At 72.4% G+C, this 55,229-nt stretch carries 59 protein-coding genes, 1 tRNA gene and 1 pseudogene (2 of these 61 cut by a window edge); 31 read left to right on the top strand and 30 right to left on the bottom strand.

The window, feature by feature from the left end; genetic code table 11:
• The 5 genes from BLV96_RS45940 to BLV96_RS45920 all read right to left on the bottom strand — a co-directional run.
• On the bottom strand, positions 1–399 hold the 5' portion of the coding sequence (locus BLV96_RS45940) for a PP2C family protein-serine/threonine phosphatase (RefSeq protein ID WP_091390413.1). 1,230 nt of this gene lie to the left of the window's left edge; 399 of the gene's 1,629 nt are visible here — the first part of the coding sequence; it begins with the start codon at positions 397–399; the stop codon falls past the left edge of the window.
• Positions 392–787, bottom strand: coding sequence for an ATP-binding protein (locus tag BLV96_RS45935; RefSeq protein ID WP_086679368.1), 396 nt, complete (start codon positions 785–787; stop codon positions 392–394). Before BLV96_RS45935 ends, BLV96_RS45940 begins: the two co-directional genes overlap by 8 nt.
• A 92-nt stretch (positions 788–879) precedes the next feature.
• Complete coding sequence (locus BLV96_RS45930; RefSeq protein ID WP_086679367.1) at positions 880–1,266, bottom strand: STAS domain-containing protein; 387 nt, start codon at positions 1,264–1,266, stop codon at positions 880–882.
• Positions 1,267–1,367: 101 nt separating this feature from the next.
• A complete protein-coding gene (locus BLV96_RS45925) occupies positions 1,368–2,537 on the bottom strand; it encodes a VanZ family protein (protein WP_086679366.1) in 1,170 nt (389 codons plus the stop codon).
• A 357-nt stretch (positions 2,538–2,894) separates the two neighbouring features.
• Positions 2,895–3,089, bottom strand: coding sequence for an antitoxin (locus tag BLV96_RS45920; RefSeq protein ID WP_086679365.1), 195 nt, complete (start codon positions 3,087–3,089; stop codon positions 2,895–2,897).
• A 203-nt stretch (positions 3,090–3,292) separates the two neighbouring features.
• On the opposite strand from BLV96_RS45920, the gene BLV96_RS45915 reads away from it, so the two are divergent.
• The 4 genes from BLV96_RS45915 (at position 3,293) to BLV96_RS45900 (ending at position 7,685) form a co-directional block, all read left to right on the top strand.
• Positions 3,293–4,216: an NmrA/HSCARG family protein gene (locus BLV96_RS45915; RefSeq protein WP_086679364.1), complete on the top strand. Its 924-nt coding sequence runs from the start codon at positions 3,293–3,295 to the stop codon at positions 4,214–4,216.
• Entirely contained in the window at positions 4,213–4,614 is a 402-nt protein-coding gene (locus tag BLV96_RS45910; protein WP_086679363.1) for a PPOX class F420-dependent oxidoreductase, read from the top strand. The genes BLV96_RS45915 and BLV96_RS45910 overlap by 4 nt, the downstream gene beginning before the upstream one ends.
• A 93-nt stretch (positions 4,615–4,707) precedes the next feature.
• Positions 4,708–6,381, top strand: coding sequence for an alkaline phosphatase family protein (locus BLV96_RS45905; protein WP_086679362.1), 1,674 nt, complete (start codon positions 4,708–4,710; stop codon positions 6,379–6,381).
• A 110-nt stretch (positions 6,382–6,491) separates the two neighbouring features.
• Entirely contained in the window at positions 6,492–7,685 is a 1,194-nt protein-coding gene (locus BLV96_RS45900; protein ID WP_244180967.1) for a GGDEF domain-containing protein, read from the top strand.
• A gap of 307 nt (positions 7,686–7,992) precedes the next feature.
• Here the strand turns inward: BLV96_RS45900 and BLV96_RS45890 are convergent, their stop codons facing one another.
• Complete coding sequence (locus tag BLV96_RS45890) at positions 7,993–9,072, bottom strand: mandelate racemase/muconate lactonizing enzyme family protein (RefSeq protein WP_086679360.1); 1,080 nt, start codon at positions 9,070–9,072, stop codon at positions 7,993–7,995.
• 374 nt (positions 9,073–9,446) lie between these two features.
• Here BLV96_RS45890 and BLV96_RS45885 point away from each other — a divergent pair, with 374 nt between their 5' ends.
• A complete protein-coding gene (locus BLV96_RS45885) occupies positions 9,447–10,568 on the top strand; it encodes a S1 family peptidase (RefSeq protein WP_086679359.1) in 1,122 nt (373 codons plus the stop codon).
• A gap of 102 nt (positions 10,569–10,670) precedes the next feature.
• Complete coding sequence (locus tag BLV96_RS45880; protein ID WP_086679358.1) at positions 10,671–11,213, top strand: dihydrofolate reductase family protein; 543 nt, start codon at positions 10,671–10,673, stop codon at positions 11,211–11,213.
• On the opposite strand, the gene BLV96_RS45875 is transcribed toward BLV96_RS45880, so the two are convergent.
• From BLV96_RS45875 to BLV96_RS45865, 3 genes are all read right to left on the bottom strand, one after another.
• A complete protein-coding gene (locus BLV96_RS45875; RefSeq protein WP_086679357.1) occupies positions 11,210–11,800 on the bottom strand; it encodes a TetR/AcrR family transcriptional regulator in 591 nt (196 codons plus the stop codon). The genes BLV96_RS45880 and BLV96_RS45875 overlap by 4 nt on opposite strands.
• 4 nt (positions 11,801–11,804) lie before the next feature.
• Positions 11,805–12,674, bottom strand: coding sequence for an alpha/beta fold hydrolase (locus tag BLV96_RS45870; RefSeq protein ID WP_086679356.1), 870 nt, complete (start codon positions 12,672–12,674; stop codon positions 11,805–11,807).
• A gap of 251 nt (positions 12,675–12,925) precedes the next feature.
• On the bottom strand, positions 12,926–13,363 hold the full coding sequence (locus tag BLV96_RS45865; protein WP_086679355.1) for a YybH family protein: 438 nt from the start codon (positions 13,361–13,363) through the stop codon (positions 12,926–12,928).
• Between the two features lie 50 nt (positions 13,364–13,413).
• Between BLV96_RS45865 and BLV96_RS45860 the strand changes: the two genes are divergently transcribed.
• Positions 13,414–14,052: a TetR/AcrR family transcriptional regulator gene (locus BLV96_RS45860; RefSeq protein WP_086679354.1), complete on the top strand. Its 639-nt coding sequence runs from the start codon at positions 13,414–13,416 to the stop codon at positions 14,050–14,052.
• Positions 14,053–14,092: 40 nt separating this feature from the next.
• Complete coding sequence (locus BLV96_RS45855; protein ID WP_086679353.1) at positions 14,093–14,599, top strand: VOC family protein; 507 nt, start codon at positions 14,093–14,095, stop codon at positions 14,597–14,599.
• On the opposite strand, the gene BLV96_RS45850 is transcribed toward BLV96_RS45855, so the two are convergent.
• Positions 14,596–15,024 (bottom strand): DoxX family protein, encoded by a 429-nt coding sequence (locus BLV96_RS45850; RefSeq protein ID WP_086679352.1) that lies wholly within the window; start codon positions 15,022–15,024, stop codon positions 14,596–14,598. The two genes, BLV96_RS45855 and BLV96_RS45850, sit on opposite strands and share 4 nt — an antisense overlap.
• 390 nt (positions 15,025–15,414) lie before the next feature.
• Between BLV96_RS45850 and BLV96_RS45845 the strand changes: the two genes are divergently transcribed.
• From BLV96_RS45845 to BLV96_RS45805, 9 genes are all read left to right on the top strand, one after another.
• On the top strand, positions 15,415–16,104 hold the full coding sequence (locus BLV96_RS45845) for a TetR/AcrR family transcriptional regulator (RefSeq protein ID WP_086679351.1): 690 nt from the start codon (positions 15,415–15,417) through the stop codon (positions 16,102–16,104).
• The gene (locus BLV96_RS45840; RefSeq protein WP_086679350.1) at positions 16,101–17,195 is read left to right on the top strand and encodes an FAD-dependent oxidoreductase; all 1,095 of its coding nucleotides are present in this window, start codon (positions 16,101–16,103) and stop codon (positions 17,193–17,195) included. Before BLV96_RS45845 ends, BLV96_RS45840 begins: the two co-directional genes overlap by 4 nt.
• Positions 17,196–17,208: 13 nt before the next feature.
• Positions 17,209–17,901: an alpha/beta fold hydrolase gene (locus tag BLV96_RS45835; RefSeq protein ID WP_244180966.1), complete on the top strand. Its 693-nt coding sequence runs from the start codon at positions 17,209–17,211 to the stop codon at positions 17,899–17,901.
• Between the two features lie 24 nt (positions 17,902–17,925).
• Positions 17,926–19,176 carry a PucR family transcriptional regulator gene (locus tag BLV96_RS45830; RefSeq protein ID WP_091390410.1) on the top strand — a complete coding sequence of 417 codons (1,251 nt, stop codon included), beginning with the start codon at positions 17,926–17,928 and terminating at the stop codon, positions 19,174–19,176.
• Positions 19,177–19,261: 85 nt separating this feature from the next.
• Positions 19,262–19,513 (top strand): hypothetical protein, encoded by a 252-nt coding sequence (locus BLV96_RS45825; RefSeq protein ID WP_244180965.1) that lies wholly within the window; start codon positions 19,262–19,264, stop codon positions 19,511–19,513.
• A gap of 30 nt (positions 19,514–19,543) precedes the next feature.
• The gene (locus BLV96_RS45820; protein WP_086679349.1) at positions 19,544–20,176 is read left to right on the top strand and encodes an NAD(P)H-dependent oxidoreductase; all 633 of its coding nucleotides are present in this window, start codon (positions 19,544–19,546) and stop codon (positions 20,174–20,176) included.
• A 93-nt stretch (positions 20,177–20,269) separates the two neighbouring features.
• Positions 20,270–20,584, top strand: a complete 315-nt coding sequence (locus tag BLV96_RS45815; protein ID WP_143051140.1) for an uS12 family ribosomal protein — start codon at positions 20,270–20,272, stop codon at positions 20,582–20,584.
• A gap of 5 nt (positions 20,585–20,589) precedes the next feature.
• Positions 20,590–21,957, top strand: coding sequence for a 30S ribosomal protein S12 methylthiotransferase RimO (gene rimO, locus BLV96_RS45810; protein ID WP_425266227.1), 1,368 nt, complete (start codon positions 20,590–20,592; stop codon positions 21,955–21,957).
• Between the two features lie 23 nt (positions 21,958–21,980).
• A complete protein-coding gene (locus BLV96_RS45805; protein WP_086679346.1) occupies positions 21,981–22,286 on the top strand; it encodes a hypothetical protein in 306 nt (101 codons plus the stop codon).
• 13 nt (positions 22,287–22,299) lie between these two features.
• Here BLV96_RS45805 and bla read toward each other — a convergent pair whose 3' ends face one another.
• Positions 22,300–23,196 carry a class A beta-lactamase gene (gene bla, locus BLV96_RS45800; RefSeq protein ID WP_086679345.1) on the bottom strand — a complete coding sequence of 299 codons (897 nt, stop codon included), beginning with the start codon at positions 23,194–23,196 and terminating at the stop codon, positions 22,300–22,302.
• Positions 23,197–23,303: 107 nt separating this feature from the next.
• Between bla and BLV96_RS45795 the strand changes: the two genes are divergently transcribed.
• Both BLV96_RS45795 and BLV96_RS45790 read left to right on the top strand, forming a co-directional pair.
• Positions 23,304–24,161: a LysR family transcriptional regulator gene (locus BLV96_RS45795; protein ID WP_086679344.1), complete on the top strand. Its 858-nt coding sequence runs from the start codon at positions 23,304–23,306 to the stop codon at positions 24,159–24,161.
• On the top strand, positions 24,158–25,060 hold the full coding sequence (locus BLV96_RS45790) for a serine hydrolase (protein WP_086679343.1): 903 nt from the start codon (positions 24,158–24,160) through the stop codon (positions 25,058–25,060). Before BLV96_RS45795 ends, BLV96_RS45790 begins: the two co-directional genes overlap by 4 nt.
• A gap of 113 nt (positions 25,061–25,173) precedes the next feature.
• Here BLV96_RS45790 and BLV96_RS45785 read toward each other — a convergent pair.
• Positions 25,174–25,413 (bottom strand): annotated as a pseudogene (locus BLV96_RS45785) (RidA family protein); the annotation flags it as partial.
• Positions 25,414–25,762: 349 nt separating this feature from the next.
• Here BLV96_RS45785 and BLV96_RS51650 point away from each other — a divergent pair.
• Positions 25,763–25,999 carry a WCX domain-containing protein gene (locus tag BLV96_RS51650; protein WP_482746382.1) on the top strand — a complete coding sequence of 79 codons (237 nt, stop codon included), beginning with the start codon at positions 25,763–25,765 and terminating at the stop codon, positions 25,997–25,999.
• Positions 26,000–26,195: 196 nt separating this feature from the next.
• Here the strand turns inward: BLV96_RS51650 and BLV96_RS45775 are convergent, their stop codons facing one another.
• Entirely contained in the window at positions 26,196–26,762 is a 567-nt protein-coding gene (locus BLV96_RS45775) for an isochorismatase family protein (protein WP_086675488.1), read from the bottom strand.
• 56 nt (positions 26,763–26,818) lie between these two features.
• Between BLV96_RS45775 and BLV96_RS45770 the strand changes: the two genes are divergently transcribed.
• Positions 26,819–27,100: a hypothetical protein gene (locus BLV96_RS45770; protein WP_086675464.1), complete on the top strand. Its 282-nt coding sequence runs from the start codon at positions 26,819–26,821 to the stop codon at positions 27,098–27,100.
• On the opposite strand, the gene BLV96_RS45765 is transcribed toward BLV96_RS45770, so the two are convergent.
• Positions 27,097–27,309, bottom strand: coding sequence for a DUF2795 domain-containing protein (locus tag BLV96_RS45765; protein WP_086675465.1), 213 nt, complete (start codon positions 27,307–27,309; stop codon positions 27,097–27,099). The two genes, BLV96_RS45770 and BLV96_RS45765, sit on opposite strands and share 4 nt — an antisense overlap.
• 35 nt (positions 27,310–27,344) lie before the next feature.
• Positions 27,345–28,337, bottom strand: a complete 993-nt coding sequence (selD, locus tag BLV96_RS45760; protein ID WP_086675466.1) for a selenide, water dikinase SelD — start codon at positions 28,335–28,337, stop codon at positions 27,345–27,347.
• A 54-nt stretch (positions 28,338–28,391) separates the two neighbouring features.
• On the opposite strand from selD, the gene BLV96_RS45755 reads away from it, so the two are divergent.
• The 6 genes from BLV96_RS45755 to nrfD all read left to right on the top strand — a co-directional run bounded on the left by BLV96_RS45755 (position 28,392) and on the right by nrfD (position 36,596).
• A tRNA-Sec gene (locus BLV96_RS45755) sits at positions 28,392–28,486 on the top strand.
• Positions 28,486–29,769, top strand: a complete 1,284-nt coding sequence (gene selA / locus BLV96_RS45750; protein ID WP_086675467.1) for an L-seryl-tRNA(Sec) selenium transferase — start codon at positions 28,486–28,488, stop codon at positions 29,767–29,769. Before BLV96_RS45755 ends, selA begins: the two co-directional genes overlap by 1 nt.
• The gene (gene selB, locus BLV96_RS45745; protein WP_086675468.1) at positions 29,760–31,472 is read left to right on the top strand and encodes a selenocysteine-specific translation elongation factor; all 1,713 of its coding nucleotides are present in this window, start codon (positions 29,760–29,762) and stop codon (positions 31,470–31,472) included. Before selA ends, selB begins: the two co-directional genes overlap by 10 nt.
• A gap of 147 nt (positions 31,473–31,619) precedes the next feature.
• Complete coding sequence (gene fdh / locus BLV96_RS45735; RefSeq protein ID WP_167379946.1) at positions 31,620–34,847, top strand: formate dehydrogenase; 3,228 nt, start codon at positions 31,620–31,622, stop codon at positions 34,845–34,847.
• The gene (locus tag BLV96_RS45730; RefSeq protein WP_086675471.1) at positions 34,840–35,676 is read left to right on the top strand and encodes a 4Fe-4S dicluster domain-containing protein; all 837 of its coding nucleotides are present in this window, start codon (positions 34,840–34,842) and stop codon (positions 35,674–35,676) included. Before fdh ends, BLV96_RS45730 begins: the two co-directional genes overlap by 8 nt.
• A complete protein-coding gene (gene nrfD, locus BLV96_RS45725; RefSeq protein ID WP_086675472.1) occupies positions 35,673–36,596 on the top strand; it encodes an NrfD/PsrC family molybdoenzyme membrane anchor subunit in 924 nt (307 codons plus the stop codon). Before BLV96_RS45730 ends, nrfD begins: the two co-directional genes overlap by 4 nt.
• On the opposite strand, the gene BLV96_RS51090 is transcribed toward nrfD, so the two are convergent.
• The 10 genes from BLV96_RS51090 to BLV96_RS45675 form a co-directional block, all read right to left on the bottom strand.
• A complete protein-coding gene (locus tag BLV96_RS51090; protein ID WP_244180964.1) occupies positions 36,574–36,954 on the bottom strand; it encodes an alpha/beta fold hydrolase in 381 nt (126 codons plus the stop codon). The two genes, nrfD and BLV96_RS51090, sit on opposite strands and share 23 nt — an antisense overlap.
• Before the next feature lie 269 nt (positions 36,955–37,223).
• Positions 37,224–37,406, bottom strand: coding sequence for a CsbD family protein (locus tag BLV96_RS45715; protein WP_086675473.1), 183 nt, complete (start codon positions 37,404–37,406; stop codon positions 37,224–37,226).
• A 97-nt stretch (positions 37,407–37,503) separates the two neighbouring features.
• Positions 37,504–39,294, bottom strand: coding sequence for a complex I subunit 5 family protein (locus tag BLV96_RS45710; protein WP_086675474.1), 1,791 nt, complete (start codon positions 39,292–39,294; stop codon positions 37,504–37,506).
• 4 nt (positions 39,295–39,298) lie between these two features.
• Positions 39,299–39,634, bottom strand: a complete 336-nt coding sequence (locus tag BLV96_RS45705; RefSeq protein ID WP_086675489.1) for a sodium:proton antiporter — start codon at positions 39,632–39,634, stop codon at positions 39,299–39,301.
• Positions 39,635–39,639: 5 nt separating this feature from the next.
• Positions 39,640–40,374: an MnhB domain-containing protein gene (locus tag BLV96_RS45700; RefSeq protein ID WP_086675475.1), complete on the bottom strand. Its 735-nt coding sequence runs from the start codon at positions 40,372–40,374 to the stop codon at positions 39,640–39,642.
• Entirely contained in the window at positions 40,371–40,607 is a 237-nt protein-coding gene (locus tag BLV96_RS45695; RefSeq protein ID WP_086675476.1) for a Na(+)/H(+) antiporter subunit B, read from the bottom strand. The genes BLV96_RS45700 and BLV96_RS45695 overlap by 4 nt, the downstream gene beginning before the upstream one ends.
• Positions 40,604–40,903, bottom strand: coding sequence for a monovalent cation/H(+) antiporter subunit G (locus tag BLV96_RS45690; RefSeq protein ID WP_086675477.1), 300 nt, complete (start codon positions 40,901–40,903; stop codon positions 40,604–40,606). The genes BLV96_RS45695 and BLV96_RS45690 overlap by 4 nt, the downstream gene beginning before the upstream one ends.
• Positions 40,900–41,154, bottom strand: coding sequence for a hypothetical protein (locus BLV96_RS45685; RefSeq protein ID WP_086675478.1), 255 nt, complete (start codon positions 41,152–41,154; stop codon positions 40,900–40,902). Before BLV96_RS45685 ends, BLV96_RS45690 begins: the two co-directional genes overlap by 4 nt.
• Positions 41,151–41,612, bottom strand: a complete 462-nt coding sequence (locus tag BLV96_RS45680) for a Na+/H+ antiporter subunit E (protein WP_158104125.1) — start codon at positions 41,610–41,612, stop codon at positions 41,151–41,153. Before BLV96_RS45680 ends, BLV96_RS45685 begins: the two co-directional genes overlap by 4 nt.
• A 39-nt stretch (positions 41,613–41,651) precedes the next feature.
• A complete protein-coding gene (locus tag BLV96_RS45675) occupies positions 41,652–42,911 on the bottom strand; it encodes a cation:proton antiporter domain-containing protein (protein ID WP_086675480.1) in 1,260 nt (419 codons plus the stop codon).
• A gap of 185 nt (positions 42,912–43,096) precedes the next feature.
• Here BLV96_RS45675 and BLV96_RS45670 point away from each other — a divergent pair, with 185 nt between their 5' ends.
• Together BLV96_RS45670 and BLV96_RS45665 are read left to right on the top strand one after the other, a co-directional pair.
• The gene (locus BLV96_RS45670) at positions 43,097–43,441 is read left to right on the top strand and encodes a hypothetical protein (protein WP_086675481.1); all 345 of its coding nucleotides are present in this window, start codon (positions 43,097–43,099) and stop codon (positions 43,439–43,441) included.
• A 38-nt stretch (positions 43,442–43,479) separates the two neighbouring features.
• Complete coding sequence (locus BLV96_RS45665; RefSeq protein WP_086675482.1) at positions 43,480–44,802, top strand: cytochrome P450; 1,323 nt, start codon at positions 43,480–43,482, stop codon at positions 44,800–44,802.
• Between the two features lie 15 nt (positions 44,803–44,817).
• On the opposite strand, the gene BLV96_RS45660 is transcribed toward BLV96_RS45665, so the two are convergent.
• Entirely contained in the window at positions 44,818–48,465 is a 3,648-nt protein-coding gene (locus BLV96_RS45660) for a family 78 glycoside hydrolase catalytic domain (RefSeq protein ID WP_086675483.1), read from the bottom strand.
• A gap of 356 nt (positions 48,466–48,821) precedes the next feature.
• Between BLV96_RS45660 and BLV96_RS45655 the strand changes: the two genes are divergently transcribed.
• On the top strand, positions 48,822–50,294 hold the full coding sequence (locus BLV96_RS45655) for an alpha-L-arabinofuranosidase B (RefSeq protein ID WP_244180963.1): 1,473 nt from the start codon (positions 48,822–48,824) through the stop codon (positions 50,292–50,294).
• On the opposite strand, the gene BLV96_RS45650 is transcribed toward BLV96_RS45655, so the two are convergent.
• The 4 genes from BLV96_RS45650 to BLV96_RS45635 all read right to left on the bottom strand — a co-directional run bounded on the left by BLV96_RS45650 (position 50,260) and on the right by BLV96_RS45635 (position 53,766).
• A complete protein-coding gene (locus BLV96_RS45650) occupies positions 50,260–51,561 on the bottom strand; it encodes a DJ-1/PfpI family protein (protein ID WP_086675484.1) in 1,302 nt (433 codons plus the stop codon). The genes BLV96_RS45655 and BLV96_RS45650 overlap by 35 nt on opposite strands.
• A gap of 1 nt (position 51,562) precedes the next feature.
• Positions 51,563–51,952, bottom strand: coding sequence for a hypothetical protein (locus BLV96_RS45645; protein ID WP_086675485.1), 390 nt, complete (start codon positions 51,950–51,952; stop codon positions 51,563–51,565).
• Positions 51,953–52,045: 93 nt separating this feature from the next.
• On the bottom strand, positions 52,046–52,690 hold the full coding sequence (locus BLV96_RS45640) for a response regulator (RefSeq protein ID WP_086675486.1): 645 nt from the start codon (positions 52,688–52,690) through the stop codon (positions 52,046–52,048).
• A complete protein-coding gene (locus tag BLV96_RS45635) occupies positions 52,687–53,766 on the bottom strand; it encodes a sensor histidine kinase (protein ID WP_086675487.1) in 1,080 nt (359 codons plus the stop codon). The genes BLV96_RS45640 and BLV96_RS45635 overlap by 4 nt, the downstream gene beginning before the upstream one ends.
• 138 nt (positions 53,767–53,904) lie before the next feature.
• Between BLV96_RS45635 and BLV96_RS45630 the strand changes: the two genes are divergently transcribed.
• On the top strand, positions 53,905–55,229 hold the 5' portion of the coding sequence (locus BLV96_RS45630) for a glycosyltransferase (protein WP_091390407.1). It continues 1,246 nt past the right edge of the window; only the first 1,325 of its 2,571 coding nucleotides appear in the window; it begins with the start codon at positions 53,905–53,907; its stop codon lies beyond the right edge, outside the window.

Here is a 55,229-nt window from a genome sequence, read left to right as displayed (position 1 = left end):
GAGCGAGCCGAGCAGCGCGGCGGAGGCGTCGCTGAGGAAGGCCGTGCGCTCCTGCTCGCGGACCAGGGCGTCCTGGGCCACGCGGGCGTCGCTCTCGTCGACCAGCCACCACGTGACGGATTCGCCGTGCGGGATTGGGTGGGCCGCGAGGGACTGCTCGCCGACGGAGCCGCGGACGACCTCGTCGGTGCGCCGGTCGTGCGCGGCCACCAGCCAGTCCGCCACGGTCTCCGACAGCCGGCCGCCGGGCTCGGCCCCCGGGAAGAGCGTGCGGGCGGCTTCGTTGAGCGCGAGGACGATCCCGGCGGCGTCGGCGCAGACGGCGGCCACGGGCGCGGCCGTCCAGCCTCGGTCGCCGGTGTCCGGGGCGGTCGGCGCGGTGCGTGCCGGGTCAGCCACGCGCACCCGCGGGGTCGTCGGTGGTCAGCTCGGCCCACAGGGTCTTGCCGCTGGGCCGGCGCAGCTGGCCCCAGGCCGCCGCGCAGCGCTCCACCAGCAGGAGGCCCCGGCCGCCCTGGTCGGACGGCGCCCGGCGGCGGGCCGGCTCGCCCCCGCCGTCGTCGACCTCGATCCGCAGCTTCGCGGCACCGGGCAGCAGGCGCACGTGGTAGGGCGCGCGGCCGTGGCGCAGCGCGTTCGAAGTGAGTTCGTCGACCACCATGACCGCGGTGCTGACCACGTTCGCGGGGAATTCCCGCAGGACGGTGCGGACCCAGTGCCGGACCTTCGCCAGCTCGCTCAGTTCGGCGGTGATGCCGAGTTCGTGCCGGATCGCTCTGAGGTTCACGTCCGCCTCCCTGTCCGTGCCGGGCCCCGGGGAGAAGCCCTCCCCTTCTTCATGCCCGGATCCGGGCCCGCCGACACGGGTATCGGAGGAGGTCATGCTTCTTCGCCCCAAGACGCGCGGGCCGCGGCGACGCTCGGGTGCACCGGCATCACGTCGCCGAGGCAGAGCAGTTCGATCGGCCGGACGACGGCGGGCACGGTCGTCACGACGGCCAGTCGGCCACCCGCCTCGCGCAGCCTGCTGCCCAGCCGGAGCAGGACCTGCAGGCAGCTGGAGTCGCAGTACTCGACCGCGGCCATGTCCAGCACCACGTCACCGGCGCCCGGCTCGTCCGGGAACGCTTCGGCCAGCTTTGCCGAGACCGCGAAGTCGAACTCACCACGCAGGGTGAAGATCCGCAGGCCCGCGTCTTCGCCGACGTCGAGCGACCAGCCGTCACCGGAGTACCGCTGCCGCGGCCGCGTTGCGTCGGTCGTCATGCGGGCTCCAGGATGGGGGATCGGGAACGCGGGCTGGCGGCTCAACCTGCTCCCGACGCAATCTACCAGCGCCGCCGGGACCGGGCAGCCCGGTGTCCCCGTCACCGTCCTTTAAGGACTTCCTCCCGGGGGGCCGGTTCCGGGGCCGCGCCGGCCTCCGGGACGTCCGGCACGATGGCCACGTTCACCGTTCGCGTCAGCCGTTCGTAGGGTGCCCGGTGCTCGCCGTCGAGCAGCACGGCCAGTGGTGTCCAGACGCCCACGACGAACACCGACGCGGCCAGCGCGACCGGCAGGAGCAGCAGTTCGGGGTGGTCGCCGAGGTCCCAGCGGTCCACCTCCAGCACCAGCCACGCGAGCCACAGCGGCGAGAGCAGGACGCCGTTGCGGACCAGCAGCGCGATCGGCCCGGCCCGGCGCCGTCCCCGGCGCACCACGCGCAGCAGCATCGCCCGCTTGCCGGGCGTCGAACCGGTCACCGCGGGCAGCACGACGAACCACACGACGGCGAGGATGACGACCGGCGTGTCGCGGTGGGTCAGGTCCTCGCCGAACAGCGTGAGCAGGCCGAACAGGAAGCCGAGCAGCGCGGCGAACCCGAGCAGGTCGGTGGCCAGGGCGAAGAGCCGCCGGGTGAACGTGACCTTCGCGGCGTAGCGGCGCCGGTCGTGCTCCGGCTCCGGCGAGGGCAGCAGGCGGCCGAGCGGACCGGCGACCAGCCAGCCCACGACGACGCCGGCGGTGTTGAGGATCAGGTCGTCGACGCTGAAGAGCCGGTACGGGCAGGGGTAGACGAACCACAGGCCGGTCAGCTGCGTCAGCTCGAAGAACAGCGAGACGCCGAACCCGATCAAGGCGGCGGGCACGAGCCGCATCCGCTGGGCGTAGCGGACGTAGAACCCCAGCGGGGCCAGCATCACGACGTTGAGCGCGGTGGTCCAGACCGCCGGGTTGTGCAGCAGCGCACCGGGGCTCCAGTGCCCGCGGGCGCGCTGGGACACGACTTCGACGAAGTAGAAAGGCCGCAACTGCGGAGAACTCGCGTAGGTGTGCCCCGCGCAGTACGCCGGGTCGGCGGGCAGCGGCAGCACCGTCTGCGTCGCGATCGCCAGCAGGTAGAAGAGGAAGGCGTAGAAGACGAACGTCGGCCACCCGCCCGCGCGGCCGCGCCGGCGGTAGCTGACGAACGCGGCGGGCAGCATGACGGCCAGCACGAGGAACGGGAAGAGGATGAGGGCCGTCCGGACGGGGACGAGGTAGGTGGCGACCACGGAGCCGGTGGTACCCAGCCGGGCGGGGAGCGAAGCGTCCTTCCCCCGGACGGCTGGGCTTGTGCCGGATCTGGCTCACCGGCCTCCGCCGCGCCGGCTCCGCTGGATCGTCTTGGATGACTCATTCAGGACCTCCCACGACCTGAATGAGTCATTCAAGGCAATGGGCCGGCCGGTCGGCGGGGCTCGCCGGGTTGATTTCCGGCCAGCGGCCGCGCAGGTTCTGGTCGGCGGGGCCTGCCGGGTCGGTTTCCGGCCGACGGCCGCGCAGGTTCTGGTCGGCGGGCTCACCGGGCCTGGTTCCGGCCGGCCCACCGCCGGGCCGCGATCGGCCCGGCGGCGACGGCCGGCGGAGACTCACTGAGGGGGCGCGTCCTGCTGTCCGCCACCCTGGTTGTGCAGGTAGTCCTTCACCTTCTCCGTGCCCTGGTCGATCTTGTCGGAGTGCTCGCCGAACCGCTGCTTGGCGGCGTCGGCGGCCTTGTCCACACCCTGGTCGGCCTGGTCCGGGTGCTTGCCGAGCGCTTCCTTGGCCTTGTCGAACAAGTTCATCGGTGCCTCCGTTCGGAATCCGATCTTCGGACACCCCGAGGAGAACACCGGGCCAACCGGCCCGCAACCGATTGGCCGTACCCACTCACCTGTCGTGGGTATTACCGCCCCTTTCCCGGGTGAAAGCTCCCTCCCCGGGTTTGGATCGGGCGACTTCGGGTAATGGCCGATTCCTTTCCGGCACGGGCCGGGTCGGTACGGGCATGAGCACTTCTCCGAAGCAAAACCGGGTGGTCGCCGTCGTCGGCGCCACCGGGCGGCAGGGCGGCGGCCTGGTCCGCTCGATCGCCGCCGACCCGGACGGCGGGTTCACCGTCCGGGCCATCACACGCGACGCGGGTTCGCCGCGCGCGAAGGAACTGGCCGCCCTCGGCGCCGACGTGGTGACCGCGGACCTCGACGACCCCGCGTCCGTCGAGGCGGCGTTCACCGGCGCGTACGGCGCTTTCTGCGTCACCGCCGCCCAGGAACACCCACCGGAGCGCGAAACCGCCCACGCCGCCACGATGGCCGCGGCCGCTCGCCGGGCCGGCGTCGCGCACGTCGTGTGGTCGACGTTCGAAGACACCCGGACGTTCGTCGCACCCGGTGACGACCGGATGCCGGTGCTGCCCGGGGGTTACCTGGTCCCGCACTACGACGCCAAGGGCGCCGCCGACGCCGAGTTCGCCGGCGTGCCGACCACGTTCCTGCGCACGGCGTTCTACTGGGAAAACCTGCGAGACGGCGGGGGCCCGAGCCGCGGCGACGACGGGGTCCTCACCCTGACGCTGCCGCTGGGAACGGCCCGGCTGCCGGGCATCGCCGTAGCCGACATCGGCCGCTGCGCCCACGCGATCTTCCGACGTCCGGAACTGGCGGGGAAAACGGTGAGCATCACCGGCGAAAACCTCACCGGCGCCGAACTCGCCGCCGGGTTCGCCGCATTCCTCGGCGAACCGGTGCGGTTCCAGGACGTTCCCGTAAGTGCTTTCCCCGCGGAACTGGCCAACATGTTCCGGTTCACCCAGGACTTCGAAACGGCGTACGCGGGAGCCCGCGACCCCGGCGAAGTCCGCGAACTCCACCCCGGGCTGCTGACCTTCCGGCAGTGGCTGTCCGAAACCCCGGAAAGGACGTCCCGATGACCGTGCTCCTCACCGAAGCCGCCCGTGCGGTGCTCGACGGTTCCCACACGGCGGTGCTCACCACCTCGAACGCCGACGGCCGGCCGCAGTCGTCGGTGATCTTCGTCAAGCGCGACGGCGACACCGTCGTCTTCAGCACCGTCAAGGGGCGCCTGAAGACCCGGAACATGGAACGCGACCCGCGGGTCAGCCTGCTGGTCTCGGCCAACCCCGGCCGCTGGGCCGAGATCCGGGGGAGCGTCGAGATCGCCGACGACCCGGAAAAGGTGCTGCTGCACGAAATGTACGCCCGGTACATGGGCGGGCAGACGCCGCCGGCGGAACCGGACGCGCAGCGGCTGATCGTCCGGATCGTCCCGGAAAAGCTGTTCGACTGGCCGCCGGCGGAGGCCGCTTGAACCACCCGCGGCCCGAGCCCGTATACCGGGTGAGGATCGCCGGTCCCGCCGCACGGGCCGGGCGGTCACCGCCGCGATCGACGTGAGGCCCGCATGCTTGGAAACCCCGTCCCAGCCGCCGCACCGCTGCCCGATTTCGGGTTGCCCCGGACCGGGCGGCGGCACGCCTTCGCCGGGGTGGTCGTGACCGCGCTGGCCGCGTTGCTCGTGCTGTTCGCGCTGCTGTCCCCGGACGACCTGACGTCGTTCTCGGCCGAAGCGCTGGTACGGGTGCCGGTCGAGGGGATCGTCGTCGCCGCGTTCGTGCTGATCCTGCCGCCGCGATCACGGCGGGTCGTCGCGGTGCTCACCGGCCTGGCGCTCGGACTGCTCGTCGTGCTGAAGGCGCTGGACACGGGCTTCTACGCGACGCTGGAGAAGCCGTTCGACCCGGTCTACGACTGGAGCTTCTTCAGCGCCGGGGTCGAGTTCCTCGCCGGCCAGATCGGCGACGCGGGGGCGATCGCCGCGCTCGTCGGCGCGTGCGTGCTCGCGGTCGCCGTCGTGGTGCTCATGGTTTTGGCGGTGCTGCGGCTGAGCCGGATCGCCGCCGGGCGCCGGACCGGCGCGACGCGCGTGGTGGCCGTGCTCGGCGTGATCTGGATCGTCTGCTCGCTGTTCGGGGTCGAGATCGCGCCGGGCCAGCCGGTCGCCGCGCAGAGCGCTGCCGCCATGGCTTACGACGACCTGCGCCAGGTGAGCACGGACCTGCGGGAACAGCGGCCGTTCGGCGAGCTGGCCGCCGAGGACGCGTTCCGGAACACCCCCGGTGACCAGCTGCTGAACGGGCTGCGCGGCAAGAACGTCGTGCTGACGTTCGTCGAGAGCTACGGCCGGATCGCGCTCGACGACCCGGGGTTCGCGCCGAAGATCGGCGCCACCCTCGACGCGGGCACCGCCGAGCTGAAGGCAGCGGGGATCGGCGCGAAGAGCGCGTTCCTCTCGTCTTCGACGTTCGGCGGCGGCAGCTGGCTCGCGCACTCCACCGTCGAGTCCGGCATGTGGATCGACAACCAGCAGCGGTACAACAACCTCCTCGACAGCGACCGGCTGACCCTCGGCGGGGCGTTCCAGAAGGCGGGCTGGAAGACGGTCTGGGACGTCCCCGCGCACACGAAGGACTGGCCGGAGGGGCAGCGGTTCTACCACCCGGACGCCTACTACGACTTCCGCAACATCGGTTACCGGGGTCCGGGGTACGCCTACGCCACGATGCCGGACCAGTACACGCTCTCCATGCTGCAGCGCAACGAGCTGGCGAAGAGCGCGCGGAAGCCGGTGATGGCCGAGGTGGACCTGGTCTCCAGCCACGCGCCCTGGTCGCCGCGGCCCTGGCTGGTGGACTGGAACCAGGTCGGCGACGGGTCGGTCTTCGCGCCGCAGCCGGCGGCCGGCGAGGCGCCGGAGTCGGTCTGGAAGGACCCGGCGAAGATCCGCGACGCCTACCGCGACGCCACCGACTACTCGCTCAAGACGCTGATCTCGTTCATGAAGACCTACGGCGACGAGAACACCGTCCTGGTGTTCCTCGGCGACCACCAGCCGCCGGTCGTCACGCCGCAGGGCGCGGTGCACGACGTGCCGATCACGATCGTCGCCAAGGACCCGAAGGTGCTGGACCGGATCTCCGGCTGGGGCTGGACGGACGGCCTGCACCCGGCCGCGCGGGCGCCGGTCTGGAAGATGGACTCCTTCCGCGACCGCTTCCTGACCGCGTTCGCCCGCTGACCGTCCACTGAGGACACTCCGTCCGGTGGCTTCCGGGAACGCGCCCGGTGGGCCTATCCTGGAGCCGCCGGGCGGGGGAGCCCGGCCGATCCACGGACACGGGAGGGTAAGTGGATCAGCAGGGGGAGTCTCGTTTCGCGTACCGCGGTGTGCCGCCCGGGGTCGTGCCGTACTACGTCGCGGTCGAGGTCGGTGCCGTCGCGCTGCTGGTCCTGGCCGTGCCGGCGACGAGGCCGGCGCCGCGGGAGTGGCTGTTCTTCGCCGTCCTGCTCGCTTCGGCGGTCGTGCAGACCGAGCTGTCGGCGAAGGCCGAGCGGATGCGCCGGTTCCTGGCCCGGAACCCGCACGTCAGCGTCGCGTCGGTGTGGTACTTCGCCGGGGCGCTCGTGACGCCGCCGGTCCTGGCCGCCGTCCTCGCGGTGCTCGTCTACGGGCACCTCTGGCTGCGCACGGCGGGCGGGGTGCCCGGCAGCCGGCTGTACCGGGCGACGTGCTCGGCCGCGACGCTCGTGGTCACCGTCTTCGCCGCCGCGTCCGTCGCCGGCGTGGCCGGGCCGATCGCGGCCGGCCTGACGCTGGCGCTGGTCAACACGCTGCTGGTGATGGTCGGGTTCAAGCTCCACGAGCCGAGCCGCCCGTTCCTGTCCTTGGCGGGGTCGGTGTCGGAGAACCTGCTCGACGCGGCGACGCTGTGCCTCGGCGTGGTGGCTGCGGCGCTGCTGCCGGCCGAGCCGTGGCTGGTCCCGCTGCTGGTGCTGCCGGTCGTGCTGCTGCACCGCGGCGAGCTCGGGCGGCGGCTGGAGCTGCAGGCCCGGGACCCGAAGACCGGGCTGCTGACCAGCGGAGAGTGGCGGGCGCGGGCCGAAGCGGAGCTGAGCCGGGCGGCGCGCTCCGGGGGTGACTGCGGGATCCTGATGCTCGACCTGGACCACTTCAAGCGAGTCAACGACACGTACGGGCACTTGGCGGGCGACGACGTCCTGCGGGCGGTCGCCGGGGCCGTCCGGGCCGAGGTGCGGGTCTACGACTCGGTCGGCCGGTTCGGCGGGGAGGAGTTCGTCGTCCTGCTGCCGGGCATCGGGCGGGTGCACTCCGTCGCGGTCGCCGAACGGATCCGCGACGCGGTGGCGGCGCTGGCCGTCGTGGCCGCGGACGGGACGCGGATCACCGGGCTCTCGGTGTCGATCGGGGTGGCGGTGCACCCGGCCGCGGGCGGCGGGGTGGACGAGGTGCTCGGCGCCGCGGACAAGGCCGTTTACGCGGCGAAGAACGCCGGGCGCGATCGGGTTTGCGTCAGCCGTTGAGGAATCGCGGCCCCGTCCGCCATCCGACCAGGGTCGCGGGCTAGCCCGGATGGAGCAGCGTGGTGACTTTCCGCTGCGCCCGCATTCACTTGCCCGATGAATTGCCGGTAATTCTTCCGCGCTTCTACGCTGTTCGGATTGTCGGTCGTGCCCGTGGCCGCCGCCGGCGGCGACTTCGCGCCACCCGGCTGTTTCGGCGGGCGATACGGAACCCTCTTCGGGCAGGGCGTTTCGGTCAGCTGCTTCTGGTTCGTGGCCGGCGATTTCGTGCCCTACGGTTTCGGCCCGGCGGCGTCGTGTCCGCGGTTCACGAGGTGCGGCGGTCGTCCATCGCGTCACGATCCCAGTCGATTCCCAGTCCGGGCGTTTCCGGGGGCACCGCAAACCCGTTTTCGACGGTCAGCTCGGTCCGCGTGATCGCGCGCAGCTGCGGGATGTGCTCGACGTACCGGCCGTTCGGCACGGCCGCCGCGAGGCTCACGTGCAGTTCCATCAGGAAGTGCGGGCAGACGTCGACGGTGAAGGCTTCGGCCAGGTGCGCGACCTTGAGCCACGGCGTGATGCCACCGACGCGGGCCACGTCGGGCTGCACGATCGAAGCGGCGCCGCGGTGCAGGTAGTCGCGGAACTGCGCGACCGAGTACAACGACTCGCCCACGGCGACCGGGATCGCCGTGGCGGCGGCGAGCCGGGCGTGCCCGCTGACGTCGTCGGCCGGCAGGGGTTCCTCCAGCCAGAAGAGGTCGAGCGGTGCGAAGGCGGCTGCCCGCCGGACGGCCTCGGCGGCCGTCATCGACTGGTTCGCGTCCACCATCAGGTCGCACCGCGGCCCGACTGCCTCGCGGACCGCGGTGAGCCGCTCGAGGTCGTCGGGCCTGCCGACCTTGACCTTGACGCCACCCCAGCCGGCGGTCGCCGCCGCTTTCGCGCCGGCGACGAGCTCCTCGGTGCTCAGGTGCAGCCAGCCGCCTTCGGTGTCGTAGAGGGGAACGCGCGGCCGGAACCCGCCGGCGACGCGCCACAGGGGTTCCCCGGCCCGGCGGCACTTGAGGTCCCACAGCGCGGTGTCGACGGCGGCGAGCGCGAGTGAGGTGATGGCGCCGACGGTCGTCGCGCGCGTGGCGGCGAAGAGGTCCCGCCACAGCGCTTCGATCCGCCTCGGGTCCTGGCCTCGGAGCCGGGGGAGGAGGTGGTCTCGCAGCAGGGCGAGAACGGAGCTGCCGCCGGTGCCGATCGTGTAGGAGTAGCCGAGCCCGGTGTTCCCGTCGGCCGTGGTCAGCTCGACGAAGACGGTCTCCTGCGAGGTGAACGCCTGCACGGCGTCGGTCCGGGTCTGTTCGACCTCGACGTCGACGAGAAAGGCTTCGGCGTGCGTGACGACGGTCAACGATCCCCCTGGCGCAGAATCCTATAGGAAATACGATTGTCGTCGACCGGCTCGTCGACTGTCAACGGCGGGCCGGCAGGGGACGGTCATGCACGTCTGCTGCCCCGCAGACTCTGGTTCCCGCCGGTGTCCGCACCCGCGTGCTGTACTTGGTCCAGACCTTCGTCGACGCGGACGGGTGACACCGGCTCGCGCTCCTTTCGCGCGCGGGAAACCCCTTGGCGTGCAAGGCATCCACGTTGGAAGTCCGCAATGGACAGTCGTTCGCCTCCGCGAATTCCGGACAGAAGACCGGACATTTCTGGACCACTCCCGCCACCGCCCGCACACTCGGCGCACGGTGTGTTTCTTTCCCCCTGCCCGAAGGAGACCTCATGCGTCGAAGAATCGCCCTCGCCCTCGGTGGCGCCGCCGTCCTGACCGCGTCACTCGCTTCGTCCTCCCTCAGCCCGGCCGTCGCGTCACCCGGGTTGATCTCCGCCATGCAACGGGACTTCGGCCTGACCGCCGCCCAGGCCGAAACCCGGCTCGGCCAGGAAGTCACCGCCGCACGCGTGATGCCGGCCGCCCAGAAGGCCGCCGGGGCCGCGTTCGGCGGGGCGTGGTTCGACCCCGCGCTCGGCAAGCTCGTCGTCGGCGTGACCGACCCGGCCGCGGCGCAAGCCGTCCGGCAGGCCGGTGCCGAAGCCGCGCCCGCGAAGGTCAGCGCCGCCAAGCTCGACGCTGCGAAAGCCGCGATCGACGCCTCCGCCAAGGCGAAGCCCGCCCCGGCCGCGGTCAGCGGCTGGCGCACCGACCCGCGCGCCGGCAGCGTCGTCGTCACCCTGCGACCGGGCGCGCACGGCGCCGACGTCGACGCCTTCCTCGCGAAAGCCCGCGAAGCCGGCCCCGTCACCGTCGCGACCACCCCGGCCGCCGAGCCGTTCTCGGCCGGCACCGTCGGCGGCGACCCGTACTACATCAACGGCAACACCCGCTGCTCGATCGGCTTCTCCGTGCAGGGCGGCTTCGTCAGCGCCGGGCACTGCGGCGGCGTCGGCAGCTCGGTGGTCGGCTGGGACGGCTCGGCCATGGGCAGCTTCGCCGGCTCTTCCTTCCCGGGCAACGACTACTCGTTCATCCGCATCGGCAACGGCTGGTGGACCGCCCCGGTCGTGCTCGGCTGGGGCACGGTGAGCGACGCGCTCGTGCGCGGCTCGTGGGTCGCGCCGGTCGGGACGTCGGTGTGTCGCTCGGGCTCGACGACGCACTGGCACTGCGGGGTCGTCGAAGGGCTGAACGAGACCGTCAACTACTCCCAGGGCGCCGTCTACCAGGTGACCCGCACCAACGTGTGCGCCGAACCCGGTGACTCCGGCGGCTCGTTCATCACCGGCGACCAGGCCCAGGGCGTCACCTCCGGTGGCTGGGGCAACTGCGGCTCCGGCGGGGAGACGTGGTTCCAGCCGGTGAACGAGATCCTGCAGACCTACGGCTTGTCGCTGGTCACGGCGTAGGAAAAATCTTCCGGCGGCGGCCGATGAATCCGGCGGCCGCCGCCGGTAGATACCGGTGAGGCCGCGCCACCGGGGCGCGGCGAAGAACCACCGGGAGCAGTCATGAGCGTGATCGTCGTCGAGTTCCTCACCCTGGACGGTGTCGTCGAGGACCCGGACGGCTCCGGGGGCACCGCCACCGGTGGCTGGGCCTTCCGGCACGGCCCGGAAGCCGTGGCGGGGGACAAGTTCCGGCTCGGCACCCTGCTCGACACCGGCACCCTGCTGCTCGGCCGGAAGACGTGGGAGCTCTTCTCGAAGCTCTGGCCCGGCCGCACGGACGAGTTCTCGGTCCGGCTCAACAACGCGACGAAGCTGGTCGCCTCGCACAGCCTCGAAGGCGTCTCCGCCTGGCAGAACTCCACGCTGCTGCGGGGAGATCTCGTCGCCGAAGTCGAGAAGAACGAGGGCGACGTCATCGTCATCGGCTCGGTCGGGGTCGCGCAGACCCTCGCCCGTCACGGCCTGGTCGACGAGTACCGCCTGCTCGTCTTCCCGACCGCCGTGGGCGCGGGCCGGCGGCTGTTCGAAACCCCCGCGGACCTCGACCTCGTGGCCACCACGCAGGTCGGAGCGGCGATCCTCAGCACGTACCGGACGCGCTAGGTCCGCAGGAGGCTCGCGAGCCAGCCGCCGAGGACCTGCTGGACCTCGGCGCGGGTGCGTGCCGGGTCGTCCGCCGCGGCGATCATCCGGGCCGCCTCCATCACCGCACTGAGCACCAGCTGCGCCAGGGCGCGGACGGGCATTTCGACGATCAGCCCGTCCGCCCTGGCCTGCTCCAGGACGGCGATGATCAGGCCGAGGCCGTACTCCGCCTCGATCTCGCGCCAGACGTCCCAGCCGAGCACGGCGGGCGCGTCGGTGAGGGAGATGCGGCGGACCTCTTCGCGCAGGCACGCGTCGAGGAAGACGCCGAGGCCCTGCAGCATGCCGGTCAGCGGGTCCGCGCCGCCGGCGAACGCGGCCTGGACCTCCTCGGTCAGTTCGCGTTCCAGCTCTTCGACGACGGCGCGGAACAGGCCCTGCTTGTCGGCGTAGTGGTGGTACAGCGCGCCGCGGGTGACGCCGGCGGCACGGGTGATCTCGTCCGCCGGAACGGCCTGGTAGCCGCGGGCGGCGAACAGTTCGCGCGCGGCGGCGACCAGCGCGGCCTTGGTGCCGGCGGAACGGTCCTCCTGGGTACGTCGCACCCGCCTAATCTGCCATGACACCCGCGAACTCGGCGATGTGCCCGGCCAGCGCGGCGGGCTGGTCTTCGGAGACGAACGTGTAGGCGTCGGCGATCTCGACGAGCTTCGCGTCCGGCAGCAGCGCCGCGAGGCGGTGGGCCAGCCGGATCGGGAACAGCTTGTCCTCCGCGGCCCAGGCGAGCAGCACGGGCCGGTCGAAGGTCCGCAGCGCTTCGGCGGCGGCGAGGGTGTGCCGCGGGTGCACGTCCCGCAGCAGCTTGCGCAGGTCACGGCGCACGCCGGCGGACTTGCGCAGCTGCCCGAGGTAGGCCTGCGCGACGTCGTCGGGCAGCGGCCGCTTGGTCACCCAGCCGAAGAGGAGCGGCAGGGGGTGGAGCGCCCGGATCCGCAGCAGCTGGCCGAGCACGGCCATCGACCCGGGGATTTTCGCCACCGGCGGCAGCGCCTTGAAGATGGGCGGGAAGAAGTACTCGAAGCAGTCGGACGGCGTGAGCACGACGCGCCCGACGCGCTCCGGCCGGCGGCTGAGCATGATCTGCGTCAACGCGCCGCCGGTGTCGTTCGCGACGAGCGTGACGTCCCGGAGGTCGAGCGCGTCGAGGAAGTCCGCGATGAGGTCGGCGTTGCCGGCGGGGGAGAGGTCGGCGTCCGCGCGCATCGGCAGGTCGTGCGAGCCGAGGGGCAGATCCGGTGCCAGGCAACGGAATCCGGCCGCGGCGACGTCCGGAACGACCTTTCGCCACAGTTCGGCGTTCGTCAGTACACCGTGGACGAACACCACGGGGGCGCCTCGGCCCCGCTCGAAGTACCGCACCTCGCCGGCCGGCAGCCGGACGCGGCGCTCCTGACCCAGGGATTCGCTGCGTGTCGTCATGGGGCGAGAATACATACATGGTGTATGTATGTAAATGAGAGCGGGAGGTGTACGCGGGGGCTCGGCTCGAAGCGGTGGTTGCGGTGATGCCCCGGGACTTGGCTTCGGGGAAAGGTCGGATCCGGGGGCATCACCGCCCGCGGGACAGCTGACACGGTGTCCTGCGGTGGACTCACCCTACGAACCGCCGGCCCACCTGACCAGGGCCTCGATGCGGTGTCGAAGGTTTGTCGCCCGGTCGGTCACCGGCTCTACCGAGAGTTGAGCGGGGCGTCCGGCGCGGGTTCGTCCGGTGGCCGGTCGCCGTGGCGGTGGACGATCTTCCACTCGCCTTCCTCGCGGCGGTACACGTGCGTCACGCGCAGGGTGTACGTCGCCGGTTTGCCGTTGAGCGTCACGGTGTTGTGCTCGTAGCCGATCGTGTAGGCGAGGTCTCCGCTCGCCCCCGCCGCGACCACTTCGAAGCGGTACTCGCGGGAGTCGGAGAACTGCGCGGCGACGCGGCGGAAGGCGTCGCTCACGTCGGCCCAGCCCGTGCGGATCGGCAGCCAGGCGCCGAAAAGGCTCACCGGGTCGGCCTTCGACCACAGTGCGGTGCGGGGTCCGGCGTCGCCGTTGTGGATGGCGCGTTCGGCGGCGGTCTGCCGCGGCAGCATCTCGGCCAGGAACTCCTCGGTGGGTGCTGGCATGATAACTCCAATGCAGTTGGGCTGTTTTCAATACAGTGAGGATGTATCGGATGAGCGAGCCGGTCAAGAGGCGGTACGACTCGAGCCGCCGGCAAGAGCAGGCGCGGGAGAACCGGCGCCGCATCCTGACCGCCGCGCACGACCTTTTCGTCACGAAGGGTTACGGCCGGACGACCATCGCCGACATCGCCACGGAAGCCGGTGTCGCGCCGGAAACCGTTTACTCGGCGTTCAAGAACAAGCCGGCGCTGCTGCACCGGACCTGGGACATGACCGTCGGCGGGGACGACGAGGACGTGCCGATGCTCGACCGGCCGGAGCTGCGGGCCCTGTTCGCCGAGCCCGACCTGGGCACCCGGCTCACCGCGTTCGCGGTCTTCAACACCGCCGCCATGCGCCGGACCGCGCGGCTGCACCTCGCGGTGCGCGGTGCGGCGGCGAGCGATCCCGCGGCGGCGGCGATGCTCGCCGAGATCGACCGGCAGCGGCTGGAGAGCATGGGCGGGCACGCGCGCGAAGCCGCGGCCACCGGGCAGCTCGCGGTCGCCGAAGAGGAGTGCCGCGATGTCCTGTTCGCGACGACGGACGGGACGCTGTGGCACCAGCTCGTCGAGCGGCTCGGGTGGTCCGACGAGCGGTACGCGGCCTGGCTCGGCCGGCTGTGGACGGCGTCCTTCGTGCTACGTTAGAGTTGAAACTTCAACCGATTTCCGTGCGCGGGGGCCGTCGATGTCGATCTTCCGTCTGAACCACGCGGTGCTGTACGTCCGGAACGTGGCCGAAAGCGTCGCGTTCTACCGGGACGTGCTGGGCTTCGACTACATCGAGGGCGGCGACGCTCACCGCGGCGCGGCCTTCCTGCGGGCGCCCGGCTCGACCAACGACCACGACCTCGGCCTGTTCGAACTCGGTTCGCACGCCGCGGACTCGGGCGCGGGGGAGACGTCGGTCGGGCTGTACCACCTGGCGTGGGAGGTCGACACGCTCGGCGACCTCGAGCGGCTCGCCGGCCGTCTCCAGGAGGCGGGCGCACTGGTCGGCTCGTCCGACCACGGCACCACGAAGTCGTTGTACGCCAAGGATCCCAGCGGGCTCGAGTTCGAGGTCGTCTGGATCATCCCGCGCGACCTGCTGACCGAAGCGGACCGGGCGAAGAGCGGGCCGCTCGACCTCGCGGGCGAGCTGGCGAAGTACGGTCCCGACGCGCGCAGCGGCGTCGGGATCTCGCGCCCCTAGGCCGTCACGCGGGTGCGCGCCGGCTCCGGCGGGGTCCGGTGCAGGGCCGGCAGGTTGCCGAGCGCGAACCGGCCCGGGCCGATGAACGCCACGGCCAGCAGGCCCCAGCAGAACAGCGTCGCCGCCTCACCGCCGTTCTGGATCGGCAGCAGGCCGTCCGGCAGGTGCACGGTGAAGTACGCGAAGGCCATCGAGCCGGAGCCGATCACCGCCGCCGCGCGAGTGCCGAGGCCGACGCAGATCAGCGCGCCGCAGACGAGCTGGATGACGGCGGCCCACCACCCGGGCCACGCTCCGACGGCGGCGGGCGCCTTCGCCCCGAGCACGCCGAAGAGCGTTTTCACGCCGTGGCAGGCGAACAGGAAACCGATCACGATCCGGTAGAGCCCGATGACGTGGTCGCGGGCCGGGTCCAAGCGGTGCACGGGCGCCTCCGGGGCGGCATCGAGCCGGCCGGTGGGTGCGGCCGGCCGGTGCGGATTCGGTGGAATCAGATATACCGCTCGTGAGAAGTTGACACACCCCCCGAAAGTTGCTTAACCGGTTTTCCGAATGAAATGCGGAACCGGGGTTGACAAAGTGGTCTGGACCTCTGCGTCGCCTTGTGGTAGAACGGGAAACCGCCGGACGGGTGATCTTCGCCAGGTGGTCCAGACCAGTTTGCCGAGTGGTCCGTGTTTCGCGATTATTTCCGATTCTTTTCGATTAATGCCGCAGCGGCGGGTGCTGGGCTTCGGCGATCAGCGGCCACTGCAAGGGTGTGACCTGCACCGCACGAACGTGTTCGTCACGAACATGTTCGCTACTGTGGTGGCATGGCTTCGGAAAGCACTTACAACCGCCGCGAGCGTCCGGCGAAGCCGGCGTTGACCCGTGACGGCATCGTGGCGACGGCCGTCACGGTCATGCGCGCCGAAGGCGTCGAGCGCGTCACCATGCGGCGGCTCGCCAAGGAGCTCGACACCGGCGCCGCTTCGCTCTACGTGTACGTCAAGGACACCGAAGAACTGCACGCCGCGGTGCTCGACGAACTGCTCGCCGAGGTGCACCTCGACGGCGCGGGGGACTGGCGCGAACGCCTGTGGGCGGTGCTCGGCTCCTACCGGTCGGTGCTGTTCGCGCACCCGAGCCTGGCCCGCGTCGCGCTCGTGACCCGGCTGAGCGGGCCGCACTACCTGAGCCTCGTCGAGGCGGTGCTCGCGCTGCTCGACGAGGGCGGCATGGCGCCCGGCCAGGCCGCCTGGGCGGTCGACGTGCTGCTGCTGACCGCCACCGCGACCGCCGTCGAGCACGGCACCCGCCGGGAGAAGCCCGGGGCCGCGCGCGAGCACGAGGTCATGGTCGAGTCCGTGGCCACCGCTTCGCCCGACACCCACCCGCACATCGCCGCGCTGGCCACCGACCTGGTGTCCGGTTCCGGTCCCACCCGCGCCCGGTGGGCGTTCGACGCGCTGCTCAACGGCGCGCTCGCCACCCCGCGCGCCGAACCCGAGGAGACCCGATGACCCGGATCGCCATCGTCGGCGGTGGCCTCGGCGGCCTCATGCTGGCGCGCGTCCTGCACACCCGCGGGATCGCGACGACCGTCTACGAGTTCGACGCGTCACCGACCGCCCGCGACCAGGGCGGCACGCTCGACCTGCACCAGGAGTCCGGGCAGCGGGCCCTCGCGGAAGCCGGCCTGACCGAGCGGTTCCGGGCCATCGCGCGGGAAGAGGGCGAGGCGCTGCGCATCCTCGACCGCCACGGCGTCGTCCGGTTCGAAGAGACCGCCGACGCCGCCGGCGGCACCCGGCCCGAGGTCGACCGCGGCGCGCTCAAACGGATCCTGGTCGAGTCGCTGCCGGACGGCGTCGTCCGCTGGGGCACCAAGGTGACCGCGGTGGACGCCGGCCGGCTCACCCTCGCCACCGGCGAAGTCGTCGAGGCCGATCTGGTCGTCGGCGCGGACGGAGCCTGGTCGAAGGTCCGGCCGCTGCTGTCGGACGCGGTGCCGGTCTACTCCGGACTGTCCTTCGTGGAAGCCCATCTGTCCGATGTGGACATCGCGCACCCGGCGGCGGCCGCGCTCGTCGGCGCGGGCTCGATGTTCGCGCTGGCCGACGGTCTCGGCCTGATCGCCCAGCGCAACGGCGGGGGCCGGATCCGCGTGTACGCCGCGGTCAAGAACGAGGACCCCGCGGCGGTCACGGCACTGGCCGACCGCGAACGTCTCCTCGACGTCTTCGGCGACTTCGCGCCCGAACTGCGCGCCCTCGTCGAAGACAGCGACGACCCGCTGGTCCCACGGCCGATCCACGCCCTGCGGCCCGGCCACCGCTGGGCGCGGGTGCCGGGCGTGACCCTGCTCGGCGACGCCGCGCACGTGATGTCGCCGTTCGCGGGCGAGGGCGCGAACCTCGCCATGCTCGACGCCACCGAGCTGGCCCTCGCGCTCGCCGCCCACGACGACGTCGAAAGCGCTCTCTCGGCGTACGAAACCGCGCTCTTCCCGCGTGCCGAAGAAGCCGCCCGGGACTCCGCGGACAACCTCGAAGCCTGCTTCCGGCCGGACGCGCCCGCCGCGATGGTCGAGCAGATGCTCGCCCACTCCTGAAAGGACCTGAACCGTGAACCTGCGTCCCCACCCCGGACTGGACATCCCGCTGGTCGACACCGGCGCCGGCGACCGCACCGTGCTGGTCCTGCACGGCGGCGCCGGCCCACGGGGTGTCGAGCCGATCGTCGAGCACTTCGCGCCGCACGCCCGGGTGCTCGCGCCGACGCACCCGGGCTGGGCCGGCACGCCGCGCCCGGACTGGTTCGCCGGCGTCGACGACCTCGCCGTGACCTACCTCGACCTGCTCGAGGACGAGGAAGCCCACGACGTCCTCGTCGTCGCCAGTTCGTTCGGCGGCTGGGTCGCGTCCGAAATGGCCGTTCGCGACCGCGGCGCTCGCATCTCCCGGCTGGTCGTGCTCGACGGCATCGGCCCGGACGTCGAGGGCCACGCCATCAGCCTGCCCCAGCCGCCGCCCGGCGCGCCCGGTCCGGACCCCGCGGACATGGCGGCGCTGCGGGCCTACGCCGGCCCGCGGATCGCCGACCCGAAGCTGCTGCGCCGGCTCGCCCGGGTGCGGATCCCGGCGCTGCTGATCTGGGGCGAGGACGACGTCGTCGTGCCGCCGGAGTTCGGCAAGGCCTACGCGGCCGCGTTCGCCGACGCGCGGTTCGAGGTCGTGGCGGGTGCCGGGCACGTGCCGCACGTTCAGGCCCCGGCCGAAACGTTCGCCTTGATCGACGAGTTCACCGGACGGGCTTGATCGTTCACCCCGTAGAGTAGCTCCATGGTGGACGAAGAAGCCGTCTCGGACCGCATCCGGCAGATCGCCGCCACCCTCGCGGACCGGGCGGTCGAGCTGGCCGGGGAACTGGTCCAGCTCTACGCGGCCGACCTGCCGCAGCTGGTCAACGACGACGAGCGCATGGTGAGCCTGCTGTCGGCGAGCGTCTACCAGAACATCGAGACCGCGCTGCAGATCCTCCAGCACGGCATCGACCCCGCCAACGTCGAACCGCCGGCCGCGGCCGTGGAGTACGCGCGCCGGCTCGCCCAGCGCGGCACCCCGGTGTTCGACCTGATCCGCGCGTACGACCTCGGCCAGGCCGCGATGCTCGACTTCGGGTTCCAGGAGTGCATCCGGCACGTCGACGACGCGGCCCTGCTCGGGGCGATGATGCGGCGCCTGCTCAAGGTCGCCTACGAGTTCATCACGCGGGTGGTGCGCCAGCTCGTGACAGTCTACCAGGACGAACGCGACAAGTGGCTGCTCAACCGGAGCGCCGCGCGGGCCGCCAAGGTGCTGGACCTGTTGAGCGAGAACGGCGGCCCGGCCGACGTCGACGCGGCCGAGGCGGTCATCGGCTACCGGCTGCGCGGCACGCACGTCGGGATGATCGTCTGGCACGCGTCCGAGGCGCACGACGTGCTGTCACACCTCGAGTCGGTCGCGGGCGCGGTGCTCGAACGAGCCGGCGGCGAAGGGCGGCCGCTGTTCGTGCCCCGCGACGAAGCCGGCGCGTGGGCGTGGCTGCCGGTCGCGGCAGTCCGCCGCGAACACCTCGACGCGGCGCTCGCGGAAGCCGACCCCGGCGTGCGCGTGACGGTCGGCGACCCCGGCACCGGCGTCGCCGGCTTCCGCGACACCCACCAGCAGGCCCGCCGGGTGCACGCGCTGGCGCTGGCCGCCGGCGAGCACTGCGACCGCGTGCTGACCTTCCGGGAGGTCGGCACGGTGGCGCTGATGACGACCGACCTCAACGCGGCCCGGCTGTGGGTCGCGAGCACGCTGGGGCCGCTGAGCGCCGACGACGAGAACTGCGGCCGGCTGCGCGACACCCTGCGCGTGTTCCTCGCCTCCGGCGGCAGCTACACCGCCGCCGCGGGCGAGCTGACGATGCACAAGAACTCCGTGCAGTACCGCGTCCGCAAGGCCCAAGAGCTCCTGCCGCGCGAGCTCGCGGAGAGCCGCCTCGACGTCGAACTCGCGTTGAACCTGAGCCACCGCCTGGGCGCGGCCGTGCTGTCGACGGCCTGACTTTGGTATCCCGGACCACCGGTCGTGAAGATCGTTGGTGCGCGGGCACGAAGCCGTGATGACCCGTTCGGCCTACCTTTCGGCTATGGGTGAGAACGGTGGGATGCTCGCATTGGTGCGGCTACGCCGAGGCGTCGTCGGCGAAAGCAGACGCGTCTGCCACCTGATCCCCGTCCCGGCCGCGGGCGCGGTGCCCGCGCAGCTGACCGCGTTGTGCGGCGAAGCGATCTTCCCCGGCGACGCCGAAGTCCTCGACGGACTGCGCGGCATGCCGTGCCACCGCTGCCTGATGGAAAGCGCGCCCGCCGGGCCGGGTCTGCTGGCGAACGCGGGCTGAGCCGCCGGGCCGGCGTGGCAAGCTGACGCGGTGATCGACGACGAGTCCCGGCCGGTGGTCGTCCTGCTGGCCCACCCCCGGCCGGGGAGCTTCAACCACGCGCTCGCCGAGCGGGTCCGCGACGCGCTGACCCGCGCCGGGCGGCCGGTGCGCTTCCACGACCTCTACGCCGAGGGCTTCGACCCGGTGCTGACCGCCGAAGAGGCCTACACGAGCGGGACGCGGGCGGAGGAGTTCCTCGCCGCCGAACCGGACCCGCTGGTGCGCCGGCACCGCGAGGAACTGGGGGAAGCGGGCGGGCTCGTCGCGATCCACCCGAACTGGTGGGGCAAGCCGCCGGCCATCCTGAGCGGCTGGCTCGATAGGATCCTCGTCCCCGGCGTGGCGTACCGCCTCGACGACGCCGGCGGCGCGCCGGAGTCGTTGCTGTCGCTGCGCGGGCTGCTCGTCGTGAACACTTCGGACACCACCGAAGAGCGCGAGCGGACGCTCTTCGGCGATCCGCTGGACGCGATCTGGCGGCGCTGCCTCGCGCCCTACCTCGGCGAGCCGGCCGTGCGGCGGCTCGTCCTGCGGGTGGTCGCCGACACCGACGAGGAGCGGCGGGCCGGGTGGCTCGACGACGTCGAAGCCGAGGTCCGGCGGCTGTTCGGTGGTCACTGACCGGTTCCGGCCAGTTCCGGTGAAGACCTTGAGCGGGCTTCGCGCCGCGTGCGATTCTCGGGCCGACCCGGCACCGGACTCCGAGGGGGAACCGTGAGCATGCTCGAGCGGATGGCCGAAGAACGCCGTCGCCGTCAGGAAAGCACGCCGGACGCGCCGGCCGGGCAGCAGTGGGGTACCTGCGTCAGCGTCCGTGAATCCGGCGACCGGCGGCGCAAGATCGCCCGGGTGCTGCTCGCGAGCGGCCTGGTCGTCACCGCCTACCTGCCGTTGAACGCCGTCGCGCCCGCGGTCGACGCGCCGGTGCTGGTGCAGACCCGGGCGATCGGCGACGAAGGCCAAGGCCGGGGCATCGTCTCCGCGATCGGGGACTCGAAGCCGCCGACCGTCGCCGTCGTCGAGTACTGATCGCCGTGCGCACGGTCTCCCTGGTCACCCTGGGCTGCGCGCGCAACGAGGTCGACTCCGACGAGCTCGCCGCCCGGCTCGGCGGCTCGGGCTGGCAGCTCGCCGAACCCGGCACCGAAGCCGACGTCGTCGTGGTGAACACCTGCGGGTTCATCGAAGCGGCGAAGAAGGAGTCGATCGACACGGTCCTCGCTGCGTCCGGCAAGGGCGCGAAGGTCGTCGCCGTCGGCTGCATGGCCGAGCGCTACGGCCGCGAACTCGCCGACGCGCTGCCCGAAGCCGACGCCGTCCTGTCGTTCGACGACTACCCCGAGATCGGCGACCGCATCGAGGACGTCCTGCACGGCCGGACCCGGCCCGCGCACACCCCGCGCGACCGGCGGACGCTGCTGCCGATCACGCCGGTGCGGCGGCCCGCCGCGGCCGTGGCCCACGTGCCGGGGCACGGGCCGGCGAGCGGCCCGCGGGTGCTGCGGCACCGGCTCGGCGGCGGCCCGATCGCGCCGCTGAAGCTGGCGTCGGGCTGCGACCGGCGCTGCACGTTCTGCGCGATCCCGAGCTTCCGCGGCGCGTTCGTCTCCCGCCCGCCCGCCGAGATCCTCGCCGAAGCCGAGTGGCTGGCCGGCCACGGCGTGCGCGAACTGGTGCTGGTCAGCGAGAACTCGACGTCCTACGGCAAGGACCTCGGCGACCTGCAGGCGCTGGAGAAGCTGCTGCCGAAGCTGGCCGGCATCGCCGACCGCGTCCGGGTCAGCTACCTGCAGCCCGCCGAGCTGCGCCCGACGCTCGTCGAGGTGATCGCCGGAACGCCGGGGATCGCGCCGTACTTCGACCTGTCGTTCCAGCACGCGAGCGGGCCGGTGCTGCGCCGGATGCGCCGGTTCGGCGACCGCGAGCGGTTCCTGCAGCTGCTCGAGCGGATCCGGGCGCTGGCGCCGGACGCGGGGGTGCGCTCGAACTTCATCGCCGGTTTCCCGGGCGAGACCGACGCGGACTTCGCCGAGCTGAAGCAGTTCCTGCAGCAGGCCCGGCTCGACGCGGCCGGGGTGTTCGGTTACTCGGACGAGGACGGCACCGAGGCCGTCGGCCTGCCGGCCAAGGTGCCGGCGTCGCTGCTGGCCGAGCGGGTCGAGGAGCTGTCGCTGCTGGCCGACGACGTGGTGTCCCGCCGCGCGGAGGAGCGGATCGGCAGCGTCGTCGAGGTCCTCGTCGGAACGGGCGGCCACGGCTGGGCGGCCCACCAGGGCCCTGAAGTCGACGGGCACGTGACGTTCCCGGAGGAGGCGCCGGAACCGGGTGCCCTCGTCCGGGCGGAGGTCATCGGCACCCACGGCGTCGACCTGCGGGTGCGCGTGCTCACCGCAGACTGCTGAAGGCTCGACAAAAGGGGAGAACAATGCGCAAGTTCATCGCTTCTTTGCTGCCCGTCGTCTGTCTGACGAGCGCGCTCCTGGGACTGTCGTCCGCCGGCCTGGTCGCCGCCGCCGAGCCGGCGCACAGCTCGGCGACGGCTACTCCACTTCGGAACGGCTGGACGACCTACTACGAAAACTACTTCTACACCTTCGACTCCTGTCACGCACGCGGTCTCAGGGTCACCGGGAACTACAGCGGCAACGGCGAGATTCCCGGCACGACCAACTTCTTCTGCTACGTGGAGCTGGGCGACCAGAAGTTCTCGATGGACCTGTACTGGTCCTGAGCCAGGCCATCGTTCACTGGAGAGCGCTGAAGGCGAGTTTCGCCGCCGCGGCGATCAACCGGTCGTCGTGGTCGGCGTGCTCGGTCTTCTTGTCCGACATCACCACCAGCACGATCGGCGCTCGCCCCGGCGGCCATACCACCGCGATGTCGTTGCGCGTCGCGTACTCGCCGGTGCCCGTCTTGTCGGCGACCGCCCAACCCTCGGGCGCGCCCGCGCGGATCAGGGCCGCGCCGGTCAGGTTCGCGCGCATCATGTCCGTCAGGATCTGCCGCTTCTCCGGCGGCAGTGCGTCGCCGACGGTGAACGCGCGCAGGCTCGTGGCCATCGCCCGCGGGGTGCTGGTGTCCCGGACGTCGCCCGGCGCCAGGTCGTTGAGGCCGGGTTCGATCCGGTCCACGTGCGTGGTCGTGTCACCGATCCCGCGCAGCGCGGCGGCGAGCCCCGGCGGCCCGCCGAGCTCGCGGAACAGCAGGTTCGCGGCGGTGTTGTCGCTGTAGCGCAGGGCCGCGTCGATCGCGTCGCGCAGCGAAATGCCGGTCTCGACGTGCTTTTCGGTGACCGGCGAGTTCTCCTGCAGGTCGGCGCGCGTGTACTTCAGCACCTTCGCCAGCCCGTCGACGCTCGTGCGCTGGAGCACGGCGGCGGCGGAGAACGCCTTGTGCGTCGAGGCGTAGCCGAAACGTTCGTCAGCGCGGTGGAGGAGTTCGCGCCCGGACCCGGTGTCGACGGCGTAGACGCCGAGGCGCGCGTCGAACTCCCGTTCCAGCGGGGTGAAGTCCGCCTGCGGGGCGACGACGGTGCTCGAAGGCGCGGGTGCGGCCGGCGCGGGGGCTTCGGCGGCGCACGCGGTGAGCGAAACGAGGACCAGCGCGGCGAGCGCGGTCCGGTGGACGTGGGGCAACGGCACGGGACACCCTTTCGATCTTGACCGACCTCCGCAGTCTCACCGGCATCGCTCATGCTGTCCAAGACGGAAACGTGCGGTTCAATGCGGAAGTCGCATAGAGTGAGGTCATGGACCTGATCGGCGGCTGCCGGGCGTTCGTGAGCGTGAGCGAGGCGGGAAGCTTCACGGCGGGTGCGGCGGTCGCGCGCATCCCGCAGCCGGTCGCGAGCCGGCGGATCGCGGCACTGGAACGGCACTTCGGCGAACGGCTCTTCGACCGCTCGACCCGGCGGGCGCGGCTGACCCCGTTCGGCCGGGACGTCCTGCCGTCGGCGAAACGGCTGGTGCGGCTGGCCGACACTCTGGAGCACGACGCGCGGCGCGCCCGGCTGCGGCCGATGCGCGTGGCCGTCCCGGACACCTGCGGCGTGCGCGAGCTGGCCGAACTCGCCGCCGAGGCCCGCCCGCTGGAGGTCCATCTCGAATTCCGCATCGCGCCGCCGGGGGAGCGGGCCGAGCTCGTGCGCACGCAGGAGGTGCGGGCGGCACTCGTCGCGGTCCCGGCGGACGAGGGCGCGTGGACCGTGCCGCTGGGCCTGGCCGGCGTGGCTGCCCCGAAGGCGCGCTTGGTGCACCTGGAGACGTTGCGGGCCGGGCGGTCCGGCGGTCCGCGGCGGCACGTGTGGATCCAGCCGGAGGACGACGTCCCGCACATCCGCGACCCGCTCCTGCGCGCGCGTGACGCCGTGGGGCTGCCGCCCGCGCAGGTCGAGGTGGCCGGATCGCTGACCGAGGCGGCCGCGGCGGTGTTCGGCTCGACGGACCTCCTGCTGTGCTCGCGGGCGCAGGCCGGCGAACTGGGACTGCACTGGCGACCGGTCGGGGAGGTCGCACCGGCGCGCGGGTTCGCCGTGGCGGGAGAGGACGCCGAGCGGCTTCGGGGGCTGTCCGCCGCCGTCGGACGGTGCCTGGGAGCCGAGGCGTGAGCGCGGAAGCGCTGGTCCGGCAGCTGCGCACGGAGCTGGACGACGGCGGGCTGCGCGGATCTTTCCTGGTCCGCGACCTGAAGTCCGGCCACGAACTGGGTATCGACGCCGACCGGGTGTACCCGATCGCGTCCCTGGTCAAGGTCCCGCTCGCGGCGGCGACCCTGGAGCGCATCCGCCTCGGCGAGCTGGACGGCGCGACGCAGCTGGAGGTCGCGCCCGGCGGCGTCACCACGCCCGGGCCGATCGGGCTGACGCGGTTCCGCCACCCGGCCCGGATCGCGGTCGACGACCTGCTGTACCTGAGCACCGCGCTGAGCGACGGCGTGGCGGCCGACGTCCTGTTCGGACTGACCCCGCCGGCCGAGATCATGCGGACGCTCGACGGGTGGGGCCTGTCCGGGATCGCCGTGCGCCACCTGATGGCCGACCTCGTCGACACCCCGGCCGAGCGCTTCGACGCGGGCGAGGTGGACCTGGCGCACGCGCTGGCGATCGGCGCGGGCACGGCGGGCCGCGGGCACCGGCTGGCCCAGCTGGACGTGACGCGCGCGAACGCCGCGTCGGCGCGGGCGGTGCTCGACCTGCTGCAGGCGCTGTGGACGCCGTCCCGGATCGACCCGGCAGTGGCGGCGGGCGTGCGGGAACTGATGGCGCACAACGTGATCCGCCACCGGCTGACCCCGGACTTCGCCTCGGACGCGGCCCGCTGGTCGTCCAAGACGGGGACGCTGCTGAACCTGCGTCACGAGGCGGGCGTGGTCGAGCACGCGGACGGGCGGGTGTTCGGCGTGGTGGCGCTGACGGAGTCGCGGGTCCCGGCGGTCCTCCAGCCGGAGGCGGACGTCCTGATGGCCCGGGTGGCCCGGGAGCTGCGCGACCACCTGCGCGGCGCGTGAACCGGCGCCGCCGTACCGCGTCGCGGAGTCGATCTCCCGCCGGCAGCGCCACCAACCACATCGAGGTGGATCGTACGGCTTCGAGCGGCCGGCGCAGCTCGAAGCCGTACGTCCTAGGCGACCGCCGTGCCTTCCAGTTCGACGAGCTGGCCGGGGATGGCCAGCCGCGTCACGCCGAGCATCGTCGTCGCGGGTGCCACCCCGGCGGCACCGAGCCGGGCGGCCAGCACGCCGTAGTGCGGGAAGAGCCCGTCGACGTCGGTGGTGTAGACGTTGAGCCGGACGAGGTTCGCCAGCGTCATGCCGGCCTCGCCGAGCACGGCCTCCAGGTTGTCGAGGCTCAGGGCCAGCTGACGGACCTGCTGTCCCGCCAGGTGGCTGCTGCCGAGGTACGGGAGGCGACGATGGCGAGATCCGGCGCGCGGTGCTGGCGGGGCGGAAGCTGCGGATCCATTACGCGGCGGCGGGGGAGGAGCCAGGTGGCGCGCGGTGGACCCGATCGGGTTGGTGACGGTCCGCGAGCGGGGTTATCTGCTGGCTACTAGGTCCGGTTCGGATCGGACTTACCGGTTGTCGCGGGTGTTGTCGGCTGCGGAGTTGGCGGAGCCGGCTGAGCGTCCGCGTGACGTCGACTTGGTCAGGGCTTGGCGGGAACGTTGCGCGCGCTTTCTGGCGGATGGGCACCTGACGGTGTCGGTGAGGGTGAGCCCGGCGCGGCGCGAGGAGCTGCTCGGGATGGCGGTCGCGGTGTGGGCGGCGGAAGTGGCGGAGAGGGACGGCTGGCTGCTGCTGGAGGTGACGTTCCAGGACCTGCGCCATGCGGAGTGGGCGCTGTGGCAGCTGTGCGCGGAGGTGGAGGCGATCGAGCCGGAGGTACTGCGGGAGAAGTTCCGAGATCGTGCGGCGGCGATCGCGGCTCGGTACGAGGGCTCGGGGTGAGAGCGCCGGGCGCGGCAGGCGGTGGGCCGGACGGTTCGGCAGATGCCGAGCGACCGGCCGCAGGTTGGTGGGCTGGCCGCAGCCGAGCATTTCGGTGCCCCTCGCCAACTAACCTCTCCCGGCCCCCGGCCCCCGGCCCCCGGCCCCCGGCCCCCGGCCCCCGGCCCCCGGCCCCCCGGCCCCCCGGCCCCCCGGCTCAAGCCGAAGCCATCACCCCGAAGTCCACCTCATCGGTCTTGACCGTCCCCGCAGTCCGTCCCGGAGCGGTCTGAAACCCCCAATACAAATTGGTGTGCGCGACAACAGCCCCCGGCTCCGGAGCCCCGTACGCCGTCAAATCCTCCGTCGTGTGCGCATCCGCCACCAAAGTGGCGTCGTACCCCCGGGCGAACGCCCCGTGCAACGTCGACCGGATACAGGCATCCGTCTGCGCCCCGGCCACCACCAGCCGCCCGACCGCCAGCGAAGCCAGCACCGCCTCCAGCTCCGTGTCCTCGAACGAGTCCCCGTACTCCTTATGCACCAGGGGTTCCGCCGAATCCGGCACCAGCTCCGGCACGTACTCCCACACCGAACTCCCGCGCGGCAGCTCCTCACTCGTGTGCTGCACCCACACGACCGGAACCCCACCGCCGCGCGCCTTCTCCACCAGCGTGACGATGTTCGAGAGGACCGCCGCGCGGTCGTGAGCCCCCTCCATCACGCCGTTCTGGACGTCGACAACGAGCAAAGCAGTCTTGGGGCGATCCGGCAAAGTCGTCATGCCGGCCACCTTAACCGCGAGCACCGACAGTTTCGGCGCACGTAGCATGACCGGCCATGGACTACGGGATGCTGCTGCTCGGGATCGTCCTGCTCATCACGGTCGTCGGGCTGGGGGCCTCGAACACCGAACGCAGGCTCGGCCGCCGGCTCGACCGGATGGAAAGGAAGCTGGACGCCATCGTCGCCCAGCTCGGGGTGACCGTCGAGGAGCCCGGGCTCGCCGAGGTCGCCGCCCTGGTGCGCGAAGGCAAGAAGATCCAAGCCATCAAGGTCTACCGCGAGAACACCGGCGCGGACCTCAAGGAAGCCCGCGACGCCGTGGAGCGCCTCGTCTAAGGCGCTCCGCCGATGTGCTTGGCCGACACCGCCTCCCACACGGCGTCGAAGTTCTCGTACCGGTCGCCTTCTGTCAGGCCGCCGAGCGTTCCGAGCACGGCGTCGCCGCCGCCGGCCGCGGCCGCGCGCCGCAGGAGCTCGTCGCGGCCGCACGGGTAGTCGGTCTCGGCCAGGTGCTGTTCGAGGCTGGAACGGTCCGGTGCAGGCATGATCCCCGCGTACCCAACCCGGACGGCCCGAAAACTCAGCCGGCGACGATCGTGTGCTCCCCGCGCGGCACCAGTTCCCCGATCACCGGGTGGCCCGGCAGCTCCCCGGCGACCAGCAGCCCGCCGGACGTCTGCGCGTCGGCCAGCAGCAACGCCTCGTCCGGCGAAATCCGGGACACGTCCACGTGCGGGCTCACCCAGTCGAGATTCCGGCGCGAGCCGCCGCTGACATACCCGTCGCGCAGAGCCTCGCGCGCCCCGTCGAGGTAGGGCACCGCGGCCGGGTCGAGCCGGGCCGTCACCCCGCTGGCCCGCGCCAGCTTGTGGAGGTGACCCAACAGCCCGAAACCGGTGACGTCCGTGGCGCAGACGGCCCCGGCGGCGAGCGCGGCGCGGGCCGCCTCGTCGTTCAACGTCGTCATGACGTCGATCGCCTGCGCGAACCGCTCGCCGGTCGCCTTGTGCCGCGAGTTCAGCACGCCGACGCCGAGCGGCTTGGTCAACGTCAGCGGCACGCCCGCGCGGCCCGCGTCGTTGCGCAGCAGCCGCGAAGGATCCGCGACGCCGGTGACGGCCAGTCCGTACTTCGGCTCCGGGTCGTCGATGCTGTGCCCGCCGGCCAGGTGGCAGCCGGCCTTGCCGCAGACGTCGAGGCCACCGCGCAGCACCTCGCCCGCGAGCTCGAACGGCAACGTCTCCCGCGGCCAGCCCAGCAGGTTGACCGCCACCACCGGCGTGCCGCCCATGGCGTAGACGTCGGACAGCGCGTTGGCCGCCGCGATCCGCCCCCAGTCGTAGGCGTCGTCGACGACCGGGGTGAAGAAGTCCGTGGTCGCGATCAGCGCGGTCGACCCGGAGATCCGGACCGCGGCGGCGTCGTCGCCGGTGTCGAGGCCGACGAGCAGCTCGCCGGCGGGGTCGGCGGGCGAGCTCCCGGTCAGGCCGCGGACGGCCTCCTCGAGTTCGCCCGGCGGGATCTTGCACGCACAGCCGCCCCCGTGCGCGTACTGCGTGAGTCGGTATTCCACCGCTTCATCGTGCCCGCCCGCCCCAACCTTGGCAGGATGGTCGCCATGGTGCAGGGAGGCGTATCCGGCCTGGTGACCGGCACGGTCTTCAAAACCGTTGAGCGGCAGGTCCTGCCGCTGGCGGGTTCGATTCCCGTCCGCCTCCGCCATGCCTGACCCGCGGCGCGCGATCCCGCGCACCGACGCGGTCCTGGCCGAGCCCCGCGTCGCGAAAGCGGCCGGGACACTCGGGCGTGACCTGGTCAAAGCGGCCGTCCGAGCCGCCCAGCAGGCCGCGCGGGCCGGGGAAATCGCCGCCGAAGACGTCGTCGACGCCGTGCTCGCGCGGCTTCCGGCGAGCGCGGCGTCGCTGCGGCCGGTGGTCAACGCGACCGGCGTCGTCGTGCACACCAACCTCGGCCGCGCCCCGCTGTCCGCGGCCGCGCTGGACGCGCTCGTGGCGGCCGGAGGCGCCACCGACGTCGAGTTCGACCTGGCGACCGGCGAGCGCGCCCGGCGCGGCCGCGGTGCCCTCGCGGCGCTCGCCGCGGCCGTCCCGGACGCCGGCGCGGTGCACGTCGTCAACAACAACGCCGCCGCCCTGCTGCTCTGCGCGCTCGCCCTGGCCCCGGGCCGCGAGATCGTCGTCAGCCGCGGCGAGCTGGTCGAGATCGGGGACGGCTTCCGCATCCCCGACCTCCTCGAATCCACCGGCGCCCGGCTGCGTGAGGTCGGCACGACGAACCGGACGTCACTCCGCGACTACGCCGAGGCGATCGGCCCGGACACCGGGTTCGTCCTCAAATTGCACCCCTCGAACTACCGCGTCACCGGCTTCACGTCGGAGGTGGCGCTCGGCGAGCTGGCCGGGCTCGGCGTGCCCGTCGTGGCCGACATCGGATCCGGGTTGCCGGCTCCGCACCCGATCCTGCCCGACGAGCCGGACGCGGCGACCGCCCTGCGCGCGGGCGCCACAGTCGTCACGGCCAGCGGCGACAAGCTCCTCGGCGGCCCGCAGGCCGGCCTCCTGCTCGGGGACGCCGACGTCGTCGAACGGCTGCGGCGGCACCCCGCCGCGCGGGCTCTTCGCGTCGACAAGCTCACCTTGGCCGCGCTCGAAGCGACCTTGCGCGGACCGGAACCGCCGGTTCGTGCCGCCCTCGACGTGTCCCTCGACTGTCTCCGGCAGCGCGCCGAAGCCCTGGTCCAGGCGCTGGACGGCGTCGACGCCCGGGTCGTCTCGTCGGTCGCGGCCGTCGGCGGCGGGGGAGCGCCGGGCGTCGAGCTGCCCAGCGTCGCGGTGAGCCTGCCCGCCCGGTACGCCGTCGCGCTGCGGACCGGCGAGCCCGCGGTCGTCGGCCGCGTCGAACGGGACCGGTGCCTGCTCGACCTGCGGACCGTGCGGCCGGAAGAAGACGTGCGGGTCCGGCAAGCCGTCCGCCGATGCGGGTGATCGTCACGGCCGGGCACGTCGACCACGGCAAGTCGACGCTGGTGCGCCGGCTGACCGGGATGGAACCCGACCGGTGGGCCGAGGAACGGCGCCGCGGGCTCACCATCGACCTCGGCTTCGCCTGGACGCGGATCGGCGAGGAGGACGTCGCGTTCGTCGACGTGCCGGGTCACGAGCGGTTCGTGCCGAACATGCTCGCGGGCGCCGGACCCGCACCGGCGGTGCTGTTCGTCGTCGCGGCGGACGAGGGCTGGATGCCGCAGTCGGCCGAGCACCTCGCCGCGCTCGACGCGTTCGGCGTCCGGCGTGGCCTGCTGGTCGTCACCAAGGCCGACCGGGCCGACCCGGCGGCCGCGACCGCGAAAGCGCTGGGCGAGATCGCGGCGACGTCGCTGGGCGCGGTGCCGAGCGTCGCGGTCAGCGGGACGACGGGCGCGGGTTTCGACGAGCTGCGTGCGGCGATCGGCACCCTGGCCGGCGGCCTGCCGGCCCCCGAACCGGACGCCGACGTGCGGCTGTGGATCGACCGCGCGTTCACCGTTTCGGGGGCCGGCACGGTCGTCACGGGCACCCTCGCGGCGGGCACGATCGCGGTCGGCGACGAGCTGGTGCTCGGCGACGCGAGGGTCAAGGTCCGCGGCCTGCAGGCGCTCGGGAAATCCCACGACCGGGTGACGGCGGTGGCCCGGGTGGCGGTGAACCTGCGTGGCACCGCGCGGACCGAGGTCCGGCGCGGCGACGTCCTGCTCACGCCGGGGCGGTGGCACGCGACGGCCGAGTTCGACGTCCGGCTGCGCGCCGCCGACGTCCACCGGAACCTGGTGCTGCACTTCGGCACGGCGGCGGTGCCGGTTCGCGTCCGTCCACTCGGGACGGACACCGCGCGCCTCACGACGGCGGCCGCGCTGCCGCTGCGCGTCGGCGACCGCGGGCTGCTGCGCGACCCCGGCGAGCACCGGATCGCCGCCGGGTTCGACGTGCTCGACGTCCGCCCGCCGTCGTTGGCCCGCCGGGGCGCGGCCCGGGCGCGCGGCGAGGAGCTGGCGGACCCGGATCTCGCCGGGACCTACCTGCGGCGGAACGGATTCGTGCCGGCGCCGGACTTCGCGGCGATGGGCCTGCCGGAGACGGGCGAGAAGATGGGGGACTGGTTCGCCGACCCGGCGCGCGTCGCCGGGCTGCGCGCCGAGGCCGTGACGATCGTGCGGGGCTGGGACGCCCTGGCCGCGGGGATGCCGGTGGAAGCGCTGCGGCACCGGCTCGGGCTGCCCGCGCCGGAGCTGGTCGGCCCGCTGCTGGCGGGCACGGGGTTCGAGGTCGCGGGTGGGCTCGTCCGGCGGCCGGGCGCGGGTCTTGCCCCGGCCGTCGAGAAGGCCCTGGAAACGGTGGCGAAACGGCTCGCCGAGCACCCGTTCCGCGCCCCGGAGGCGGACGAGCTGCGCGCACTGGGCCTGGGCCGCCGCGAGCTGGCGGCGGCGGTCCGCCTCGGCCGGCTGACGGCGGTCGCGGAGGGGGTCGTGCTCGGCCCGGACGCCGAGGAACGCGCGGCGGCCGAGCTGCGCGGGCTGCCCCAGCCGTTCACGGTGTCGGAGGCGCGGCGGGCCCTGGACAGCACCCGCCGGGTGATGATCCCGCTGCTGGAACGCCTCGACGCGGCGGGCGTGACGGAACCGCTCGGCGACGGAACCCGCCGCACCAGCTGACTCCCCGGCCCCGAAACGTCGCGAATGACTCATTGGGGACCTCCGACGCCCCGTATGGGTCATTCGCGGCATCCGGCCGCGATGCGTCACTCGTCGAGCCGATGGTTGGACCTGCGAATCGCGGGTATCGCTACTACCGTGCCAGGTATGGGTGTGCGTCGGTGGATCGAAGGCTGGCCGGTGTACCGGCAGCTGACCGGTCCCGACCGGACTGCCCGAGCCGCCGCGGCCAAATCGGACGGTTCGGAGAAATGGCACGCCCGCACCGAAGACGCCGACAAGGTGGTCAAGTCCATCTGCCCGTTCTGCGCCGTTGGCTGCGGTCAGAAGGTGTACGTCAAGGACGGCCGCGTCACGCAGATCGAAGGCGATCCCGACTCGCCCATCTCGCGCGGCCGGCTCTGCCCGAAGGGTTCCGCCAGCAAGCAGCTCGTGACCAGCCCGAGCCGCGTCACCGAGGTCCTCTACCGGCGCCCCTACGGCACCGACTGGGAGCGCCTGCCCCTCGACACGGCGATGGACATGATCGCCGACCGGGTCCTCAAGACCCGCGCCGAGACGTGGCAGGACAAGGACGAGCAGGGCCGTCCGCTCAACCGCACGCTCGGCTTCGCCAGCCTGGGCGGCGCGACGCTGGACAACGAAGAGAACTACCTGATGAAGAAGCTCTACACCGCGCTCGGCGCGATCCAGATCGAGAACCAGGCGCGTATTTGACACTCCGCCACGGTTCCCGGTCTGGGGACCTCCTTCGGTCGTGGAGGCGCCACGACGTTCCAGCAAGACCTCGCCAACGCGGACTGCATCGTCATCCAGGGCTCGAACATGGCCGAGTGCCACCCGGTCGGGTTCCAGTGGGTGATGGAGGCGAAGGCCCGCGGCGCGAAGATCATCCACGTCGACCCGCGGTTCACCCGCACCAGCGCGGTCTCGCACGTCCACGCGGCGTTGCGCGCGGGTTCGGACATCGCGTTCCTCGGCGGGCTGATCAACCACGTCCTCTCCGAAGGGAAGGACTTCCGGGAGTACGTCCTCGCCTACACGAACGCCGCTGCCATCCTGCGTGAGGACTTCCAGGACACCGAAGACCTCGACGGCGTCTTCTCGGGTTACGACCCCGAGAAGCGCCAGTACGACATGACGACGTGGGAGTACGAAGGCGCCCCGACCGTGCCCGCGGCCGGCTCCACCGACCCCGAGCGGCCGGGCGAGCCGGGTTCGGAGTCGCAGCACGGCGGCGAGGAGCACCAGCAGACGGCCCGCGCCGACACCTACGGCAGCGGCGGCGCGGCCGTGGCTGCGAAACCGAAGACCGACGAGACGCTGCAGCACCCGCGGTGCGTCTACCAGGTGCTCAAGCGCCACTTCGCCCGCTACACGCCGGAACTGGTCGCCGACGTCTGTGGTCTGCCGGTCGAACAGTTCCGGGAGATCGCCGAGGCGGTCACCGCGAATTCCGGCCGCGACCGGACGACGGCGTGGGTGTACTCGGTCGGCTGGACGCACCACACGGTCGGCGCGCAGTACATCCGCACGGCGTCGATCCTGCAGACGCTGCTCGGCAACATCGGCCGCCCCGGCGGCGGCATCCTCGCACTGCGGGGCCACGCCAGCATCCAGGGCTCCACCGACATCCCGACGCTGTTCAACCTGCTGCCCGGCTACATCCCGATGCCGCACGCGCACCAGCACCAGAGCCTCGACGAGTTCGTCGCGGCCGACGCGGGCAAGACCGGGTTCTGGGGCAACATGCGCTCCTACGCGGTCAGCCTGCTCAAGTCGTATTGGGGCGACTCGGCTCAGCCGGGCAACGACTTCCGCTTCGACTACCTGCCCCGGCTCACCGGCGACCACGGCACGTACGCGACCGTGCAGAAGCAGATCGAGGGGGAGTGCAAGGGCTACTTCCTGGTCGGGGAGAACCCGGCCGTCGGCTCGGCCAACGGCAAGTTCCAGCGGCTCGGGCTGGCCAACCTCGACTGGCTCGTCGTCCGCGACCTGCAGCTGATCGAGAGCGCGACGTTCTGGAAGGACGGCCCGGAGGTCGAGACCGGCGAGCTGAAGCCCGAAGAGATCGGCACCGAGGTCTTCTTCCTGCCCGCCGCCGCGCACACCGAGAAGGACGGCAGCTTCACCAACACCCAGCGCCTGCTGCAGTGGCACCACAAGGCCGTCGAACCGCCCGGCGACGCGCGGTCCGACCTGTGGTTCTACTACCACCTGGGCCGGCTGATCCGGGAACGCGTCGGCGACGACCCGCGCGACGCGCCGATCCGCGACCTCACCTGGAGCTACCCGGTCGAAGGACCGACCGACGACCCGAGCGCGGAGTCCGTGCTCGCCGAGATCAACGGGCACGGCCCGGACGGCCCGCTCTCGGCTTACACGCAGCTGAAGGACGACGGCTCGACCGCGTGCGGCTGCTGGATCTACTGCGGTGTCCGCGCGGACGGGAAGAACCAGGCCGCCAACCGGCAGCCGCGCACCGAGCAGGACTGGGTCGCGAAGGGCTGGGCCTGGGCGTGGCCGGCGAACCGCCGGATCCTCTACAACCGCGCGTCCGCCGACCCGGACGGCAAACCCTGGAGCGAGCGGAAGAAGCTGCTCAGCTGGGACGCCGAACAGGGCAAGTGGGTCGGCCCGGACGTCCCGGACTTCGAGCCCACCAAGGCGCCGGACCACGAGCCGCCCGAGGGCGCGAAGGCGCAGGACGCGCTGGGCGGGCGTGACCCGTTCATCATGCAGACCGACGGGAAGGCGTGGCTCTACGTCCCCGCCGGCCTGGCCGACGGCCCGCTGCCCACGCACTACGAGCCGTTCGAGAGCCCGGTGGAGAACGCGCTGTACAGCCAGCAGGAGTCGCCGACGCGCCAGACCCTCGAGAGCCCGTCGAACCCCTACAACCCGGCGCGGAGCGAGGTCTACCCGTACGTGTTCACCACCTACCGGCTCACCGAGCACCACACGGCGGGCGGGATGAGCCGGACCCTGCCGTACCTGTCGGAGCTGCAGCCGGAGTTCTTCTGCGAGGTCTCCCCGGCGCTCGCGGCCGAACGCGGCCTGGAGAACGGCGGCTGGGCGACGATCATCTCGGCGCGGACGGCGATCGAGGCCCGGGTGCTCGTGACCGAGCGCGTGAAGCCGCTGAAGGTCCGCGGCCGGACGATCCACCAGATCGGCCTGCCCTACCACTGGGGCCCGAACGGCCTCACCCGCGGCGACGCGGCGAACGACCTGCTGTCGATCGTGATGGACCCGAACGTGCACATCCAGGAGTCGAAGGCGGCCACCTGTGACATCCGGCCGGGGCGCCGCCCGCGCGGCGCCGCGCTGCCGGCCATGGTCGAGGAGTACCGGAGGCGAGCCGATGGCTGAGTACGGCACCCAGCCCCGGATGGGGTTCTTCACCGACACGTCGGTGTGCATCGGCTGCAAGGCCTGCGAAGTGGCGTGCAAGGAGTGGAACGGCGTCCCCGACCGCGGGGAGCTCGACCTGCTCGGCTCGTCCTACGACAACACCGGCGCCCTGGGTTCGAACACCTGGCGGCACGTCGCCTTCGTCGAGCAGCCCAAGAAATTCGAGTCCACTGTGGACCTCGGCATGCCGGATGTCGGCGCGCCGGGGCAGGACGACCCCGGCGTCCGCTGGCTGATGTCTAGTGACGTCTGCAAGCACTGCACGCACGCGGCCTGCCTCGACGTCTGCCCGACGGGCTCGCTGTTCCGGACCGAGTTCGGCACCGTCGTCGTGCAGCAGGACATCTGCAACGGCTGCGGCTACTGCGTCCCGGCGTGCCCGTACGGGGTCATCGAAAAGCGCGAGTCGGACGGCCGCGCGTTCAAGTGCACCCTCTGCTACGACCGGCTCGGCGCGGGCATGGAACCGGCCTGCGCCAAGGCGTGCCCGACCGACTCGATCCAGTTCGGCGAGCTGGACGAACTGCGCGAAAGGGCCGACGAGCGGGTGCGCGACTTGCACGACTCGGGTGTGCCGGAGGCCCGGCTCTACGGCCACGACCCGGACGACGGCGTCGGCGGCGACGGCGCGTTCTTCCTGCTGCTGGACGAACCCGAGGTTTATGGGCTGCCGCCGGACCCGGTCGTCACGACCCATGACCTGCCGGCGATGTGGAAGCGGGCCGCGGTGACGGCGGCCGGCGTGGCCGCGGCCGTCGCGATGTCGTTCCTGGGGCGGCGCCGGTGAGCCCGCGTCGCGAGCGGGCGATGGTCGAGCCCGCCGAGTTCAAGTCCTACTACGGCCGGCCGATCCTCAAGGAACCGGCGTGGAAGCAGCCGGACGTGCCGCTGTACCTGTTCCTGGGCGGCGCGGCGGGCGCGTCGGCGACGATGGCGGCGCTGGCCGACGTCACCGGGCGGCCGGGCCTCGCGCGCGTGGGCAAGCTCGTGGCGTCCGGCGGGTCGATCGCGAGTGTCGTGGCGCTGATCCACGACCTGGGCAAGCCGACGCGGTTCCTGCACATGCTGCGGGTGCTGAAGCCGACGTCACCGCTTTCGGTGGGGTCGTGGATCCTCTCGCCGTTCTCGGGGCTGGCCGCGGTGGCGGCGGCGTCCGAGGTGACGGGGAAGCTGCCGGCGATCGGCAGGCTCGCGGGGGCGGGCGCGGCCGTGCTGGGGCCGGCGATGTGCACGTACACGGCGGTGCTGCTGGCGGACACGGCGACCCCGTCGTGGCACGAAGCCCACGGGACGCTCCCGGTGCTGTTCGCGGGCAGCGCGCTGACGAGCGCCGCGGGCGCGGCGATGCTGGCGGCACCCGAGGGCGAGGTGGGCCCGGCGGTCCGGGCGGGGCTCGCGGGCGCGGTGGCGGAGCTGGTGGCCGAGCACCACCTGGAGACCGGGCTGGGCCTGGTGTCGGAGCCGTACCGGACGGGCCGCGCGGGCAAGCTGCTGAAGGCGGCGAAGGCGTTGACGGCCGCCGGCGCGGGACTTTCGGTGCTGGCGAGCCGCAACCGCGTCGCGGGTGCGTTGGCGGGCGCGGCTTACCTGGCTTCGGGACTGTGCACGCGGTTCGGCGTCTACGCGGCGGGGGTCGAGTCCACAAGGGACCCGAAGTACGTGGTGATTCCGCAGCGGGAGCGGCTCACCCGGCGGGCAGGCGGCTGAAGAAGCCGCCCAACGCGGCGGCGAGGTCTTCCGGGTTGTCCTCGGCCACGTGGTGACCGGACTTGATGGCGTGCCCTCGGTCATCCTCGGCCCAGTTCCGCCAGACGCCCAGGACGTCGCCGTACAGGTCCGCCATGTCGTCGTCACTGGACCACAGAACCAGTGCGGGGCTGGAAATCCGCCGGCCCGCGGCTCGGTCGGCATCGTCGTGGGCGCGGTCGACGCCGAGGCCCGCCCGGTAGTCTTCGAGCATCGCCGTGACGGTGGCCGGGTCGTGGATCGCGCGAACCGGGCGTCTCAGCGCGGCCAGAGCTTCGTCGATCGGGACGGCGTCGAGGATGGCCAGGCCCCGGATCACGGACGGGTGATCGGAGGTCGGCCGGGGCGCCACATAGGCTCCGCGAGTCCGTCGGGGGTTGTCGGATTGTCGTAGCCCCGCGCGCCCGGGCAGACGGTCGTGAACCGCTCGGCGAGCCGGGGCGCCACGCCGTGTGGGTGCGCGGATGCCCGTGCAGCAGTAGAACCCGTGGCGCCGAGCCGCTGTTGCGGACCCGCGGCGTCACTTCCTCACAACGAGAACTGCCGCACCCCGGCGAACCGGGGTGCGGCAGCGGCAGGACTACGAGGTCAGTCCTTGTCCTTGACACCCTTGACGGCGTCCTTGATCTTCTCGCCGGCCTGCTTGAGCGAACCCTTGGCCTGGTCGGCCTTGCCCTCGGCCTGCCACTGCTCGTTGCCCGTGGCGTCGCCGACGGCTTCCTTCGCCCGGCCCTTGAGCTCTTCGCCCTTGTTCTCGAACTTGTCGTTCATGGGAGTGCACCTTCCGTCGCGGCGACATTTCCGGATCGGCCAGTCGCCAAAAGGGCCTTGACGTAGAAATACCCACTCGCGGCGCGCGTACACATCGTCACAGCCAGACGAGTGCCGTGAGGGCCGTCACGCCCACCAGCACCCACGCGACGTAGTCCCCGACGTGCCCTGAATGCCCTCGGTGCAGCGCATCGAGCGCCGTGCGGACCGGCCGGGGCCACGACGGGAGCCGGTGGGGCCAGAGGGCCGCGGCGGCGATGCCCAGGGCCAGCAGCACCGTGATGCCCCCGAACAGCAGGCCGGACGACGTCCATTCGGCCGTCACCGGCGGCAGCGACCCGGGCGAGCCGACCGCGGGCAGGACGTCGTGCACGTACCCGTCGCGGTCCGCCTCCTGCCGCCCGGCCGTCACGGCCACGTCGCGCAGCCAGGGGACCGCGAGTCCCGCGGCCAGCACCGCGACGATCGCGCCGGTCATCGGCGCCGGGGTGCGTTCCATGCGGCGGCCCGTCTCGGGTTCCTCGTCGGTGCCCGGGGTGCGGTCGCCGTCGTCGCGGCGCGGGGGCCGGCCGCGTCCGAAGTAGACACCCAGCCCGGCGCGCAGCACCGCGCCCGCCGTCACGGCGGTGACGAGGACGAACACCGCCACCAGCCAGCCGTAGCCGGTCTTCTCGAGCGCGTGCTCGGCGACGTCCTTGCCGAACGCGATGCCGAACGGCGGCAACCCGGCCAGGACCAGGCCGGCGAGCAGGAAGAGGCCGCCCTCGAGCCGCGAGTGCCCGCACTTGCCGAACAGCTCGTCCTCGTCGACGCTGCCGTAACGGTCCTTCAGCACCCCGACCAGCAGGAACAACGCCGCCTTGGCGCCCGCGTGCCCGGCCACCGCCAGCAGGAACCCGGTGCTCGCCGCGCCGTCCGCGGCGGCCAGTCCACAGAGGAACAACCCGGTGTGCGCGATCGTCGAGTAGGCCAGCAGCCGTTTCAGGTGCCGCTGGGTTAAGCACAGGACGGCCCCGAGCACCGCGCTGGCGATCCCCAGCACCAGCAGCACGCGCGCGAACGCGCCGTCGTCGAGCACGCCGCCGAACACCGTGCGCCGCACGCGCAGCACGCCGTAGGCCCCCAGTTCGACCATGACGCCGGAGAAGAGCACGCACACCGGCGTCGGCGCGACCGCGTGCGCGTCGGCGAGCCAGAAGTGGAACGGCACCGCGGCCGCCTTCACCAGCAGGCCGGTGCAGACGAGCACGAACGCGGCGAGCACCAGCGCGTCCGCGGGCTTGCCGTCGAGGGCGACGCCGAGCTGCGCCAGCCCGAGCTGCCCGCCGCGGGCGTACAGCAGGCCGATGCCCATCAGCGTGAAGTACGCGCCGAGGGAGTTCACCACACCGAAGTTCAACGCGCCTTGGACGGAGTCGGCCTCCTCGACGCGGTACCCGGTCAGCGCGTAGGCGACGCCGCTCATCAGCTCGAAGAACACGAACAGGGTGAACAGGTCCCCGGTGAGCAGGAAGCCCAGCATGCCGGTGAGGAACAGCAGCATCATCGCGTGGTAGCGGGCTTCGACCGCCTCGAAGTAGCGCCAGCTGTAGACGAGCGCGCACGTCGTCAGGAACGACGCCAGCAGCGCCAGCGTCGTGTTGAGCCCGTCGGCGGCCAGGACGATGCCGAGCGAGCGGGCGCCGTCCGGCCGGTGCCCGCCCAGCCAGACCACCACCCGGCCGTGCTGGACGGCGGCGAGCAGCACGGCGGTCAGCACCGTGGCGGTCAGCGCCGCCGCGGTCGCGAAGCCGTCGGCGACCACCCGCGGCAGCTTGACTCCGAGGCCGAGCAGCACGCACGCGGCCAGCAGCGGCAAGGCGACGACGAGGGACGGCAGCGCGGACATCGCTTCAGCCGCGCAACGCGCGCAGCTCGTCGGGATCGACCGTCCCGTGCCGCTTCGAGATCTGGATGGTCAGGCCGAGCAGCAGCGCGGTGATCGTCGCCGACACGACGATGTCGGTCAGCGTCATCGCCTGCACCATCGGGTCGACCACCGGCCGGCGCTGGTCTTCGACCACGATCGGCGCGCCCGCCCGGTCCTGGTAGCCGATCCCGAGCAGCAGCACGTACGTCCCGGCCTGCGCCACCGAAAGGGAGACGACCGTGTGCACGAGGTGCCGGCTGCGCACGATCCCGACGGCGCCGATCAGCAGCAGCCACCCGGCCACGCCGTAGCAGGCCATCCCGATCACGCGTCCTCCTCCGGGATCAGGCCCTGGCCGAGGAACTGGGCCAGCAGCACGACGAGCCCGGCGGCGACCTCGATCCCGACCAACACGCTCAGCACCGGCACCGTGCCCGCCGACAGCAGCGAGCCGAACTCGCCCTTCGGCAGGACGTTGGCCAGGAACGCGCCGCCGGCGACCAGGCCGGCGAGCCCGGTGACGACGTACAGGCCGGTCGCCGCCGCCTCCGCGTACTCGCACCAGTCGATCGGGCGCAGCCGTGCGAGCGCCGGGTAGCTGCCGGAGATGTAGAGCAGGTGCCAGCCGGTGGCCAGCACGACCCCGCCCTGGAAGCCGCCGCCCGGGGTGAGGTGGCCGTGCGCGACGACGTCGAGGCCGAGCAGCAGGGTCACTGGCAGCAGGAGGTAGCCGGCCAGCTTGACCACCGGCATGACGTACCCGCGCTGCGGTTCGATCCGCCGGCGTTCCTCTTTGGACGGTTGCAGCAGCGACAGCGTGCCGACGACCGCGGCGGCGACGATGGTCTCCTCGCCCAGGGTGTCGAGCGCGCGCAGGTCGAAGTTGATCGACGACACGATGTTCGGCGTCACCCGCGCGATCGCCGCGGGCAGCGCGAGGTCCCGGTAGACGTGCAGGTCGCCGCCGAACGCGGGCATCCGCAGGAACGCCGTCACGAGCAGGACGGCGACGCCGAGCGCGCCGGCCGCGCACAGCCACGTCCGCGCTCGCAGCGTCATCGCCCGCCCACCTTCCGGATGGTGAGCAGCACCAGCAGCGGCACCACGGCCGACCCGATGGCCAGCTCCGAAAGCGCGACGTCCGGGGCCTGCAGCGCCACGAACAGCAGCGTCAGGCACAGGCTGAACAGCGACAACGTGATCGCCTGCCGCCGCGGGTCCGGGGTGGCCACCACCGCGAACCCCGAGACGGCGACGAACGCGAGGGCGACGAGCAGCACGACCGTCGTCACGACGGCAGGTCCTCGTCGATCGCGCCCCGCCGCTGCGCCTCGACGCGGCCGGCGGCGGACTGCAGCACCGGGCCGGTCACCGCGAGCAGCACGACGGTGAGCAGGATGGCGCCCGACCCGAGGTTCCACCCGGTGGCCAGCGCCAGCCCGAGGCCGATGAGCGGCGCGCCCAGCGTCGTCACCGGGGCGAGCAGGTGCAGCCGGTTGAGCAGCGTCCGGGCCCGCAGCATCGCCAGCGCCGAGACCACGACGACGGCGACCCCGGCGAAGACGAGCACCTGCGCGACGACCGTCATTCCGTCGTCCCCAGCAGCCGGATGAACAGCAGCGTGCCCGCGAACGCCAGGACCGTCAGCACCAGCGGCAGGATCACCGCGCTCGACGGGCCGTAGGCCTGCACCAGCAGGAGCAGCGTGAGCACGGTGACCGGGCCGGCGAGCTGGAGGCCGGCGAGGCGCCCGATGGCGTCCCCGCGCGCGGCCAGCCAGAGCGCCGGGCCGAGGCCGCCCGCCATGAGCAGCACCGCGGCGACCAGCCAGCCGGTCACCGCCGCACCTCGTCCAGCACGCGCGAGTCACCCTCGAGCAGCCGGTGGACTACGAGTTCGCGCTCGGCTGAGGGGTTTTCGGGAGTGGCGACGACCATCGTCCCGGGTGTGCAGCCGACGACGGCGGCCGCGCAGGCCGCCCGGGCCTGGTGGACGGCGTCGGGTTCGGCCGGCAGCCCGACCGTGTCGAACCGGCCCGCCCGCGGGTGCCGCACGACCTTGACCAGCGTCCGGCCGGATTCCAGGACCGCCGTCGCGGGGATCGCGAGCAGCCACCGCAGCCAGCTGACCCGGGGCCGCCACGACCCGCCGACCGCCTGGCGCGCGGCGCGGGCGGCGAACGCGCACGGCACGGCGGCCACGGCCGCGACCACGATTTCCGGCCACGACGGCGTCGACAGCGTGAGGACCCACAGGCCCGTCAGGCCGAGCCACCACGGCAGCACCTCGCGAATCACGTCGGCCGGGTACCCCGTGCCCGCGGCCGCCAACCGGGCTCAGTGGGCGGGCAGGTGGCCGCCCATCCGCTCGATCCGCTGGATGGCGGGCTCGGCGAGGATGCCGTGGACCAGCACCGACACGGCCACGGCGAGCGCGCCCACTCGCCACAGGACGCCCTGCTGCGCGATCGGCAGCCGGTCGAGCGCGTAGGCGAGGTAGAAGAGCGTGCCGATGCCGCGGACGCCGAAGAACGCGATGGCCAGCGACGCCGGCCGCCCGGCCGAGGACCCGAGCAGCGAAACCCAGCCGACGACGGGCCGCACCACGAGCACGGCGACCACGGCGATGACGACTTCGAGGGGCCGGAGGCCGGTCAGCAGCCCGTCGCCGATGGCCAGGCCCAGGCCGAGCAGGGCGAGCGGCACGAAGAGCCGTTCCAGCTGGTGGCCGAACGCGTGCAGGACACCGTGGTACTCGTGCTCCCGCTCCTGCTTGCGCACGCAGACCGCGGCGGTGAACACGGCGACGAACCCGTTGCCGTGGGCGAATTCCGAGAGCGCGTACGGCAGGAAGGCCAGGGCCAGCAGGACCAGCCCGTCACCGTATTCCGCGAGCCGCAGGCGGTCCGACGACGTCCGGAAGATCGCCCAGCCGAGCCCGCGCCCCACGATCAGCCCGACCACGACACCGGTCACGACCGGCAGCAGCAGGTCGACGAGCACCCAGGAGACGGCGAGGTTCGGTCGGCTGCCCGCCATCGCCAGCCCGAGCAGGACGAACGGCATGGCCAGCCCGTCGTTGAGCCCCGCCTCGGTGGTCAGCGTGAAGCGGATCTCGTTGTCGCGGGCCAGTTCCGGCTCGACGTCGGGGTGCGGCACGCCGATGTCGCCCGCGAGCACCGGGTCGGTCGGCGCCAGGGCCGCGGCCAGCAGCAGCGCCACGCCGGGCGCGAGCGCCAGCCACCAGTACCCGAGCGCGGCGATCGCCAGGATCGACAGCGGCATGGTCAGCGCGAGCAGCCGCCACGTCGACCCCCAGCGTTTCAGGCCGAACTTCCGGTCCACGGACAGGCCCGCGCCGGCGAGGGCGACGAGAATACCCAGCTGGGTGAACGATTCGACGCCGTGCAGGTGGGCGGCGGGATCGCTCCAGCCGTTGCCGTAGGGCTCGGGCAGCGGCAGCAGGCCCAGCACGATCCCGGCGATCAGCATCACCAGCGGCACCGAAAACGGCCGGTTCGCGACGAGTTTCGGCACGATCGCCGCGGCGAGGGCCAGCAGCCCGGCCACCCCGAACAGCACGGTCAACGACGACAACGTTCCTCCAGCCCGCTCGTGCCGTGGTGCCGCCCGGGCGGGTGGTCCGTGCGCGCGGGCCCGGCCGAGCGTGAGCCGGGTTCGCCGATGCCCCCGCCCGGTGCGGATGCGGGTAGCGTGGCCGGGAGGTGACGTCGCGCCCGGGGTTCCCGGTGTGCGGGCGGCGAAACCGGTGAGGAGGCGGCGTGACGGCGGCGAACGGGGCCGGACGGCCCTGCCGGTTCTGCGGCTCGGTGCGCGGCCCGCGGGTCCCCGGCAAGGCCGGGCCGATCTGCCTGGAGTGCGTGCGCGCCGGGTTGAAGGTGATCCGCGACGGCGCCGACCGCGAGACGCCGAGCGGGGACGTGCTGGCGGCGGTGACGTCGCCGCTGGCCGCGGTGTGCGAGTTCTGCGGCCGCCGGGAGCGGCGGACGTTCCTCGGCCTGCGGCGTCCGCTGCTGCGGGTCGACTGCGCCGCCCGGGACGCGGTGATCTGCGCCGACTGCCTGGACCACGCGGGTGACGTGCTGAACCTCGCGCTGCGTCACTGACGGTGTTTCCGGGTGGGCCGCTCGGGTAACCGGGCGCCATGACCTCCACCCACTTGACCCGGCCGGTGACCGCCTCGGTCACCGAGACCCTGCGCGTCGCGGCCGAAGTGGTGCTGCCCACCCTGGCCGGCGGGGTGATCAAACGCCGTCCCGCCGCGCTGGGACTGGCCGGGAAACTGCAGGTCGACCGCCCGGGCGTCCAGCTCCTGTCCCGCCTGCGGGAGCGGTACGACGGCCGCCCGCTGAAGCTGCGCGTACCCGGCCGGTCGGTGGAGCTGGTCCTGTCCGCCGAGGACGTCGGCACGCTGCTAACCGGCGCACCGACGCCATTCAGTCCGTCCACAGTGGAGAAACGGGCCGCGCTGGGGCACTTCCAGCCCCACGGCCTGCTGATCTCGGACGCCGCCGACCGCCGTCCCCGGCGCCGGTTCACCGAAGCCGTGCTCGAACCCGGACGTCCGCTGCACGAGCTCGCGACGCCGTTCGCCCGCGCGATCATGGACGAAACCGCTGTTCTTCTCGGCGAAACCGAGCTGACGTGGGACGCCTTCGCCGTCGCGTGGTGGCGGCTGGTGCGCACGGTCGTCCTCGGCCCGGGTGCCCGCGACGACGAAACGCTCATCGACCTGCTGGGACGGCTGCGGCTGGACGCGAACTGGGCGTACCTGCACCCGCGTCGCAAGCAGCTGCGTGAGCGCTTCCACGCGCGGCTGGCTTCGCACCTGGGGCGCGCCGAGCCGGGCAGCTTGGCGGCGGCGATCGCGTCGGCCGGCGGCGACGGCACGGCGGTCGACCAGGTGGCGCACTGGCTGTTCGCGTTCGACGCGGCGGGCATGGTGACGTTCCGGACCCTGGCCCTGCTGGCCACCCACCCGGCGGCGCTCGAGCGGGCCCGCACCGAGCTGCCGGACGCCGACCCGGCCGAACCACAGCAGCTGGGCTACCTGCGCGCGTGCGTGCTGGAGGCGGTCCGGCTGTGGCCGACGACGCCGATGATCCTGCGCGAGACGACGGAGGAAACGGCGTGGGGCCCGGCGGGCACGACGGTCCTGGTCTACACGCCGTTCTTCCACCGCGACGCGGAACTGCCGTACGCCGACCGCTTCGAGCCGGACATCTGGCTGGACGGCCGAGCGCGGGCGAACCCGGCGCTGGTGCCGTTCAGCGCGGGCCCGGCGATCTGCCCGGGCCGCGACCTGGTCCAGTTCTGCACCAGCACGATGCTGGCGAACCTGGTGCGGGGGCGGGATTTCGAGCAGGTTTCCGGACCGGTCCTCGCCCCGGACCGCCCGCTGCCGGCCACCATGGACAACTTCCACGTGAAGTTCGCGGTGCGGCCGGTGCCGTCACGTCATCCGTGACGGCACCGGCCCACCTCACGCCGAGGCGGTGAACACGTACGACCCCGCGGGCACGAAGTACGAGCCCGCTGAGGTCGGGACCGCTTCCGGCGGTGCGGCCACCGAACCCGGCTGTGACGTCGGCACCCGCACCGTCGCCGACGAACCGGCCGGAACCGTCACCCGCAGCGTCAGCTTTCCGCCCGAGATCGACCAGTCGCTGACCGCGGACCCGTACGGCGTCTCGTACGCCGACTTCGCCGACGTCAACCCGCCGCCCGGTCGCGGCGCCACCAGCAGGGACGCGTACCCCGGCGAGGCCGGCGAGAGCCCGCCTATCGAGCGGTACAGGAAGTCGCCCACCGAGCCGAGGCCGTAGTGGTTGAACGAGTTCATGCCCGGGTCGTTGAACGAACCGTCCGGCTTGATCCCGTCCCAGCGCTCCCAGATGGTCGTCGCGCCGTGGCCGATCATGTAGCCCCAGCCGGGGAAGCCCGGCTGCAGCAGCACCTGGTACGCGACGTCGGCGTGGCCGTGCGCGGCCAGCACCGGCAGCAGGTTCTCGACGCCGAGGAACCCGACGCTCAGGTGCCCGCCGGCCGCCGCCACCCGGGCGGCCAGCTTGTCCGCCGCCGGCTGTACCCGCGAATCCGGCAGCAACCCGAATGCCAGCGCCAGGACGTACCCCGTCTGGGAGCCGGAACCCACCGTGCCGTCGGCGCTCACGAACCGGGAAGTGAACGCCGCCCCGATCTGGTCGGCGAGCGTCCCGTACTTCGCCGCTTCGGCGGTGTGTCCGGTGGCCGCCGCCATCCGGGACACCAGCCGGGACGACCACGCGAAGAACGCCGTCGAGATCAGGTCCTGCGCGGTGTTGTCGTTGACGTTGAGCCAGTCCCCGTACGTCTGGTGGTCGCGGATCAGGTCCGCACCCGAAGTCGAGCGCAGGTACTCGACCCACTTCACCATCGCCGCGAAGTGCTCGTCGATCACGCCGGTGTCGCCGTAGCGCTGCCACAGGGTGTAGGGCACGATGACGCCCGCGTCGCCCCAGCCCGCCGTGCCCGAACCGCTCAGCACGCCCGGCGCGACGTCGGTGAACGACCCGTCGTCGTGCTGCGCGTCGACCAGGTCGTCGCTGAACTTGCCGAGGAAGTTCGCGACGTCGAGGTTGAACGTCGACGTGCCGGCGAAGATCCCGATGTCGCCGGTCCAGCCGAGCCGCTCGTCGCGCTGCGGGCAGTCGCTCGGCACGGACAGCATGTTCGAGCGCTCACCCCACAGGATGTTGTGCTGCAGCTGGTTCACCAGCGCGTTGGACGAGGTGAACGTGCCGGTCTGCGCGCCGGAGGTCCACATCGCCCGGCCGGTCAACGTCGCGGCCGTCGGGGCGGCCGGCAGGCCGGTCAGCTCGACGTACCGGTAGCCGTGCACGGTGAAGCGCGGCTCGTACGTCTCGACGCCGCCCGTGCCCGCCAGGGTGAACCGGTCGGTCGCCTGCGCCGCGCGCAGGTTCGTCGTGTAGATCGTGCCGTCCGGGTTGAGGACTTCGGCGTGGCGCAGGGTGACCGTGGTGCCGGCCGGGCCGGTCACGGACAACCGGTTCCAGCCGCTGAAGTTCTGGCCCAGGTCGGCCACCCAGACCCCCGGCTTCGGCTGGGTCCACGCGACCGGCTTGAACTCCTGCTGCACGGTGACGCCGTTGTCCACTTGGGACACCAGGTTCGGCTTCGCACCGGACTTGACGCGAGGTGCCGCCCAGCCGCGGTCGTCGAACCCGGGCCGGTCCCAGCCGGTGGCGAGCCGGGCGTCGTACGTTTCGCCCTGGTAGAGGTCGTCGGCGCGGATCGCACCGTCGCCGGCCTTCCACGTGCCGTCCGTCGCGACCGTCGTCGAAGTGCCGTCGGTGAACGTCAGCTTCAGCTGCGCCGAATACCACGGCTCGGTGCCGTACTTCTGGCTGCCGGCGATGCCGATGCTCCCGGAGTACCAGCCGTTGCCGACCAGCGCGCCGAGGACGTTCTCCCCGGTGCGAATCTGCTTGGTGACGTCGGAAACGCGGTACTGCAGGCGCTTGGTGTAGTCCGTCCATCCCGGAGCGAGGACCTCGTCGCCGACCTTCGCGCCGTTGAGGTGCGTCTCCTGCAGGCCCAGTGCGGTGGTGAGCAGCCGCGCGCTCGCGACCGGCTTCGAAACCGTGAAGCTCTTGCGCAGCAGGGGAGCGGGGGCGCTGACGGCGACGTTCGCGCCCCACGGCCCGGTGCCGTACGCGGTCAGGGCCCGCGCCGTCGGCCACGAGCTGTCGTCGAACCCGCGCTGCTGCCAGCCGGCCGGGCCGGTCTGGCTCGCCTTCCACGACCCGTCGGTCACCACCGTCGGTCCACTGGGGACGGTCAGCTTGGCGATCATCCCGGCCGGGCTCTGGGTAGTGTTCTCGGTGCTGATCGCGAGGGTGTTCGCCCCGGCGCTCAGCAGGCCGCCGACGTCGAGGACAGCGGCCGTCTTCCAGGAGTCGGTGACCCGCGCCGAGTCGCTGACCTGGGTGCCGTTGACCCACACGGTCGCGGTGTCGTCGCCGGTGACCACGAGCGTCGCCTTCGCCGGTGCGGCGGCGAGGTCCACGGTCTTGCGGAAGTACCGGGTGGCCGGTGGCACGCCGCCGATCGGGTCACCTTCCGGGTACCAGACCCAGTTCGCCCCGGCGAGGTCCGGGCCCGCCGCGGCGCGGCCGAGGAAGGCGCCGGTCCATTCGGCGGCCGGGTCGCGCAACGCCGTTTCGAAGCGCTGCACCGGGCTCCAGCCGCTCATCCGGCCTTGGCCGTCCCACACGCGGACTTTCCAGGTGTACGCGGTCAGCGACCCGAGCGCGGGACCGCCGTAGGCGACGTCGGCCTGCTGCGCCGAGGTGACGCGGCCGCTGTCCCAGACGTCTTTGCCACCGGTGGAAACCAGGATTTCGTAGGCGGACTGCCGTTGCTGGGCCGCCGCCGACGTGAGCTTCCAGCCGAACCGCGGCTGGTCGACGCCGATCGGGTTCACGCGCTGCCCGACCGTCGCGCTCGCGATCGAGAGCGGCGTCTGCGCCGAGGGGCTCGGCGTGGCGACGCGGGTGCCCCACGGGCCGCTGCCGTAGGTGCCGAGGTCCTTGGCCGCGGCCCAGGTCCCGTCGGCGAACCCGGGCTGTTCCCAGCCCTCCGGCGCGGTCGTCGCGCTCTTCCAGCCGGCTCCGGTGGTGAGGTCGGTGGTGCCCGACGCGGTGGTCACGCGCAGCCGCCCGAGCAGGCCGGCCGCGCCGCCGGAGTTGCGGACGGCGACGGCGAGCGTGTTGGCGCCCGGCGTCAGCGCGGGGGCGAGGTCGACCGACAGCGCCGAGCGCCACGAGTCCGCGGTGCGGGCCGAGGAGGCGAGGGGCTTGCCGTTGAGCCAGACGTCGGCGGTGTCGTCGCCGGTGACGACGAACCGGGCGTCGCTGACCGCGCCGGCGGGGGCGGTGAACGTGGTGCGGAAGTACCGGGTCGCGGCCGGCGCGGAGTTCGCGGGGTCGCCTTCCGGGTACCAGATCCAGTGCGCACCGGCGAGGTCCACCGGCGGCGCGGCGCCCGCCGGGGGCACCGAGGCGGTGGACAGGACCAGGATCGCGGCGAGCGTCGTGGTGGTCGCGCGCCAAAGCTTCGAGGGCAGCATGCGGGTCCCTTACGGCGGGGATGGGGCGACAATATTTAAACGTTTCAAATCAGCATGATACGTGACTGTAATCACGAACTCACACGTTGGCAATACTCCACCGGGACGTACGGGTGGTGAATCGCTTCGACTGCGCCGGGCTTTCCTAAATCGTTTTACAGCGCGGCGGCGGGCCGTTCCGGGCAAATCGGAGCGTTGACGAAAGCCGGGACGGAGCTGCATAGTGCTCGCTGGTAACGCTCACATCATTTGGTCCCGCTCTGGAGGCTTTTGTGTCTCAACGTCGAGACGACAGGAATGTTAGCGCTAACAATCGAACCCGGATCCTGCGGGTGCTGGCCGGGATCGTCGCCCTTGTGGCCGCGAGCCTCACGACGGCGTCGACGGCTTCGGCCGCGGCCTCGCTGCCGTGCGACATCTACGGGGCCGCGGGCACGCCGTGCGTCGCCGCGCACAGCACCACCCGCGCCCTCTACGGCACCTACAACGGCGCGCTGTACCAGGTCCAGCGAGCTTCGGACGGCGCGAAGACCAACATCGGCCTGCTGGCGGCCGGCGGGTACGCCAACGCCGCGGCCCAGGACTCCTTCTGCGCCGGGACGACCTGCCTGATCACCGAGATCTACGACCAGTCCCCGCGGCACAACGACCTGACGATCGAAGGTCCCGGCGGCGCGGGCGGCCAGGACACCGGCGTCCCCGCGGACGCCCTGCCGGTGACCGCGGGCGGCCACCAGGTCTACGGCGCCTCGTTCTCCGGCCGGATGGGCTACCGCGACAACTCGACCTCCGGCGTCGCGAAGAACGGGCAGCCCGAGGGGATGTACATGATCACCTCCGGCACGCACGTCAACGGCGCCTGCTGCTTCGACTACGGCAACGCCGAGACGAACAACCAGGACACCGGCAACGGCCACATGGACGCCCTCAACTTCGGCACCGAATGCTGGTTCCAGCCCTGCCACGGCGCGGGTCCGTGGGTGCAGGCCGACCTGGAGAACGGGCTGTTCCAGTCCAGCGCCGGCGGCAGCCAGAACACCGCGAACACCGGGATCACAGCGCCGTTCGTCACCGCCCTGCTGAAGAACAACGGCCAGAACTTCTTCGCGCTGAAGGACGGCAACGCCCAGTCCGGCGGCCTGCGCACGACGTACTCGGGCCCCGAACCGACCCGGGCCGGCTACTCGCCGATGCACCAGGAAGGCGCGATCGTCCTCGGCACCGGCGGCGACAACAGCAACGGCTCGATCGGCTCGTTCTTCGAAGGAGTGATGACCGCCGGGCTGCCGACCGACGCGGCGGACAACGCGGTCCAGGCGAACGTCGTCTCGGTCGGTTACGGCGGCCCGACCGGCTCGACCGGCACGCTGAACCCCGGCTCGGAGATCTCGGTGCGCGCGACCACCGCGTGCTGCACGGGCGACTACATCCGCCACCAGAACGACAACGCGGTGATCTCGCCCGTCAGCTCCACTTTGGACAAGAACGACGCCACCTGGATCGTCCGGCGCGGGCTCGCCAGTTCCTCCTGCGTGTCTTTCGAATCCCGCAACTACCCCGGGGACTTCCTGCGCCACTTCGACTTCCAGGTCTACCGGCAGCCGATGGACGGCAGCGCGGCCTTCCGCGCCGACGCCACGTTCTGCCCGGTCGCCGGGAAGAACGGGCAGGGCTCGTCGTTCCGCTCGTACAACTACTCCGGCAAGTACCTGCGGCACTACAACAACACGCTCTACATCGCCGACACCAGCGGCGCCCACACGTGGGACGCCGCCGGGTCGTACAACGACGACGTCAGCTGGGTCGTCGCGCAGCCCTGGGCGCCCTGACCCGGCGCGCGACGACGATGGCGGCCGCGCCCAGCAGGATGAGGGCGATCGGCACCGCCGTCGGCAGCCACGGCCAGGCCCGGCCTTCGAAGCCGACGCCGTCGGTGGGCAGCTCCAGGACCTTCGCGGTCCACCGCGCGGTCGCGACGTCCGTGCGGCGGGCGAGCGCGCTCACCGCGGTGTCGTAGGCGAAGCCGGGCCGGTCGTGGACGTACTCGGGTTCGGGACCCCCGGTGACCCCGCGCGTCGCCCCGGGCACGATCAGGCGGTCGAGGTCGGCGCCGGCCAGCGCCGCCCGCGGCAGGAACGTCAGGCCGTGCCGTGACCGGATCGGCGCGCCGTCGGTGCTCACGGCCAGCGTCCGCGAGGACAGCGACTGCCCCTCGGTGTCGAACACCGACGCCAGTTCGATCTCGCCGACGCCGTTCGCGAGCAGGACGCCGATCTCGTCCGGGTTCCAGCGGAAGGCGGCGTTGACGATCGCCGCCGCGTCCGGCGTCGACTCCGGTGCGTGCACGCCGACCGTGGTGCCGTACCGCGACCAGCCGATCGCCTTCGCCGCGTCGGCCGCCACCTCGCGACCCGCCAGCCGTTCCACCCAGTGCAGTGTCCCGTCGACGCCGGAGAGGATCCCGGCGGTGGTGACGACGTCGCCGTCGTCGACGAACCGCTGCCCGCGCACCCAGCGCACGGCCGGGTAGTCGGCGGCGAAGGCCTCGAGCTTGAGCCAGTGCGCGGTCGCGGGCCGGCCGTCGAGCAGGCCGGCGGAGGCGAGGACACCACCGCCGTTGCAGACGCTCAGCAGCTTCGCGCCGTTCGCGGCCTGCGTACGCAGCCACTGCTTGACGGGTTCGGTGCTCGGCTCGCCGACGTCCGGCAGCGCCGGGACGACGACGAGGTCCGGCGCCTTCGGCCCGAGCCGGGCGGCGAGGTCGGCGAAGCTCAGGTCGGGCACGAGGTCGAGGCCGCCGGTCAGCGGCTTCGGCTCGCGCTCCGGCGCGACGGTGTAGACGTTGAACCGGCCGGTGGCGGCGAGGATCTCGTACGGCGCGAGGGTGTCGGAGACGACGGCCCCGCGGTCGCCGACGACGACCACCGCGGTCGGCTTGGCCGGGTCGTGCGCGGGCGGGGCCGCGGCGGGCACCGGCCGCTCCGGACCGGGGGAGTACAGGGCGTCGAACGCCGACAGCGCGGAGACGGCCGCGCCCCCGGCGGGAACCGCGAGCACGGCGACGACCAGGGCGAACCACTTCAAGACGGTCTTCACGTCAGTGCCAGTACTCGGTGCGGCGCCACACCATGGCGGCCAGCATCAGCGGGAACATGACGACGTGCCCGGCGATCATCAGCGTGCCGCCCGAGATCGCGCCGAGCCAGAACGGCACGAGCAGCACGACGAACGGCAGGTACATCGCGGCGGCCATCTCGGCGATCCGCGGCCATGAGTGCCGGCGCAGCAGCATGGCCGCGGTCATCGCGACCGTCATGTTCGTGGCCATGACGAGCGCGTCGACGTCCGCGCGTTCCAGCCAGGCCGGCGGCCACAGCGGGTGCAGCGCGACCATGCCGATCAGCATGGCGGCGACCATTTCGACGTAGTGGCCGGTGAACCGGGCGAGCTTGCGGGTGGCGGTCCGGTCCGGTGCGGTGGTGGTCATGGGTTCCCTCCAGGTTTTGTCCTGGACGAGAATCCCGGGTGCCGGCCCGCGGGGGACGTGCCGGAAGTCATGACCCGGGTCATGTGACCGCTGTCAGAGCAGCCCGAGGTCCCGGGCCCGCAGGGCGGCTTGGGTGCGGTCGCGGGCGCCGAGCTTGCCCAGCACGTTCGTCACGTGGTTCTTCACCGTGCCCTCGGCGAGGAACAGCTTCGCGGCGATCTCCCGGTTGCTGCGGCCGTCGGCGAGCAGGCGCAGGACGTCCTGCTCGCGTTCCGACAACGGCGCCACCAAAGCCTGGGGCGGCGGTTCGGACAGCTGCGCGAACCGCGCGACGACCTTCGCGGCCACCGACGGCTGCAGCACGGACTCCCCGCGCGCGGCCGCCAGCACGGCCTCGATCAGCCGCGCCGACGAGACGTCCTTGAGCAGGTACCCGACCGCGCCCGCGCGCAACGCCGCGAAGACGTCTTCGTCGTCGTCGAACGTGGTCAGCGCGATGACCTGGACGCCGGGGTGCTCGCCGCGCAGCCGCCGGGTCGCGGAGACGCCGTCGAGGACCGGCATGCGCAGGTCCATCAGGACGACGTCCGGGGCGATCGCGGCGACCTGGGTCAGTGCTTCGTCGCCGTTGCCCGCTTCGCCGACGACGTCGATGCCGTCGTGGGTCGCCAGGAGCGTGGCGAGGGCTTCGCGGAACAGGGCCTGGTCGTCGACGAGCAGGACACGGACCGGCGTCATCCCGGGACCTCCATGCTCAGCGCGCTGCCCTCGCCGGGCGCCGAGGTGAAGGCGAGCTTGCCACCCAGCTGCTCGGCGCGTTCCCGCAGCCCCACCAGCCCGAAGCCGGACGCGGTGCCGTCGGTGCCGACGCCGTCGTCCCGCACCGAAACCCGCACGGACGCGTCGGCGTAGTCGAGCAGGAGGTCGACGTGCGCGGCCGCCGCGTGCTTGCGGACGTTCGTCAGACCCTCCTGTGCGGTCCGGAACAGGGCTTCGCGGTGCTCGTCCGGCAGCGGCCGTTCGGGTCCGGCGATCGTCAGCTCGGCCGGGACGCCGGCTTCCGAGGCCAGCGCGCGGAGGGCGTCCGGCAACGGCGTCGAGCGCGGTTCACGCAACGCTTTGACCGAGCGGCGCACCTCGGCGAGCGCGTTTTCCGCCTGCTCCTGCGCTTTCGCGAGGACCTCGTCGGCCTTGCCCGGATCGGTCGGCAGCACCGCCCGCGCGGCCTTGACCTGCATCTGGACGACGGTGAGCGAATGCCCGAGCCCGTCGTGGATGTCGCGCGCGACGCGGTTGCGCTCCTGCGCCGTCGCCAGCCGCTCGGCCTGCGTCGCGTAGTCGCGCAGCTTCTCGTGCGCTTCGGCGAGTTCGCCGCGCGAGCGTTGCTCACGCACGAGCAGCTCGGTGATGACGGCCGCGAACAGCACCGAAACCAGCGTGCCCAGCCCTTCCCGCAGCCCTTCACCGAGCGACATTCCGAGGTGCACCAGCGGCACCACGGCGATGACCAGCGCGACGACCGGCAGCGGCAGTCGCAGGAGCACGCACTGGCTGACCAGCACGACGAGGAACAGCGTCGCCCCGACCCCGGCGTTGATCGTGAACGTCACGAAGGCCAGCGGCAGCTGGACCCCGACGTACGCGGCCGCCCACGTCCGGTGGCCCCGGGTGCGCACCCAGCCGAAGCCCGCGGTGGCGAGCACGGCGAAGACCGCGCCCAGCACGAGGGAGAGCACGGGCTCCCCGGACCCGAAGACCCCGAGCACGATCGAGAGGAAGGCGCCGCAGGTCAGCACCCCGAGGGCCCGGTTCATGGAGCCACTCTGGGGCGTGCGTGCGCCGCGGTCAACCACCACGTGGCGGGGGAAAGCGCTCTCTGCTCACGCGGCCACACGCCGCCACAGCCCGTACGCTGGAAGTGACGGCGAAGCCGAGACGGGAGTCCGACATCGATGTCAGTCCTCTGGGGCGTGTCCTTCGACGCCACCGCGCTGTCCGGGGTCGTGGTCGAGTTCCTCAAGACGGCGCGCCGGTTCCCCGGCCACCGCGTCCACCTCGACCTCGGCTACGACATCCGGCCCGACAAGGGTGCGTTCTTCCGGCCCTACCGCGACGAAGCCGGGCTGCTGCCTTCCTGGGTCACCCTCGACCGCGTCGAAGGCGTCGACGGGATCCGCGGCTACGACCGCGAGTTCGTCGACCGGACCCTCCGCGAAGTCGCCCAGCACGGTGACGAGACGCTGCGTCCGGAGATCGACCGGATCGCCGGCGAACTGGCCGAGCGCATCGTGGCCACGTGGGAGCGGCTCGGCGTCACGCTGGTGATGGTGGAGAACGGCACCCTGCCGGAGAACATCGCCTACACCGAAGCGCTCTACCGCGCGATCGGCCGGTACGGCACCCGGCACCGGCTCGGCCGGTTCGTGTTCTGGCGCGACCACGACCTGATGTGGCAGAGCGAACCGGGCATCGCCAAGTACGGCCGGTTCCCGTACCCCGGCGTCCCCGCACCGCGGGATTCACCGCACATCCACTACTTCGCGCTGCACGAGCAGGCGCTGGCGAAGACCCGGGAGTGGGTTCCCGGCCTGCGGAACATCGACGTCCTGCCCAACGCGTTCGCCATCGCGCCCGCACGCGTCGACGAGCGCAACGCGGGTTTCCGGCGGGACCACGGCATCCCCGCGGACGTCCCGCTGCTGGCCCGGATCACGCGGATCATCCCGCAGAAGCGCATCGACCGGGACCTGCACCTGCTGGTCCGGCTGCCGGGCACGTGGCTGTTCGTCGCCGGCGACGTCGCGGAGGCACCCGCCGAGCACGCGCGGCTGGTACGCCTGGCCGAAGACCTCGGTGTCCGCGACCGGGTCGTGTTCGGGGGCTGGCTGACGCCGTACGACACGAGCGTCCCCGGCCGCTACTCGGTGCGGGACCTCCTGGCGCACGCGACCGTCGTGTCGTTCCTGACCTCCTACGACTACGAGAGCTACGGCAACCCGGTCAGCGAGGCGATCGCGTCCGGGACGCCGTACATCACCAGCGGGTACGAGCTGTACGACGTCGTCTACGGCCGCAAGGGGTTCCGGGCGCCGGTGCTGGACATCCGGACCCGCGACCTGCCGGACGCGGCGTTCGCCCGCGAAGTGGCCGAGCTGATCACCGACGAAGGGAAACGGGCGGACGTGGTGCGGGCGAACTCCGAACTCGGGCAGGCGCACTTCGGCACGGAGGTCGCCGCCGACCTCGTCGACCGGCTGTACCCGCCACCGATGGGCGC

Origin of the sequence: Amycolatopsis pretoriensis (genome assembly GCF_900107925.1) — a bacterium.
GTDB lineage: Bacteria > Actinomycetota > Actinomycetes > Mycobacteriales > Pseudonocardiaceae > Amycolatopsis > Amycolatopsis pretoriensis.
Note: the sequence above shows the minus strand (reverse complement) of the source record. Positions and strands in the feature narration are given on the sequence as shown.

Coding starts and splice junctions, on each gene's coding strand:
- BLV96_RS45930 (WP_086679367.1), bottom strand. CDS start 1,266: ATGACGACCGACGCAACGCGGCCGCGGCAGCGGTACTCCGGTGACGGC.
- BLV96_RS45920 (WP_086679365.1), bottom strand. CDS start 3,089: ATGAACTTGTTCGACAAGGCCAAGGAAGCGCTCGGCAAGCACCCGGAC.
- BLV96_RS45915 (WP_086679364.1), top strand. CDS start 3,293: ATGAGCACTTCTCCGAAGCAAAACCGGGTGGTCGCCGTCGTCGGCGCC.
- BLV96_RS45910 (WP_086679363.1), top strand. CDS start 4,213: ATGACCGTGCTCCTCACCGAAGCCGCCCGTGCGGTGCTCGACGGTTCC.
- BLV96_RS45905 (WP_086679362.1), top strand. CDS start 4,708: ATGCTTGGAAACCCCGTCCCAGCCGCCGCACCGCTGCCCGATTTCGGG.
- BLV96_RS45885 (WP_086679359.1), top strand. CDS start 9,447: ATGCGTCGAAGAATCGCCCTCGCCCTCGGTGGCGCCGCCGTCCTGACC.
- BLV96_RS45880 (WP_086679358.1), top strand. CDS start 10,671: ATGAGCGTGATCGTCGTCGAGTTCCTCACCCTGGACGGTGTCGTCGAG.
- BLV96_RS45870 (WP_086679356.1), bottom strand. CDS start 12,674: ATGACGACACGCAGCGAATCCCTGGGTCAGGAGCGCCGCGTCCGGCTG.
- BLV96_RS45865 (WP_086679355.1), bottom strand. CDS start 13,363: ATGCCAGCACCCACCGAGGAGTTCCTGGCCGAGATGCTGCCGCGGCAG.
- BLV96_RS45860 (WP_086679354.1), top strand. CDS start 13,414: ATGAGCGAGCCGGTCAAGAGGCGGTACGACTCGAGCCGCCGGCAAGAG.
- BLV96_RS45855 (WP_086679353.1), top strand. CDS start 14,093: ATGTCGATCTTCCGTCTGAACCACGCGGTGCTGTACGTCCGGAACGTG.
- BLV96_RS45845 (WP_086679351.1), top strand. CDS start 15,415: ATGGCTTCGGAAAGCACTTACAACCGCCGCGAGCGTCCGGCGAAGCCG.
- BLV96_RS45840 (WP_086679350.1), top strand. CDS start 16,101: ATGACCCGGATCGCCATCGTCGGCGGTGGCCTCGGCGGCCTCATGCTG.
- BLV96_RS45830 (WP_091390410.1), top strand. CDS start 17,926: ATGGTGGACGAAGAAGCCGTCTCGGACCGCATCCGGCAGATCGCCGCC.
- BLV96_RS45825 (WP_244180965.1), top strand. CDS start 19,262: ATGGGTGAGAACGGTGGGATGCTCGCATTGGTGCGGCTACGCCGAGGC.
- BLV96_RS45805 (WP_086679346.1), top strand. CDS start 21,981: ATGCGCAAGTTCATCGCTTCTTTGCTGCCCGTCGTCTGTCTGACGAGC.
- BLV96_RS45795 (WP_086679344.1), top strand. CDS start 23,304: ATGGACCTGATCGGCGGCTGCCGGGCGTTCGTGAGCGTGAGCGAGGCG.
- BLV96_RS45775 (WP_086675488.1), bottom strand. CDS start 26,762: ATGACGACTTTGCCGGATCGCCCCAAGACTGCTTTGCTCGTTGTCGAC.
- BLV96_RS45770 (WP_086675464.1), top strand. CDS start 26,819: ATGGACTACGGGATGCTGCTGCTCGGGATCGTCCTGCTCATCACGGTC.
- BLV96_RS45765 (WP_086675465.1), bottom strand. CDS start 27,309: ATGCCTGCACCGGACCGTTCCAGCCTCGAACAGCACCTGGCCGAGACC.
- selA (WP_086675467.1), top strand. CDS start 28,486: ATGCCTGACCCGCGGCGCGCGATCCCGCGCACCGACGCGGTCCTGGCC.
- selB (WP_086675468.1), top strand. CDS start 29,760: ATGCGGGTGATCGTCACGGCCGGGCACGTCGACCACGGCAAGTCGACG.
- BLV96_RS45730 (WP_086675471.1), top strand. CDS start 34,840: ATGGCTGAGTACGGCACCCAGCCCCGGATGGGGTTCTTCACCGACACG.
- BLV96_RS45715 (WP_086675473.1), bottom strand. CDS start 37,406: ATGAACGACAAGTTCGAGAACAAGGGCGAAGAGCTCAAGGGCCGGGCG.
- BLV96_RS45710 (WP_086675474.1), bottom strand. CDS start 39,294: ATGTCCGCGCTGCCGTCCCTCGTCGTCGCCTTGCCGCTGCTGGCCGCG.
- BLV96_RS45705 (WP_086675489.1), bottom strand. CDS start 39,634: ATGGCCTGCTACGGCGTGGCCGGGTGGCTGCTGCTGATCGGCGCCGTC.
- BLV96_RS45700 (WP_086675475.1), bottom strand. CDS start 40,374: ATGACGCTGCGAGCGCGGACGTGGCTGTGCGCGGCCGGCGCGCTCGGC.
- BLV96_RS45690 (WP_086675477.1), bottom strand. CDS start 40,903: ATGACGGTCGTCGCGCAGGTGCTCGTCTTCGCCGGGGTCGCCGTCGTC.
- BLV96_RS45665 (WP_086675482.1), top strand. CDS start 43,480: ATGACCTCCACCCACTTGACCCGGCCGGTGACCGCCTCGGTCACCGAG.
- BLV96_RS45660 (WP_086675483.1), bottom strand. CDS start 48,465: ATGCTGCCCTCGAAGCTTTGGCGCGCGACCACCACGACGCTCGCCGCG.
- BLV96_RS45645 (WP_086675485.1), bottom strand. CDS start 51,952: ATGACCACCACCGCACCGGACCGGACCGCCACCCGCAAGCTCGCCCGG.
- BLV96_RS45640 (WP_086675486.1), bottom strand. CDS start 52,690: ATGACGCCGGTCCGTGTCCTGCTCGTCGACGACCAGGCCCTGTTCCGC.
- BLV96_RS45635 (WP_086675487.1), bottom strand. CDS start 53,766: ATGAACCGGGCCCTCGGGGTGCTGACCTGCGGCGCCTTCCTCTCGATC.